56 protein-coding genes and 1 tRNA gene (1 of these 57 only partly in view) are annotated in these 54,828 nt (G+C 69.4%); 21 read left to right on the top strand and 36 right to left on the bottom strand.

The features are described from left to right. Positions 1 to 87 precede the first annotated feature (87 nt). Positions 88 to 169 (bottom strand) — tRNA-Tyr (locus C5B99_RS14745). A gap of 124 nt (positions 170 to 293) precedes the next feature. On the opposite strand from C5B99_RS14745, the gene C5B99_RS14750 reads away from it, so the two are divergent. After that, a complete protein-coding gene (locus tag C5B99_RS14750) occupies positions 294 to 782 on the top strand; it encodes a YajQ family cyclic di-GMP-binding protein (RefSeq protein ID WP_104243555.1) in 489 nt (162 codons plus the stop codon). Positions 783 to 844: 62 nt separating this feature from the next. Beyond that, positions 845 to 2,359, top strand: a complete 1,515-nt coding sequence (gene cls, locus C5B99_RS14755; RefSeq protein WP_104243557.1) for a cardiolipin synthase — start codon at positions 845 to 847, stop codon at positions 2,357 to 2,359. A gap of 261 nt (positions 2,360 to 2,620) precedes the next feature. On the opposite strand, the gene C5B99_RS14760 is transcribed toward cls, so the two are convergent. The 3 genes from C5B99_RS14760 to C5B99_RS14770 all read right to left on the bottom strand — a co-directional run bounded on the left by C5B99_RS14760 (position 2,621) and on the right by C5B99_RS14770 (position 5,966). After that, positions 2,621 to 3,985: an FAD-dependent oxidoreductase gene (locus C5B99_RS14760; protein ID WP_104243413.1), complete on the bottom strand. Its 1,365-nt coding sequence runs from the start codon at positions 3,983 to 3,985 to the stop codon at positions 2,621 to 2,623. Positions 3,986 to 4,036: 51 nt separating this feature from the next. Next, complete coding sequence (locus tag C5B99_RS14765) at positions 4,037 to 5,134, bottom strand: polyprenyl synthetase family protein (protein ID WP_104243415.1); 1,098 nt, start codon at positions 5,132 to 5,134, stop codon at positions 4,037 to 4,039. 103 nt (positions 5,135 to 5,237) lie between these two features. Then, positions 5,238 to 5,966, bottom strand: a complete 729-nt coding sequence (locus C5B99_RS14770) for a class I SAM-dependent methyltransferase (protein WP_104243417.1) — start codon at positions 5,964 to 5,966, stop codon at positions 5,238 to 5,240. A gap of 75 nt (positions 5,967 to 6,041) precedes the next feature. On the opposite strand from C5B99_RS14770, the gene C5B99_RS14775 reads away from it, so the two are divergent. Together C5B99_RS14775 and C5B99_RS14780 are read left to right on the top strand one after the other, a co-directional pair. Next, the gene (locus C5B99_RS14775; RefSeq protein WP_308471597.1) at positions 6,042 to 7,343 is read left to right on the top strand and encodes an isochorismate synthase; all 1,302 of its coding nucleotides are present in this window, start codon (positions 6,042 to 6,044) and stop codon (positions 7,341 to 7,343) included. After that, complete coding sequence (locus C5B99_RS14780; RefSeq protein ID WP_258063380.1) at positions 7,340 to 7,873, top strand: ASCH domain-containing protein; 534 nt, start codon at positions 7,340 to 7,342, stop codon at positions 7,871 to 7,873. The genes C5B99_RS14775 and C5B99_RS14780 overlap by 4 nt, the downstream gene beginning before the upstream one ends. A gap of 1 nt (position 7,874) precedes the next feature. Here the strand turns inward: C5B99_RS14780 and C5B99_RS14785 are convergent, their stop codons facing one another. Then, the gene (locus C5B99_RS14785; protein WP_104243419.1) at positions 7,875 to 8,726 is read right to left on the bottom strand and encodes a PPK2 family polyphosphate kinase; all 852 of its coding nucleotides are present in this window, start codon (positions 8,724 to 8,726) and stop codon (positions 7,875 to 7,877) included. 95 nt (positions 8,727 to 8,821) lie between these two features. Here C5B99_RS14785 and C5B99_RS14790 point away from each other — a divergent pair, with 95 nt between their 5' ends. Then, positions 8,822 to 9,031 (top strand): Rv0909 family putative TA system antitoxin, encoded by a 210-nt coding sequence (locus tag C5B99_RS14790; RefSeq protein ID WP_104243421.1) that lies wholly within the window; start codon positions 8,822 to 8,824, stop codon positions 9,029 to 9,031. Between the two features lie 39 nt (positions 9,032 to 9,070). Here C5B99_RS14790 and C5B99_RS14795 read toward each other — a convergent pair whose 3' ends face one another. From C5B99_RS14795 to C5B99_RS14805, 3 genes are all read right to left on the bottom strand, one after another. Next, positions 9,071 to 9,556 carry an acyl-CoA thioesterase gene (locus C5B99_RS14795; protein WP_104243423.1) on the bottom strand — a complete coding sequence of 162 codons (486 nt, stop codon included), beginning with the start codon at positions 9,554 to 9,556 and terminating at the stop codon, positions 9,071 to 9,073. 58 nt (positions 9,557 to 9,614) lie between these two features. Next, positions 9,615 to 11,375 (bottom strand): 2-succinyl-5-enolpyruvyl-6-hydroxy-3-cyclohexene-1-carboxylic-acid synthase, encoded by a 1,761-nt coding sequence (gene menD, locus C5B99_RS14800; RefSeq protein ID WP_104243425.1) that lies wholly within the window; start codon positions 11,373 to 11,375, stop codon positions 9,615 to 9,617. Between the two features lie 82 nt (positions 11,376 to 11,457). Beyond that, positions 11,458 to 12,027: a PLDc N-terminal domain-containing protein gene (locus C5B99_RS14805; protein ID WP_104243427.1), complete on the bottom strand. Its 570-nt coding sequence runs from the start codon at positions 12,025 to 12,027 to the stop codon at positions 11,458 to 11,460. A 147-nt stretch (positions 12,028 to 12,174) separates the two neighbouring features. On the opposite strand from C5B99_RS14805, the gene C5B99_RS14810 reads away from it, so the two are divergent. Beyond that, positions 12,175 to 12,591: a DUF4229 domain-containing protein gene (locus tag C5B99_RS14810; protein WP_104243429.1), complete on the top strand. Its 417-nt coding sequence runs from the start codon at positions 12,175 to 12,177 to the stop codon at positions 12,589 to 12,591. On the opposite strand, the gene C5B99_RS14815 is transcribed toward C5B99_RS14810, so the two are convergent. Then, the gene (locus C5B99_RS14815) at positions 12,588 to 13,568 is read right to left on the bottom strand and encodes a 1,4-dihydroxy-2-naphthoate polyprenyltransferase (protein WP_104243431.1); all 981 of its coding nucleotides are present in this window, start codon (positions 13,566 to 13,568) and stop codon (positions 12,588 to 12,590) included. The two genes, C5B99_RS14810 and C5B99_RS14815, sit on opposite strands and share 4 nt — an antisense overlap. Before the next feature lie 156 nt (positions 13,569 to 13,724). On the opposite strand from C5B99_RS14815, the gene C5B99_RS14820 reads away from it, so the two are divergent. Further along, positions 13,725 to 14,987 carry an SGNH/GDSL hydrolase family protein gene (locus tag C5B99_RS14820; protein WP_104243433.1) on the top strand — a complete coding sequence of 421 codons (1,263 nt, stop codon included), beginning with the start codon at positions 13,725 to 13,727 and terminating at the stop codon, positions 14,985 to 14,987. A 33-nt stretch (positions 14,988 to 15,020) separates the two neighbouring features. On the opposite strand, the gene C5B99_RS14825 is transcribed toward C5B99_RS14820, so the two are convergent. The 3 genes from C5B99_RS14825 to C5B99_RS14835 all read right to left on the bottom strand — a co-directional run bounded on the left by C5B99_RS14825 (position 15,021) and on the right by C5B99_RS14835 (position 17,907). After that, positions 15,021 to 16,286 carry an AMP-binding protein gene (locus C5B99_RS14825; protein ID WP_258063381.1) on the bottom strand — a complete coding sequence of 422 codons (1,266 nt, stop codon included), beginning with the start codon at positions 16,284 to 16,286 and terminating at the stop codon, positions 15,021 to 15,023. A gap of 87 nt (positions 16,287 to 16,373) precedes the next feature. Continuing rightward, on the bottom strand, positions 16,374 to 17,285 hold the full coding sequence (locus C5B99_RS14830; protein WP_104243435.1) for a 1,4-dihydroxy-2-naphthoyl-CoA synthase: 912 nt from the start codon (positions 17,283 to 17,285) through the stop codon (positions 16,374 to 16,376). Between the two features lie 79 nt (positions 17,286 to 17,364). Continuing rightward, positions 17,365 to 17,907: a hypothetical protein gene (locus tag C5B99_RS14835; protein WP_104243437.1), complete on the bottom strand. Its 543-nt coding sequence runs from the start codon at positions 17,905 to 17,907 to the stop codon at positions 17,365 to 17,367. A gap of 107 nt (positions 17,908 to 18,014) precedes the next feature. On the opposite strand from C5B99_RS14835, the gene C5B99_RS14840 reads away from it, so the two are divergent. After that, complete coding sequence (locus C5B99_RS14840; protein ID WP_104243439.1) at positions 18,015 to 19,028, top strand: o-succinylbenzoate synthase; 1,014 nt, start codon at positions 18,015 to 18,017, stop codon at positions 19,026 to 19,028. Here C5B99_RS14840 and ccsB read toward each other — a convergent pair. Genes ccsB through C5B99_RS14865 form a run of 5 tightly spaced genes read right to left on the bottom strand, consistent with a single transcriptional unit; the run spans position 19,013 to position 24,080 of the window. Further along, positions 19,013 to 20,104, bottom strand: a complete 1,092-nt coding sequence (gene ccsB / locus C5B99_RS14845) for a c-type cytochrome biogenesis protein CcsB (protein ID WP_104243441.1) — start codon at positions 20,102 to 20,104, stop codon at positions 19,013 to 19,015. The genes C5B99_RS14840 and ccsB overlap by 16 nt on opposite strands. Further along, positions 20,101 to 21,912, bottom strand: coding sequence for a cytochrome c biogenesis protein ResB (locus C5B99_RS14850; RefSeq protein WP_104243443.1), 1,812 nt, complete (start codon positions 21,910 to 21,912; stop codon positions 20,101 to 20,103). Before C5B99_RS14850 ends, ccsB begins: the two co-directional genes overlap by 4 nt. Next, positions 21,896 to 22,744: a cytochrome c biogenesis CcdA family protein gene (locus C5B99_RS14855; RefSeq protein WP_258063387.1), complete on the bottom strand. Its 849-nt coding sequence runs from the start codon at positions 22,742 to 22,744 to the stop codon at positions 21,896 to 21,898. Before C5B99_RS14855 ends, C5B99_RS14850 begins: the two co-directional genes overlap by 17 nt. Before the next feature lie 53 nt (positions 22,745 to 22,797). Then, on the bottom strand, positions 22,798 to 23,436 hold the full coding sequence (locus C5B99_RS14860; protein ID WP_258063382.1) for a TlpA disulfide reductase family protein: 639 nt from the start codon (positions 23,434 to 23,436) through the stop codon (positions 22,798 to 22,800). Then, complete coding sequence (locus C5B99_RS14865; RefSeq protein WP_104243445.1) at positions 23,433 to 24,080, bottom strand: histidine phosphatase family protein; 648 nt, start codon at positions 24,078 to 24,080, stop codon at positions 23,433 to 23,435. Before C5B99_RS14865 ends, C5B99_RS14860 begins: the two co-directional genes overlap by 4 nt. A 117-nt stretch (positions 24,081 to 24,197) precedes the next feature. Between C5B99_RS14865 and aspS the strand changes: the two genes are divergently transcribed. Continuing rightward, on the top strand, positions 24,198 to 25,508 hold the full coding sequence (gene aspS / locus C5B99_RS14870) for an aspartate--tRNA(Asn) ligase (RefSeq protein ID WP_104243447.1): 1,311 nt from the start codon (positions 24,198 to 24,200) through the stop codon (positions 25,506 to 25,508). Between the two features lie 104 nt (positions 25,509 to 25,612). On the opposite strand, the gene C5B99_RS14875 is transcribed toward aspS, so the two are convergent. The 8 genes from C5B99_RS14875 to C5B99_RS14915 form a co-directional block, all read right to left on the bottom strand. Continuing rightward, positions 25,613 to 26,008: a type II toxin-antitoxin system HicB family antitoxin gene (locus C5B99_RS14875; RefSeq protein WP_104243449.1), complete on the bottom strand. Its 396-nt coding sequence runs from the start codon at positions 26,006 to 26,008 to the stop codon at positions 25,613 to 25,615. Positions 26,009 to 26,277: 269 nt separating this feature from the next. Then, positions 26,278 to 26,679 carry a DUF4913 domain-containing protein gene (locus C5B99_RS14885; RefSeq protein ID WP_104243451.1) on the bottom strand — a complete coding sequence of 134 codons (402 nt, stop codon included), beginning with the start codon at positions 26,677 to 26,679 and terminating at the stop codon, positions 26,278 to 26,280. Then, entirely contained in the window at positions 26,676 to 28,436 is a 1,761-nt protein-coding gene (locus tag C5B99_RS14890) for a type IV secretory system conjugative DNA transfer family protein (protein WP_104243453.1), read from the bottom strand. The genes C5B99_RS14885 and C5B99_RS14890 overlap by 4 nt, the downstream gene beginning before the upstream one ends. Further along, positions 28,433 to 29,995 carry an ATP/GTP-binding protein gene (locus C5B99_RS14895; RefSeq protein ID WP_104243455.1) on the bottom strand — a complete coding sequence of 521 codons (1,563 nt, stop codon included), beginning with the start codon at positions 29,993 to 29,995 and terminating at the stop codon, positions 28,433 to 28,435. The genes C5B99_RS14890 and C5B99_RS14895 overlap by 4 nt, the downstream gene beginning before the upstream one ends. Then, positions 29,992 to 31,485: an SCO6880 family protein gene (locus C5B99_RS14900; protein WP_104243457.1), complete on the bottom strand. Its 1,494-nt coding sequence runs from the start codon at positions 31,483 to 31,485 to the stop codon at positions 29,992 to 29,994. The genes C5B99_RS14895 and C5B99_RS14900 overlap by 4 nt, the downstream gene beginning before the upstream one ends. Before the next feature lie 4 nt (positions 31,486 to 31,489). After that, positions 31,490 to 33,073 (bottom strand): hypothetical protein, encoded by a 1,584-nt coding sequence (locus C5B99_RS14905; protein ID WP_104243459.1) that lies wholly within the window; start codon positions 33,071 to 33,073, stop codon positions 31,490 to 31,492. Next, positions 33,073 to 33,891 carry a hypothetical protein gene (locus C5B99_RS14910; RefSeq protein WP_104243461.1) on the bottom strand — a complete coding sequence of 273 codons (819 nt, stop codon included), beginning with the start codon at positions 33,889 to 33,891 and terminating at the stop codon, positions 33,073 to 33,075. Before C5B99_RS14910 ends, C5B99_RS14905 begins: the two co-directional genes overlap by 1 nt. Before the next feature lie 19 nt (positions 33,892 to 33,910). Then, the gene (locus tag C5B99_RS14915; RefSeq protein ID WP_104243463.1) at positions 33,911 to 34,204 is read right to left on the bottom strand and encodes a hypothetical protein; all 294 of its coding nucleotides are present in this window, start codon (positions 34,202 to 34,204) and stop codon (positions 33,911 to 33,913) included. Positions 34,205 to 34,521: 317 nt separating this feature from the next. Here C5B99_RS14915 and C5B99_RS14920 point away from each other — a divergent pair, with 317 nt between their 5' ends. From C5B99_RS14920 to C5B99_RS14930, 3 genes are read left to right on the top strand one after another with little or no spacing between them, the layout of a single operon-like run. Then, complete coding sequence (locus C5B99_RS14920) at positions 34,522 to 35,052, top strand: hypothetical protein (protein WP_146082018.1); 531 nt, start codon at positions 34,522 to 34,524, stop codon at positions 35,050 to 35,052. Continuing rightward, positions 35,049 to 36,236, top strand: coding sequence for a M23 family metallopeptidase (locus C5B99_RS14925; RefSeq protein ID WP_258063383.1), 1,188 nt, complete (start codon positions 35,049 to 35,051; stop codon positions 36,234 to 36,236). The genes C5B99_RS14920 and C5B99_RS14925 overlap by 4 nt, the downstream gene beginning before the upstream one ends. A 38-nt stretch (positions 36,237 to 36,274) precedes the next feature. Next, positions 36,275 to 37,213 (top strand): FHA domain-containing protein, encoded by a 939-nt coding sequence (locus C5B99_RS14930; protein ID WP_104243467.1) that lies wholly within the window; start codon positions 36,275 to 36,277, stop codon positions 37,211 to 37,213. Between the two features lie 25 nt (positions 37,214 to 37,238). On the opposite strand, the gene C5B99_RS14935 is transcribed toward C5B99_RS14930, so the two are convergent. The 3 genes from C5B99_RS14935 to C5B99_RS14945 all read right to left on the bottom strand — a co-directional run bounded on the left by C5B99_RS14935 (position 37,239) and on the right by C5B99_RS14945 (position 38,055). After that, positions 37,239 to 37,502, bottom strand: coding sequence for a glutaredoxin family protein (locus tag C5B99_RS14935; RefSeq protein WP_104243469.1), 264 nt, complete (start codon positions 37,500 to 37,502; stop codon positions 37,239 to 37,241). 135 nt (positions 37,503 to 37,637) lie between these two features. Beyond that, a complete protein-coding gene (locus C5B99_RS14940) occupies positions 37,638 to 37,736 on the bottom strand; it encodes a 30S ribosomal protein bS22 (RefSeq protein ID WP_082775156.1) in 99 nt (32 codons plus the stop codon). Between the two features lie 106 nt (positions 37,737 to 37,842). Then, entirely contained in the window at positions 37,843 to 38,055 is a 213-nt protein-coding gene (locus C5B99_RS14945; RefSeq protein ID WP_104243471.1) for a helix-turn-helix domain-containing protein, read from the bottom strand. Positions 38,056 to 38,265: 210 nt separating this feature from the next. Here C5B99_RS14945 and C5B99_RS14950 point away from each other — a divergent pair, with 210 nt between their 5' ends. Then, entirely contained in the window at positions 38,266 to 39,723 is a 1,458-nt protein-coding gene (locus tag C5B99_RS14950; protein WP_104243473.1) for a TrkH family potassium uptake protein, read from the top strand. After that, complete coding sequence (locus tag C5B99_RS14955) at positions 39,716 to 40,384, top strand: TrkA family potassium uptake protein (protein ID WP_068478414.1); 669 nt, start codon at positions 39,716 to 39,718, stop codon at positions 40,382 to 40,384. Before C5B99_RS14950 ends, C5B99_RS14955 begins: the two co-directional genes overlap by 8 nt. On the opposite strand, the gene C5B99_RS14960 is transcribed toward C5B99_RS14955, so the two are convergent. Further along, positions 40,377 to 41,393, bottom strand: a complete 1,017-nt coding sequence (locus C5B99_RS14960; protein ID WP_181059729.1) for an Lrp/AsnC family transcriptional regulator — start codon at positions 41,391 to 41,393, stop codon at positions 40,377 to 40,379. The genes C5B99_RS14955 and C5B99_RS14960 overlap by 8 nt on opposite strands. A gap of 109 nt (positions 41,394 to 41,502) precedes the next feature. Between C5B99_RS14960 and C5B99_RS14965 the strand changes: the two genes are divergently transcribed. Both C5B99_RS14965 and C5B99_RS14970 read left to right on the top strand, forming a co-directional pair. Further along, entirely contained in the window at positions 41,503 to 43,074 is a 1,572-nt protein-coding gene (locus tag C5B99_RS14965) for an AbgT family transporter (protein ID WP_104243477.1), read from the top strand. A 62-nt stretch (positions 43,075 to 43,136) separates the two neighbouring features. Then, positions 43,137 to 44,348 (top strand): M20 family metallopeptidase, encoded by a 1,212-nt coding sequence (locus C5B99_RS14970; protein ID WP_181065032.1) that lies wholly within the window; start codon positions 43,137 to 43,139, stop codon positions 44,346 to 44,348. Positions 44,349 to 44,459: 111 nt separating this feature from the next. Here the strand turns inward: C5B99_RS14970 and C5B99_RS14975 are convergent, their stop codons facing one another. The 3 genes from C5B99_RS14975 to proC form a co-directional block, all read right to left on the bottom strand. Next, the gene (locus tag C5B99_RS14975; protein WP_104243481.1) at positions 44,460 to 45,689 is read right to left on the bottom strand and encodes a CPBP family intramembrane glutamic endopeptidase; all 1,230 of its coding nucleotides are present in this window, start codon (positions 45,687 to 45,689) and stop codon (positions 44,460 to 44,462) included. Between the two features lie 103 nt (positions 45,690 to 45,792). Beyond that, positions 45,793 to 47,346, bottom strand: a complete 1,554-nt coding sequence (locus C5B99_RS14980; RefSeq protein ID WP_104243483.1) for a DnaJ domain-containing protein — start codon at positions 47,344 to 47,346, stop codon at positions 45,793 to 45,795. A 91-nt stretch (positions 47,347 to 47,437) separates the two neighbouring features. Continuing rightward, positions 47,438 to 48,277 carry a pyrroline-5-carboxylate reductase gene (proC, locus tag C5B99_RS14985; protein ID WP_104243485.1) on the bottom strand — a complete coding sequence of 280 codons (840 nt, stop codon included), beginning with the start codon at positions 48,275 to 48,277 and terminating at the stop codon, positions 47,438 to 47,440. Positions 48,278 to 48,492: 215 nt separating this feature from the next. Between proC and C5B99_RS14990 the strand changes: the two genes are divergently transcribed. Beyond that, a complete protein-coding gene (locus C5B99_RS14990) occupies positions 48,493 to 48,792 on the top strand; it encodes a hypothetical protein (protein WP_146080122.1) in 300 nt (99 codons plus the stop codon). A gap of 21 nt (positions 48,793 to 48,813) precedes the next feature. Here the strand turns inward: C5B99_RS14990 and C5B99_RS14995 are convergent, their stop codons facing one another. Further along, positions 48,814 to 49,275: a nucleoside deaminase gene (locus tag C5B99_RS14995; RefSeq protein WP_374953243.1), complete on the bottom strand. Its 462-nt coding sequence runs from the start codon at positions 49,273 to 49,275 to the stop codon at positions 48,814 to 48,816. 81 nt (positions 49,276 to 49,356) lie between these two features. Here C5B99_RS14995 and upp point away from each other — a divergent pair, with 81 nt between their 5' ends. From upp to C5B99_RS15020, 4 genes are all read left to right on the top strand, one after another. Beyond that, on the top strand, positions 49,357 to 49,992 hold the full coding sequence (gene upp, locus C5B99_RS15000) for a uracil phosphoribosyltransferase (RefSeq protein WP_104243489.1): 636 nt from the start codon (positions 49,357 to 49,359) through the stop codon (positions 49,990 to 49,992). A gap of 385 nt (positions 49,993 to 50,377) precedes the next feature. Next, positions 50,378 to 51,073, top strand: a complete 696-nt coding sequence (locus C5B99_RS15010) for a winged helix-turn-helix domain-containing protein (protein ID WP_104243493.1) — start codon at positions 50,378 to 50,380, stop codon at positions 51,071 to 51,073. A gap of 160 nt (positions 51,074 to 51,233) precedes the next feature. Continuing rightward, entirely contained in the window at positions 51,234 to 51,698 is a 465-nt protein-coding gene (locus C5B99_RS15015; RefSeq protein ID WP_104243495.1) for a MarR family winged helix-turn-helix transcriptional regulator, read from the top strand. Continuing rightward, the gene (locus tag C5B99_RS15020; protein ID WP_181058082.1) at positions 51,682 to 52,014 is read left to right on the top strand and encodes a helix-turn-helix transcriptional regulator; all 333 of its coding nucleotides are present in this window, start codon (positions 51,682 to 51,684) and stop codon (positions 52,012 to 52,014) included. The genes C5B99_RS15015 and C5B99_RS15020 overlap by 17 nt, the downstream gene beginning before the upstream one ends. Positions 52,015 to 52,092: 78 nt before the next feature. On the opposite strand, the gene C5B99_RS15025 is transcribed toward C5B99_RS15020, so the two are convergent. The 3 genes in view from C5B99_RS15025 to C5B99_RS15035 are tightly spaced (at most 40 nt apart) and all read right to left on the bottom strand, a layout consistent with a single transcriptional unit that may run on beyond the window. After that, a complete protein-coding gene (locus C5B99_RS15025; protein WP_104243497.1) occupies positions 52,093 to 53,208 on the bottom strand; it encodes a bifunctional 2-methylcitrate synthase/citrate synthase in 1,116 nt (371 codons plus the stop codon). A gap of 40 nt (positions 53,209 to 53,248) precedes the next feature. Continuing rightward, complete coding sequence (gene prpB, locus C5B99_RS15030) at positions 53,249 to 54,148, bottom strand: methylisocitrate lyase (protein WP_104243499.1); 900 nt, start codon at positions 54,146 to 54,148, stop codon at positions 53,249 to 53,251. Then, positions 54,148 to 54,828, bottom strand: the 3' end of a protein-coding gene (locus tag C5B99_RS15035; protein WP_104243502.1) for an MmgE/PrpD family protein. 855 nt of this gene lie beyond the right edge of the window; only the last 681 of its 1,536 coding nucleotides appear in the window; its start codon lies off the right edge, out of view; the stop codon is at positions 54,148 to 54,150. The genes prpB and C5B99_RS15035 overlap by 1 nt, the downstream gene beginning before the upstream one ends.

Raw genomic sequence — 54,828 nt, forward strand, 5'->3', positions numbered from 1 at the left:
GGATGGGGGCGGGGATGGGGATGGGGATCATCCCGGAGACGCAAATGACGCGAGACATCTCGAAGATGTCTCGCGTCATGGTGTTCGTGGCGAGTGAGGGATTCGAACCCCCGAATGCTGAGCAGTCTGATTTACAGTCAGATCCCTTTGGCCGCTTGGGTAACTCGCCAGTGCACAGCGCAAAGCGCAAACGTGCAGGCTAGAGACTACCGACTTCCACCCGGTTTGTCGAAACGACCCGACGAACCGCCACGCTCGCGAGATTGTCGGCGGGCCTCGCTACCATGGACGGCATGGCAGATTCCTCGTTTGACGTCGTTAACAAGGTCGACAAGATGGAGGCGGACAACGCCGTCAACCAAGCGCAGAAGGAGCTCGAGACGCGCTACGACTTCAAGGGCGTCGGCGCCTCGGTCGATTGGTCTGGCGAGAAGCTCCTCCTCAAGGCCTCCAGTGAAGAGCGCGTGAAGGCGGTGCTCGATGTCCTGCAGACCAAGTTCATCAAGCGCGGCTTCTCGCTGAAGACGCTCGATGTCGGTGAGTCCTACGCCTCCGGCAAGGAGTACCGCATCGAGGCCTCCCTCAAGGAGGGCATCGACCAGCCGAGCGCGAAGAAGCTCACCAAGCTCATCCGCGACGAGGGCCCCAAGGGCGTCAAGGCGCAGATCCAGGGCGACGAGCTCCGCGTCTCCTCGAAGAGCCGCGACGACCTGCAGGCCACCATGGCACTGCTCAAGGCCGCCGACGTCGAGGTCGACCTCCAGTTCGTCAACCGCCGCTAGTGCCACCCGGGGTCGCAGGCGGCCGCGCCGGCTACGACCCGAGCACGGCCGTCGGGGCGCTGATGCCGTGGTACCCGGAACTCGGTCTGACCGGGTTCTGGTTCGGGCTCGTCGCCACCATCTACGTGCTCATCATCGTCACGGCAGTGGTGGTCATCCCCCGCAACCGACGGCCCACGACGGCGCTCGCCTGGATCATCACGATCGTCCTCATCCCCTACGCCGGGGTGATCCTGTTCTTCCTGTTCGGCACCAACCAGCTGCCGACGAGGCGGCGGCGAATGCAGGCGCAGGTCGACGGCATCATCCGCGATGCCACCGACCAGATCGCCCCGGCGGAGCGCGCCATCACGCACCCCTCCTGGTTCGAGCAGGTCACGAAGCTCGGTGAGCACCTCACCGCGATCCCCCTCGCCGACGGCAACCGCCTCGAGCTCCACGGCAGCTACAACCGCTCCATCAGGCGCATGGCTCGGGAGATCGACCAGGCGGAGAGCTACGTCAACGTGCTCTTCTACGCCATGAGCCACGACGACGCCACGGCCCCGTTCTTCGATGCCCTCGAACGCGCCGTGCAACGCGGCGTGAAGGTGCGGGTGCTCTTCGACCACATCGGCTCCATGCGGTACCGGGGCTACAAGAAGATGAAGCAGCGCCTCACCGAGATCGGCGCCGACTGGCACCGCATGCTCTCGCTGTACCCGTGGGAGGGCGGCATGCAGCGCGTCGACCTGCGCAACCACCGCAAGCTCCTCGTCGTCGACGGACGCACCGCGTACCTCGGCTCGCAGAACCTCATCTCCCGCGACTACCACCGTGGCCCCAAGCCCGGCACCGACGCCCTCAGATGGAAAGACCTCATGCTCCGCATGGAGGGCCCCATGGTGACGGGGGTCAACGCCGTCTTCATCTCCGACTGGTACGCCGAGACGGAGGAGCTGCTGACCGACGTCTTCGAGAACGACCCCGTCACCCCCGAGCCCGACGAGGCGGAAGCAGAGATCGAAGCGGGCGACCAGGAAGACGTCTTCCCCTGCCAGCTCGTGCCGAGCGGACCAGGCTACGAGAACGAGAACAACCTCCGCCTCTTCAACCAGCTGCTCTACGCGGCCCGAGAGCGCATCGTCATCGTCAGCCCCTACTTCGTGCCGGACGACTCGCTCATGTACGCCATCACGACGGCCGTGCAGCGAGGGGTGAGCGTCGAGCTCTTCGTCGGTGAGATCGCCGACCAGTTCTTCGTCTTCCACGCGCAGCGCTCCTACTACGAGGCGCTCCTGAGGGCCGGAGTGAAGATCATGCTGTACCGGCGCCCGTACATCCTCCACTCGAAGCACATCACCTTCGACGACTCCGTCACGCTCATCGGCTCCAGCAACATGGACATGCGCTCCTTCACGCTCAACGCCGAGCTCATGCTCATGGTGCACGGCGAGGAGTTCGTGAACCGGATGCGCGAGGTCGAGAACGGGTACCGGCAGCGCAGCTACGAGCTGACCCTCGAGGAGTGGCAGCAGCGACCGATCCTGACGCGCGCGCTCGACAACGTCGCCCGCCTGACGAGCGTCATCCAATAGGAACCCGCTCGAAGTCGCGTTTCTCGATCGAGGCCACCCGGACGACCGAAAGTACCTTCAGCCGACGGCGAGCTCCCCCAGTTTCGCGCCGCGGTCAGAACGACCGATGCGACGCGGCTCAACCGCCGGCTGAAGTCTGTGCCCCGGACCATTCTCGCCCGGGAATTTCTTCCGCTCTCTGCGTGTACTCCGAGCGTACGAGGTGAACCGTCATTCCGCGATGGGGAGAACTCCCCTCCTCCTCAGGTGGGGGTGGAACCCCTATTCACCGCGGGAAATGCGCGTCATCTCCTCGCGGTCCACGACCTTGATCCGCTCGCGACCAGCCGCCTCGCCGAGCGCGAGCTCGTGTGCATCCAGACGACGCCAACCCTCGAGGTCAGTGAACCGCACATCACGTGACTCGAGGAGCTCGACGACGGAGGCTTCGCTCGGGTCGACCGGAGTCCACCAGTTGCCCTGGTCGGCGACGAGGTGCGTGACGGTCTCGAGCGCATCCGACTTGGTGTGCCCGATGAGGCCGATGGGGCCGCGCTTGATCCACCCGGTCGCGTACATGCCGTTGACCTGCTGGTTGTCGTCGTCCCACACCTGACCCTCATGGTTCGGGATGACGCCGTGGTGCTCGTCGAAGGGAACCCCGGGAAGCGGCGAGCCGAAGTACCCGATGGCCCGGTAGACGGCCTGCACCGGGTGCTCGATGAACTCCCCAGTGCCCCGCACGCCACCCTCGGCGTCGGGCTCCGTGCGCTCGATGCGGATCGCGCGCACACGCTCGCCATCTGGCCCATCCTCGGTGAGCACCGCATCCGGCTTCGAGTAGAAGTGAAGGTGCAGGCGCCGCGATGCGGTGAGCTCGCGCTCGCCCCGCCACTTGCCCATGATCCGGCCGATGACCATGAGCTGCTTGTTGGTCTTGGCGAGCTCGGCCGCGGCTGGGTCGCGATCGAAGTCGTCCTCGTCGACGATGATGTCGACGTCAGGGATCTCCCCGAGCTCGCGCAGCTCCAGGGGCGTGAACTTCACCTGCGCGGGTCCTCGACGCCCGAACACGTGCACATCGGTCACGGGGCTCGCCTCCAGCCCGTCGACGACGTTCTGCGGCACCTCGGTGGACAGGAGGTCCTTGGGGTGCTTCGCGAGCATGCGGGCCACGTCGAGCGCGACGTTGCCGTTCCCGATCACGGCGACCTCCCGCGCCTCGAGCGGCCAGGTGCGCGGCACGTCGGGGTGCCCGTCGTACCAGTTCACGAAGTCGGCTGCCCCGAAGCTGCCGTGGGCGTCGATGCCGGGAATGTCGAGGGAGGCGTCGCGGATGGCCCCGGTCGAGAAGATCACCGCGTGGTAGTGCTGCTTGAGGTCGTCGAGCGTGATGTCCTTGCCGAACTCGACCCCACCGAAGACCCGCATGACACCCGACTCGAGCACCTCGCGAAGGGCGTTGATGATGCCCTTGATGCGGGGGTGGTCAGGGGCCACGCCGTACCGGACGAGCCCGTACGGCGCCGGCAGCTTGTCGAACAGGTCGATCGAGAGATCGAACTGCCGCTCCATCTTCTGCAGGATGTCTGCCGCGTAGATCCCGGCTGGTCCTGCGCCGACGATGGCAAGGCGGAGCGTGGTCACATGTCCTCCAGAGAAGGGGTCAGGGGGTGAGCTGTCTCGCGAACAGCTCGGTCAGCGGTCGCGGCTGACGACCTCCGCGGCGAAGCGCTCGAGGGCGTTCTTCGCGGGGCCGGCCTTGACCGGCCGCAGCGCCTCGACGGCGAGCGTTACCCAGTTCTGGGCCTCGTCGACCGTCAGCTGCGTCACGCGGTGCTCGCGGAGCTCGCGGATGATGCCCGAGATCTCCTCCTCGCTCGCGCGAGTCTCCTCGGGCTGCTCGTTGACGCCGGCGACCCTGGACCGGATGCGTTCCAGCAGGTCGCGGCTCGCCTCGTCGGTCGCGGCCTGGCGCTCGAGCAGCAGCACAGGCAGCGTCTCGACGCCGGCTCGCAGATCCGTGCCGGCCAGCTTCCCCGTCGCGTCCGGGTTCTGCTGCAGGTCGATGACGTCGTCGGCGAGCTGGAAGGCGACGCCGACGCGCTCACCGTACTCGGCGAGCGCCGAGACGACGGATTCCGGTGCGCCGGACACGATCGCGCCGAACTGGGCTGCAGCGGAGATGAGGGAGCCGGTCTTGTCCGCGAGGACCCCGACGTAGTGGTCGATACGGTCCACATCCGCGGCCGGCCCTGTCGTCTCGCGCATCTGGCCGAGCACGAGCCGCTCGAAGATCGTCGCCTGCAGGCGAACGGCGCGCAGGCCGAGCTCCGAGAAGAGGAGGCTCGAGCGGGCGAACAGCAGGTCACCGGCGAGGATCGCGATGGAGTTGCCCCACTGCAGGTGCGCGGCGGCGACGCCTCGACGCAGCTCCGCCTCGTCCATGACGTCGTCGTGGTACAGCGAGGCGAGGTGGGTGAGCTCGACCGCGGCAGCCGCGGTGATGACCTCGTCCGAACCGGGGGTGTCGCCGAACTGCGAGGCGAGCACGGTGAGCATGGGGCGCAGGCGCTTGCCGCCGGCGTTGAGGAGGTATCGGGCGGTGACGTCGGCGATCTCGTCGGCGTACTGGACTTCGTCGCGGAGGCGGGTCTCGACCGCGGCCAATCCGGCGTCGAGGCGCTCGCGCAGCACGTCGGAGTTCGGACCGTCGAAGAGGTCGTCGGTTCCGCCCGGCACCACAGTGCTTCGCGCCTTCCGGCGCTGTTCGGTCTTGGGGAGCTCCACGCTCATGTCTCCTGGTGGTTCAGGTTCTCCGCTCGAGGGGGTGCCCTCGGGCGGACTTGGTTGGGGGTTCAGGCCGGCGCCCTGCCGGTGCCTGCTGGCTTGCTGCTCCCTAGCTCGGGACGCTGCCGGAGTCGGCGAGCGGGACGAATCCCTTGTGCAGGGCGACCACACCGGCGGTGAGGTTGCGGTACTTGACCCGCTCGAAGCCCGCCTCGCGCAGCCAGGACGCCAGCTCACGCTGTGCGGGCCAGGCGATGATCGACTCGTTCAGGTAGGTGTACGCCTCGGGGTCGCTGCTCACGAGCTTCACGATGGTCGGCATCGCGATCTGCATGTACGCGCGGTATCCCGTGCGGATGAGGGCCTGCGGCGGCGTGGAGAACTCGGCGATGACGAGGCGCCCGCCCGGCTTCGTGACGCGCAGCATCTCCTGGAGCGCGACCTTCGGCTGCTGCACGTTGCGCAGGCCGAAGCTCACCGTCGACGCGTCGAAGGTGTTGTCGTCGAAGGGAAGCTTGGTGGCGTCGCCCTGCACGAAGTCGATGTTCGGGTTCGCGCCGTGGATGCGCTTGCCCTCCTCGATCATGCCCGCGGAGAAGTCGAGGGCGGTGACCTTGGCGCCCGCGTCGGCGAGGACCTTGCTGACCGTGCCCGTCCCCGCTGCGACGTCGAGGATCTTCTCGCCGGGCTGCGGGGCGATGGCGTGCCGCGTCTGCACGCGCCAACGCGCTGCGTTGCCCATGCTCAAGATGTCGTTCGTCTCGTCGTATTTCTTGGAAACACGGTCGAACATCGACGACACCTGCTCGGGTCGCTTGTTCAGGTCGGCTTTTGTCACCAGATCATCCTACGTTGCGGCGCACGTCTCGCCCTGGCCGTGTTCCAGTGGATTGCTGGGGATAGTCTTGCCGTCGTGCCAGCTGTGATCCTCCCCCGCCTGCGCGCACGGACGATCGAGGTCCCCGATCCGGGCGATCTCCTCCGTTTCGCGTCGTCGACCTCCCCCCTCGTGTGGCTTCGTCAGGGCGATGGAGTCGTCGCGACGGGGAGCGCGTGGCGCGGCGAGTTCACAGGTGCGACGCGAATCCCGGACTCCGCCGCCGCCTGGCGGGACGTCGTCGGGGCGGCCGAGATCGACGATGCCGCCCAGGTGACGGGCTCTGGCCTCATCGCGTTCGGCGCGTTCGCGTTCGCCGCCGAGTCGGGGGCGCGCAGCGTCCTCGAGGTTCCCGAGCTCGTCGTGGGGCGTCGAGGTGCGCGGTGCTTCGTGACGGCGATCACCGCCGACGGCTCGACTCCGGAGCCGCGCCTCCCCGACGCTGCACCTGTCGGCGACATCGACGCCGCGGCGACGCTCACGGACGGCCTGATGTCCGGCGACGAGCACCGGCGCGCCATCGACCGAGCCCTCGACCTCATCCACACCGGTCACCTCTCGAAGGTCGTGCTGGCGCGCGAGCAGCGCGGCTCCCTCCCGGAGGGCGCCGACCGCCGCCGCCTGCTCGCGAGGCTCGCCTCCGCGTATCCGGAGTGCTGGACCTACGCCGTCGACGGACTCACGGGCACGAGCCCGGAGACGCTCGTGCGTGTGCTCGAGCGGCAGGTCTCGGCGCGGGTGCTCGCCGGCACGGCCCCCCGCGGCAGCGACGAGGAGGCCGACGCGCGGGCCGAGGCGAGGCTGCGGCACAGCGAGAAGAACCTGGCAGAGCACCGCTTCGCCGTCGAGAGCGCGCTCACCTCGCTCGCGAGCCTCGACACGCACGACGACCCGGGCACGGGCCTGACGAGCAGCCGCGTCCCCTTCACCCTCAAGCTCCCGAACCTGTGGCATCTCGCGAGCGATATCCGCGGCACCCTGCCTGCGGGAGTGACGGTGCTCGATCTCGTGGATGCGCTCCACCCGACGGCGGCCGTCGGCGGCACCCCGACACCCACGGCCCTTGATGCGATCCTCGCCCTCGAGCCGTTCGACCGACAGCGCTATGCCGGCCCAGTGGGCTGGGTGGGCGCTGGCGGGGACGGCGAGTGGGCCGTCGCCCTGCGCGGTGCCGAGATCGACGCGAACGGGTCGATCACGGCGTACGCGGGCGGCGGCATCGTGGCGTCCTCGGACGCCTCGGACGAGTACCGGGAGACGCAGCTGAAGTTCCGCCCCATCGTGGAAGCGCTCCGCGGCGACAGCACCGGCGGGCCGGACGAAGAGGACTTGCGATGACAGAGGCACCCAACAGCAACGCGGCCCTCGGCCGCACGGAGCTCCCTGAACTCGACCGCGCCGCGGCCGCCGCGATGTGGGACGCCTACCGCGCCGCCAACCCCGGTGCCGCCGCCGCCGCGCCCGAGTACTCGGTCGAGAACTTCGGCGACAGCGTCGAGCTCGCAGATGAGCTGCTTGCGCTGGTGACGCACGGACCGAAGCGCGCTACCGCCGCGCTCGTCGAGGAGTTCGCCGAGGAGGGCGAGCTGCTGCCCCGCATCGGATCGCACTGGATCGCGTGCGATGGCCGAGGCAGGCCCGTCGTCGTCATCCGCAGCACGGAGCTGCGCGTCGGCCCCTTCGACAGCGTCGACGAGGCCTTCGCCTACGACGAGGGCGAAGACGACCGGAGCCTCGAGAGCTGGCGCCGGGAACACCAGCGCTACTGGGAACGCACCCGGGCCGCGGTCGGTCGCGAGTTCACGCCGCAGCACGAGGTCGTCTTCGAGCGGTTCGGCGTCGTCTGGCCGCCCGAGCTCGCAGACTGAGCTACGCGCTCTCGGCGAGACGCCGCTTCTCGGCCTCGACGTCGAAATCGGCGGCGGGCCACTGCAGGTCGAAGCCACGCAGCGCATCGAGCAGCAGGCCCTTCACCACGAGGCGGGAGAACCACTTGCGATCGGCGGGCACGCAGTACCAGGGCGAGGTCTCCGTCGATGTGCGCTGCAGCGCGATCTCGTAGGCCTCCTGGTACTGGTCCCAGAGCAGGCGCTCGTCGATGTCTCCCGGGTTGAACTTCCAGTGCTTGTCCGGGCGCTCGAGCCGTTCCGCGAGGCGCGCGCCCTGCTCTTGTTTCGAGATGTGCAGCATGACCTTGATGAGCTTCGTTCCGGATGCGGCGAGCTCGTTCTCGAAGTCGACGATGGCACCGTAGCGGCGCTCGATCTCCTCCGGCGGCGCGAAGGAGCGGACCCGCTGGATGAGCACGTCCTCGTAGTGGGAGCGGTCGAAGACGCCGATCTTGCCGGCGGCGGGCAGCTGCTTGCGGACGCGCACGAGGAAGTCCTGCTCGCGTTCCTCGGCGGTCGGCGCCTTGAAGGAGGCGATCTGCACCCCCTGCGGGTCGACGCCACCGATGACGTGACGCACGATTCCGCCCTTGCCGGACGTGTCCATGCCCTGCAGGAGCAGCAGCACGGAAGGCGCCTCGAGACCCGCTCGCGAGTTCGCGAACATGCGCTCCTGCAGCTCCGCGATCTCGTCGTCGTGCTCGGTGAACAGGGTTGCGGCGTCGACTTTCTTGCCGGTGAATCCAGGGGTCGAGCGGGGGTCGAGCGCACCCAGATCGAAGTTCTCATCGACGCGCAGCACTGCAGCGTCTTCGGTGGTGAAGTGAGGCATGAGGACAGGCTAACGCCACCCGCCGACGCTATGCTCTGCTCGCGCGAACAGCTTTCGCGACGGAGCGGAAGCGGCGCCCAGCAGAGGAGAAGCACATGGGCATCGAGAACATCACCGGCAAGGCGCAGGAGTTCCTCAAGGACCCGCGAGTCACCGAGGCGCTCAAGAGCGAGAAGGCCGAGGACATCAGCGACAAGATCCTCGACGGCGTCGCGAACGCCGCCCAGAAGGCGACCGGCGACAAGTTCACCGATCAGATCAAGGGTGCACGCGACGCGGCGGACAAGCAGGTCGGCAACCAGTAGCCCGATGCCGCAGCGCCGCCGCCGCTCGGAGCGGCGGCGCTACTCCCCGACGCGGGGAACGGCGATCGTGCCGGTCTGCGGATGCGTGGTCGGCATCCGGTCGCGCGCGTACGTGATGCTCGAGTACCCGTGCGGCACGGGGTGCCCGTCATCGCCGAGGCTCACGAACACGATCTTCTCGATCGAGAGGATCGTGCGCCGTGTGATCATGTTGCGCACGACGGCGCGCATCGTCATCGACGTGCGACCGAAGTGCGTCGCCACGAGCCCCATCTCGATGAGGTCGCCCTGCTGCGCGGACGCCTCGAAGTTGATCTCCGAGATGTACTTGGTGACGCAGCGGTAGTTGCCGAGCTGGATGATCGCGTAGATCGCGGCCTCTTCGTCGATCCACCGCAGCAGGCTCCCGCCGAAGAGGGTGCCGTTCGCGTTCAGGTCCTCCGGTCGCACCCACTTGCGGGTGTGGAAGTTCATGTCTCCCTCGGCGGCGGCGCGCGTCTCGGGGTTGGGGGATGTAGGGGCCATCGGTCCTCCGCTGCTCAGGCCGGACAGTGCACGGCTAGCATATGTCCTGACATTTCACTCAGCCTCGCTGCAGAGGCACCTCGATGAGGACGCGCTCGTGCTCCCGAGAGACGAGCGCGCGCTCCAGCTCGGCACGTGTCTCGACGCGCAGGTAACTCCAGCCGTAGGCCCTCGCGAGCGACTCGAGGTCGACCGCGGTCGGCGTGTACAGCACCCGTGCGTGCGCGGCGGAGGCGGCCGTGCGAGCCACCTCGAGATCGTCGAAGATCGTGCCCCCGCCGTCGTTGCCGACGATGAGCTGCACGCGGGGCGACCACTCGCCACCCTGTCCGATGAGCAGCGAAGAGGCGTCGTGGAGGAAGGTGAGGTCGCCGATGAGCGCACGCGTCACGCCACCCTGTGCTGAGACGGGGCCGGCGAGCTGGCTGCCCACGGCGACGCCGAGCGTCGTCGCGACGGTGCCGTCGATGCCGGCGAGTCCCCGATTCGAGTGCACTCGCACGGGCTTGCCCGGCACGTGAGCATCGAGCACCCTGATGAGGGTGGATGCGCCGAGCACAAGCCGGTCGTGGGGCCAGGTGGCGCTCCAGACGGCCTCGACCAGCATCCGCCTGTCGACCTTCATGCGCGCGACGGCGAGTTCCTGCCTGGCGAATCGGCTCCGAACGGCCTTGTCGCTCGACCTCGACGCCTCGATGTCTGGCGCTGGCGGCTGCTCCGCTGAGGCCGTGACGATCTCCCGACTCGCGAGCACCCACTCGCGCAGCCAGGAGCGCGACTCGGCCCGGGACTCGGCGTCGCCCGCGGAGACGGGATGCACGCGCACGGCCTCGACGTGCGCAGCGACGGCGCGGCCGGGGTTGTATGGCTCGCCGCCCGTCGAGCCGACGACGACGGCGTGCACTCCCTCGCGGGCGATGAGCTGGGGAATCTCGCGGCTGAGCGTCGGATGCCCGAACACGAGGACCCGCGTGACAGCATCCCGGAGATCCGGCCGAGGGGAGCTCGCGCCGAGGAGCTGTCGGTACGCGAGCACGAGGTTGCGGCCGTAGCGCGAGCCGCTCGACGCCTCGGCGATGAGCGGCCAGCCGCCGGCGTGGGCGACCTCCTCGGCCACCGGGCCGGCGCCAGCCCCGGCGATGACCAGCGTGCGCTGCCACTCGGCCGCGTCGACGTCGAGGACGTCATCCGCATCGCTGGCCTGGCTGACCTCGGCGACGCGGTCGCCGCCGGGAACTTCGCCCGGGTCGACGCCCTCGGCCCAGGCTTCGAGCGATGGGACGGCGACGCTCAGCGGGTCGCGGAAGGCGAGGTTCAGCTGCAGCGGTCCGGTCGTGGATGCGGCGCGCAGCGCGAGGCGCTCGGCCTCCGCCGACTCCGCGGGTGCACCCGTCGGCGCATCCACCGCCTCGTGCACGATGTTGGGCCCGAAGATCCCGGGCTGCGTCGTGGCCTGGTTCGCCCCGATGCCGAGCAGCTCCTCCGGCCGGTCTGCGGTGACTGCGACCAGGGGGACCCCGGCGTGGAACGCCTCGAGCATTGCGGGGAGCAGGTTGGCGACGGCGGTCCCCGAGGTGGTGATGACGGGCACCGTGCGGGCGGTCTCAGCGGCCAGACCGAGGGCGAAGAAGCCGGCCGAGCGCTCGTCGATGCGCACGTGCAGGCGAACGGCGCCGATTCGCTCGAGCTCGGCCGCCACGAGGGCGAGGGCCTGCGAGCGCGAGCCGGGGCAGACGACCAGATCGGTGACGCCGAAGCGCACGAGGGAGCCCAGGAAGTCCAGGCTGAAGTCGACCGCCGGGTTGCCGGTGCGCGGCATGCTCGCCCCGGGTGCAGGCGCACGCGACTCAGCGCCCACTGTGGGGCGCTGGGAGTTGGAGGCTTCGGTGTGGGTGTGCCGCTCAGGCACGGGGCGACCCGTCGCCCTGAGTCCAGTCGTCTTTATGCTCGATGGGCTCTTCGTGCTCGCCGGGCTCGTCGTCGTTGGCTGCCGGCTTCTCGTGGCCCTTGCGGGACTTCTTGCCGCCAGACTCTGGCTTCGTGGACTTGTCCGACTTCTCGCCGGAGGACGCCTCGTCGTTCGCGTCCTCGAGGGCCGTCGCAACGCCACCCTCCGAGACCGGGCCAGTGGGGGCCGCGGCCGGGAAGTCGACGTCGTCGAGAGCCTGCAGCTCCTCCTCGAGCTTGCGGATGCGCTCATCGCTGTCGGACTCGATGCCGATCGAGCGCAGGAACGTCTCGTCGTCGTCCGGGGTGGTCTGCACCGGCTTCGCGGCTGCCGCGTTGCCGCGGACCTTGCCGAAGAAGAGCCAGAGGAGCGGACCGACGACGGGGACCAGCAGCACGACCACGACCCAGACGGGCTTCGGGAGTGCGCGCGTGCGCTTTGCGTCCGTCATCGCGCAATCGACCACGGCGAAGATCGTCACCGCGACGACGATGACTGCGGCAGTAATGAGGAGGCGAGACATGGTCCCCCGAGGATACGCGACTTGCCTCCGCCCGAGCTGGTGATGCCTTCGCCCTCCGCGAACCGTGCTCGGCGCGAGTACGGGGCGGACACCGGGCGTTCAGGGAGTCGGTGAGGCGCGCATCCGCCTCGCTCGTAGAATTGCGGGATGAACTCGAAGCGCGCCTGGCTCGTCTACTCCGTCATCAGACTGCTCGCGTTCGCGATTCCGTTCGCGGTTGTCATGCTGGCCCTGCCTGCCTGGCAGTGGAGCTGGCTCGCGGGAGCTCTTGTCGGTGCCATCATCAGCGCCTGCATCTCGGTGATCTTCCTGCGCGGCACCCGCCAGAAGATGGGCGACGACCTGCAGCGCCTCAGCGAGCGCAAGGACGCGCGCACCGCGGACGACAAGCTCGAGGACGCGGCCCTCGACGGCGAAGCGGGCCCCACTTCGACCGCCGCTGCCAAGCCAGACGTCGATGCAGCTCCAGACGCAGACGAGCTCACCGCACCCGAGCAGGCGGACGCCTCAGCTCACGCCGACGAGCCGGACGCTCCCGAGAGCACCCGACCGAGCGTCGGCTAGCGCACGTACCCGCTGAAGACGATGCCGAGGCCGAGCAGCAGGGCGTAGGCCAGCGTCGCGAAGCTCGTCAGCATCAGGGCGAGGATGAGCTCGCGCGGCTTGCGGGCCGTCGACGCGATGAGCACGGCCGGGGCCGCCAGCAGCAGGGCGAAGAAGGTGAAGACCGCGTTGCGGTACGCGATGGCGAAGAAGATCGCGAGGACAAACGGTGCAAGCGTGAAGACGCCGAACAGCCACCGCGACACGACCGGACCGACGAGCACGGCAAGCGTGCGCTTGCTCGCGAGACGGTCCTGCTCGATATCGCGGATGTTGTTGACCATGAGCACCGCGCACGCGAAGAGGCCGATCGCCGTCGCCATGATCCACACGTTCGTGGAGACGCTCCCGATCTGCACGAACGTCGTGCCCGCGGTCGCCACGAGACCGAAGAAGACGAACACGAACACCTCGCCGAGGCCCGCGTAGCCATACGGACGCTTGCCGCCCGTGTAATACCAGGCGGCGACGATCGCGGCGGCGCCGACGGCGAGCAGCCACCAGTGCCCCGAGGCCACCACCAGGAAGAGGCCGGCGAGGGCGCCGAGGCCGAAGAAGATGAACGCGACGAGCCTCACGCGCTTCGGCTCGACCAGGCCGGACCCGGTGAGCCTGGCGGGCCCGACCCGGAAGGCGTCGGTGCCGCGGATGCCGTCGGAGTAGTCGTTGGCGTAGTTCACGCCGATCTGCAGGCACAGCGCAACCGCAAGGCAGGCGAGGGCGCGCACCCAGTGGTACTGGCCGGGCTCGCCGTCGACGATGGCACCGGCCGTGCCGAGCAGTACCGGGGCGATCGCCAACGGGAGCGTCCGCAGACGTGCACCCGCGATCCAGGCGCGCGCATCCAGCTTGCGCACCTCCCTCGCCTTCGGCCGTGGCCGCTGCGTGGGGTTCGCCTGCTGCTGCTTCCGCTGTCTGTTCTTCTGTTTCTGCGCCACGGAGCGATTCTAGAGGGCGGTGCAGACCCGCATCCCTGCGACGACGGCTGGCGCACCCCAGAAGCGAGCTCCTCAGCCCGTTCCCCGGTCAGCATCACGGTGGCACTATGAGACCACCACCCCCGTCCCGATCGACATCCGCTCGACAGGAGAACCATGACTGCCCGATCACGCGTGCGCGCGGCCGCCATCAGCGCTGCGGCCGCAGGCATCGTGCTGCTCGCCGCTCCCGGCGCCCTCGCGACGCCCCTCGGCGATCCGGCGGTGAACGGAGGCGCCCAGGCGCGCGCGTACGTCGCGCTGGGCGACTCGTACTCCTCGGGCTTCGGGCTCGTGCCGTTCAGCGAGGAGCCCGCCCCTGGCTGCTTCCAGGCACTCGCGAACTACCCGCACCGCATCGCCGACTCGCTCGGCCTGGCCCTCGACGACCGCACGTGCAGCGGCGCCGTCACCGCCGACATCCGCGATGCCGAGCAGGTCACCGCGTCCGGCGCGAGCGCACCGGTGCAGTCGGCGAGCCTCTCCGCAACGACCGAGATCGTCACCCTGTCGATCGGCGGCAACGACCTCAAGTTCTCGGATATCGCCGCTTCCTGCGTCGCCGCGAGCTCCCTCGGCCCCCTCGTCGCCGACCAGACCGTCCCCAACTGCCGATCGCAGTACGTCGTCGACGGAGGGGGTGTCGAGGTCGACGCCCTGAAGGACCGCATCGACTCGCTCATCGCCCCCGCGCTGGCCTCGACGTTCGCCCTCATCGCCGAGAAGGCGCCAAACGCCGACATCGTCGTCGTCGGATACCCCGCCATCACACCCGACCCCACGAACACTCCGGTCGGTGGATGCTTCTCCCCCGCCTTCACCTCGGCGGGCTACCCGGAGAACTCCTTCCCGTTCACCGACGTCGACACCGCGTACCTGCACGAGACGGAGGTCCACCTCGACGAGGCCATACAGACGGCGGCCGAGGCGAGCGGCGCCACCTTCATCTCCACATTGAAGGCGACTTCCGCGCACTCCGCATGCTCGACCACGGAGCCCTACATGAGCGGCATCACGCTGGAACCCGGTGAGGGAGGGTCGACCACGCCAGGCGCATCTCTCAAGCTCGGCGCGCTCCACCCCAACGAGGCGGGCGTCGCCTACCTCGCCGAAACCGTCGGGGCGGAGCTGCAGGCACTCCTCGAGCCGGGCACGCCCGAGACGCCGACGCCAACGCCGACGCCAACGCCAACGCCAACGCCAACAGCGACCGCCACCGAGCAGCCGACGGCCACAGCCGCGACCACGGCCACACCCGCAGCACCACTCGTCATCGCCGGCGTGCTGGTCCTCGTCGGAGCCGGCATCGCCACGACGATCATCCTGCGCCGCCGCTCGGCCGCAACCAGACGCCCACCTGAGGACGACCCCGAGGCCTGACACGGCCCGCAGGGTTGATCGGCAACCCGGCGCTCAGCCCTCGCCGACTCCGCGGGCGAGCCCCGCGACCAGGCGCTCCAGCGATCGGCGGTCGGGCTTTCCGCTGGGCAGATACGGGATGCGCCGTGCAAGCACGAGCAGCGCCGGGCGAGCCGCGCGGCCAGCGGCCCCCGTCGCCTCGCGAACAGAGCGCCAGCGCTCGTCGCCCGCGAGGGCACGTGCGTCCAGCAACGTCGCCTCGGCGCCGGGCGGGGGGCCGCCAAGTGCCCAGCCGGAAGCCTCCACGACAAGCGCGGGCACCTGCCCCCACTCCTCGGACGGCGCGGGGACGACAACCGCGTCGGTGAGGCCGTGCAGCTGGCGCACGATGCCCTCGACCCGGTCGAGGAGCACCTTCTCACCCCCGGAGACGATGACGTTGTCGAGGCGTCCGGTCACCACGAGCCGCTCTCGGCCCGTGGTCTCATCGCGCTCGAGGCGCCCGCCGTCGCTCGTTCGATACCAGCGCTCGCCGCCATCCTCGATGAAGGCCTCCGCCGTGCGGCGCGGGTCGCCAAGGTAGCCGGCCGCGAGCACGGGACCGGCCAGCTGCACCTCACCGTCGCGGATGCGGATCCGCACCCCGTCGAGCGGCTCACCGTCGTAGAGACTCCCGCCGCTCGTCTCGCTCGACCCGTAGCTCGTCGCGACGTTCCAGCCGAGAGCCTCGGCCCGCGAGCGAAGCGCGGGCGGCAGCGACTGCCCGCCGACGAGAATGGCATCGAAGCGAGCAACCACGTCCGCGACCGCAGGAGACGCATCGAGCAGGCGCGCCAGCTGAGCGGGCACCAGCGAGACGTAGCGCCGGTCGGCGGTGAGCTCCGCGGCGGCGCGCGCGAACCCTTCAGCCGTGAAGTGGTCATCGCCCAGCACGACGGGCTCCGTGCCGGCCAGGATCGACCGCATGAGCACCTGCGCGCCCGCCACGTAGGAGGCCGGCAGGGTCAGCAGCCACTGGCGAGTGGGCTCAGCTGCGCGCGCCCTCCCGAACAGCAGGTCGAAGCGCGCGTACGTCGCCGCAGCGGATGCGCGCAGCGCGTCTGCGGTGAGCATGACGCGCTTGGGCTCCGCCGTCGACCCGCTCGTCTCGATCACCAGCACGACGCCCTCCGGCACGGCGCCGAGCGCCTCGCCGGCCAGGCCGAGTTCACCCGACGCCAGCGCGCCTGCTGGCGGCTGCGTGGGCAGCACGGCAGGACCCGCACCGCTCAGCGCGCTCCGGAGCGCGGACGTGACCGCGGACGTGTCACTCGCATCCACGCGGACCAGCGGACGCGCGCCGCCCCTCCCGGGCTCAGCACCCACGTCGAAGCCCCCGCCCCAACGAGGCGCCAGGGATCCGCGACGTCAGAACTGCCACGGGAACGGCGACCAGTCGGGTTCGCGCTTCTCGAGGAACGAATCCCGCCCCTCGACGGCCTCATCCGTGCCGTAGGCCAGGCGGGTCGCCTCGCCGGCGAACACCTGCTGCCCGACAAGCCCGTCGTCGACCGCATTGAACGCGAACTTCAGCATGCGGATGGCCGTGGGCGACTTCGTCAGGATCGTCTCCGCCATGCGAACGGCCTCGACTTCGAGCTCCGCGTGCGGCACGACCCGGTTGACGGTGCCCATCTCCATGGCGCGCTCCGCCGAGTACTCCTCGGCGAGGAAGAACACCTCGCGCGCGAACTTCTGCCCGACCTGCTTCGCGAAGTACGCCGAACCGTAGCCGGCGTCGAACGACCCGACGTCCGCGTCCGTCTGCTTGAACTTCGCGTGCTCGCGCGACGCGATCGACAGGTCGCACACCACGTGCAGCGAATGCCCGCCCCCAGCGGCCCACCCGGGAACGACCGCGATGACCACCTTCGGCATGAAGCGGATGAGCCGCTGCACCTCGAGGATGTGCAGCCGACCGTTGCGGGCCGAGTCGATGGTGTCGCGCGTCTCCCCGTCGGCGTACTTGTAGCCGTCGCGACCCCGGATGCGCTGGTCGCCGCCCGAGCAGAACGCCCACCCGCCGTCCTTCGGGCTCGGGCCGTTGCCCGTGAGCAGCACCACGCCGATGCGCGGGTTCATGCGCGCATCGTCGAGGGCACGCGCGAGCTCATCGACCGTCTGCGGGCGGAACGCGTTGCGCACCTCTGGCCGGTTGAAGGCGACGCGGGCGATGCGGCCCGTCAGATCCTGGTGGTAGGTGAGGTCGGTGAGCTCCTCGAAGCCCGGGACGGTGCGCCAGCGCTCGGCGTCGAAGAGTTCGGAGACGAAGGCAGTCATGCCATAACGCTATCCGACGAGCGGGCAGGGTCCTGCGGGGCGTGCACCCGCCGAGTCCGAGCCTCCGAGCGTTGCGCCGCTACCAGAGGGGCGGCGCGACGGGGAGGGTGCCGCCGTTCGCCATCAGCTGGATGATCGTGTTGCCGACCAGCCACGCGGGGGGTGCCCCGAACGGCAGTCCGAGGATGATCGCGAAGATCGCCGCACCCCTGGCGCTGTTGAAGATGATGCCCCAGAGGGCCATCGCGATCGTCAGGAAGCCCGCGATGCCGGCCGTGAGCAGCCACATCTCGATCTCGAACTTGCGGTCGATGCCGAACAGGTTCGAGGCGTAGAAGAAGACGAAGACGTCGGCGAGCACCGTGATGAGCACCCCGAGGAGCGCCCAGTGGCCGGCCGACCAGCGGCGCGGGTTGAAGGCGATCTCGTACCAGGTGCGCTGCACGAGCGAGCCGTGCCGATACTGCGGCTTCCCGTACCCGAGCCTGCCACTGCCGCCCGTCGAGACGACCCGTTGGGGGCGGTGCCCTCCAGAGCCGGAGCTGACGAGGGCGTCACCGAAGTCCTCGTCGGCCGGCGGAGGGCTGAAGCGAGGTGCGGGGCTGGAGAGGTTCGTAGACATAGGAGTTTGCGTCCGGCATGACCGATCGATGCCTCAGCCTAGCGCGATCCGCGCCGAACGTCCCCAGCCGGAGAGACCTTCCCGGGACCGCGCGAGACAATGGCGGCATGCAGCTGCCCGAGATCGACGAGCTCCTCGACCGCACGCACATCGTGACGCTTCCCCTCGTGACCCGATTCCGAGGGGTGGATGCACGCGAGGTGGCGATCATCCGCGGCACCGTCGCGTGGAGCGAGTTCTCGCCGTTCCTCGAGTACGGCGACGCGGAAGCCGCGAACTGGCTGCGCGCCGCGATCGAGTTCGGCTTCGATGAGACCCTCGAGCGTCACGCGGAGGGCGAGATCTGGGTCAACGCGACCGTGCCCGCCGTCGGGGAGGCCGCGCTCGACGGCGTGCTCGCGCGCTTCGACGGCTGCCGAACGGCCAAGGTCAAGGTCGCCGAGCGAGGGCAGACGCTCGCCGACGACATCACCCGGGTGGCCGGCGTGCGCGAGCGCCTCGGCGCAGATGCGCGGCTGCGCGTCGACGCGAACGGCGGCTGGTCGGTCGATGACGCCGTCACCGCTCTCCGGGCACTGGCCCGCTTCGGCCTGGAGTACGCGGAGCAGCCCTGCGCGACGACCGCCGAGCTCGGCGAGCTCAGGGGCCGCCTGCGGGACGCTGGCATCGAGGTGCCCATCGCCGCCGACGAGTCCATCAGGAAGGCCGATGACCCCCTGGAGGTCGCGCGCCTCGGCGCAGCTGACGTGGTCGTCGTGAAGATGCAGCCCCTCGGCGGGATCCGCCGCGCGGTCGACATCGTCGCGTCGGCGGGGCTTCCCGCGACCGTGTCGAGCGCCCTCGACTCCTCGGTCGGCATCGCGATGGGAGCACAGCTCGCCGCAGCCCTGCCAGCGCCTCGCCACGACGCGGGCCTCGGAACGGCGTCGCTGCTCGCGGAGGATGTCGTGATCGAGCCGCTCCGCCCGCGCGCCGGGCGCATCCCGCTCGCCCCCGTCACGGTCGACGAAGCCGCGCTCAAGCGGCTCGCCTCCCCTGCCGAACGGCAGGAATGGTGGAGGGAACGGCTCCGCCGCTGCCATGCCCTCCTCGCCGGAGGGTCTGCTCAGATCCCCGAGTAGGCGTGCAGTCCCTTGAAGAACACGTTGACGACGCCGAAGTTGAACATGACCGTCGCGAAGCCCGCGATGGCAAGCCACGCCGACGGCGTTCCGCGCCAGCCACGCGTGGCACGAGCGTGGATGTAGCCCGCGTAGACCACCCAGATGATGAAGGTCCACACTTCCTTGGTGTCCCAGCCCCAGTAGCGGCCCCAGGCGCGCTCAGCCCAGACGGCCCCCGCCATGAGGGTGAAGGTCCAGAGGATGAAGCCGATGATGTTGATGCGGTAGGCGAGGTTCTCGAGGCGCACCGCGTCTGGCAGCGCCGAGAGGAGCTTGAGCTTCGTGGGCAGACCGGCACGCACGCGCGCAACTCGACGAGTCTGCAGGAGCTGCGCGGCGCTGAGGCCCGCGCCGATCGCGAGGCAGCCGGTCGCGAGCGACGCGACGAACACGTGGATGACGAGCCACACCGACTGCAGGGCGGGCGCAAGCGGCACGACATCGACGTAGAAGCCGAGCGTGGCGATGCCGAGCGTGATGACGGTGAAGCCCGTGATGAAGGTGCCGAGGAAGCGCACGTCGGCCCAGAAGCGGGCGAGGAGGAAGACGAGCACGATGAGGAGCGTCGAGGTCATGGAGAACTCGAACATGTTCGACCACGGCACCCGGTCAGCGGCGATGCCGCGGAGGGTGGTCGCCGCGAGGTGCACGACGAACGCGGCGATGGTCAGCCACATCGCGATGCGCAGCGACGGCGTCGCGCGGGTGTCGCGCCAGGCGTCGCCCGACTCGGTGCGCGTGGACGCGAGAGACACCGAGCTCGCGGGGTCCTCCATCGTGTAGCTGGCCGGCTCGGACACGTCGCGGTCTGCCGCGACGCCTTCATGCGCGGCTGCTCCTGCCGGGGCTGTCGCGCCGACGAGCGCATTGCGGCGCGCGGCGGTCGCTCCGACCGCCGACTGCCGTTCGGAGCGTTCGGCTGCGCGTGCGCTGCGACCGGCCAGGTCCATGGCGAAGGCGATGAACGCGATCGAGTACACCGCCATCGCGACGTAGAGGAGCAGGTTCGACCAGCTGGACAGCGTTTCGATCATGGAGCTTCCTGAGTGGGAGAAGAGGCGAGCGCCGCGCCTTGGCTGCCGGCGCCAGATGGTGAGCTTTGGGTGGCCTCGGGGCCTTGAGATGCCCCGGCGGCGCGGGCCGGCGACGCAGGTTCCGCTAAGCCTACGATCTTTCTCGTGTGGGCGTCGAGGAGATCATTGACCGAGGCGGCCAGCTGCGGGTCGTCTCCACGTGCGAGGCCCGCGTACTCGACGAGCACGGTGCCGTCGGAGCGGGTCGTGGCCTTCACCCAGAGGCGGCGCCGCGGCACGAGCAGTGACGTGAAGAGGCCGCCGATGATGAGGATCGCGAAGATGAGCACCGGTATCTGCGTCGGGTCCTCGTGCACGTCGAAGGACGCGTAGCGGGGAACCTCGCCGAGCTCGATCGTGCCGAGGCCGTTCGGCAGCTCGGCGGTCTCACCCGGCCGGAGCTCGATGGGCTTGAAGTCGAGGTCGCGCGCCGCGATGGGCGTGAGCGTATCCGTGTCGAGCGTGTACACGGACCTCGGGACCCCGTCGTCGAGACCCAGGTCACCCGAGTAGACGTTCAGGGTCAGCATCGGGTCGCGGAGGTCGGGATGGTTCGAGGTGAGCGCACCCGACTCGAGTTCGACCGCTGAGGGGTAGAAGAAGCCGAGCATGCCGATCTGCTCGTCGAGCCCATCCGGGACCTTCACGACGCCCATGGAGGTCAGGAAGGCGTCCTGCGGGAGGAACGGGACGAAGTCGGAGAAGACCTCGTTGCCGTCCGGGTCGCGCACCGTGATCTCGGGGGCGTAGCCGTTGCCGAGGAGGTAGCTGTCGGTACCGGCGAAGCGAAGCGGGTCGTTGACGCGCACCGTCTCGGTCTTCGGCTCGCCGCCCGGAGTGTTGACGGTGACGTTCGCCGCGTAGTCGGTGGCCTGCCCGATGGCGTTCTGGTTCTCCTCCTCGTACGTGATGTCGAAGGAGTCGAGACGCATCGAGAACGGCGCGAGCACGTCCGGCGTGAAGAATCGTCCCGGGTTGAACGACGAGTAGCTGACGAGGCCGTTCACGAACGTCTGGCCCTCGACGAGCACACGCTGCCCGGACCAGGTGAAGCCACCGCCGATGCCGACGGCCACGATGATGCCGACCATGGCCGAGTGGAAGACCAGGTTGCCCGTCTCCCGCAGGTAGCCGCGCTCCGCGGACACGGAGATGCCGCGCTTGCCCTCATCGAAGATGACGGTGCGGTACTTCTTGTCGCGCAGCAGCTTGGCGGCCTCGTCGATGACGGCGCCGCGCTTCGGGTCGAGCGACGAGTCGAGGACCTGCGTGGAGTAGGCGTCGAGCCGCGAGAGACGCGCGGGAGTCTTCGGCGGCTTCGAGCGCAGCGCATCCCAGTGGTGCTTGATGCGCGGGATGATGCAGCCGATGAGCGAGACGAAGAGCAGCAGGTAGATCGCCGTGAACCACGGGGAGCTGTACACGTCGAACATGCCGATGTCGTCGAGGAACGGGGCGATGTCCGGGTACGTGTCCTGGTAGACGATGACCCCGTTGGGGTCGCTCGAGCGCTGCGGCACCAGCGAGCCGGGCACGGCGGCAATGGCGAGCAGCAGCAGGAGGAGCAGCGCGGTGCGCATGCTCGTGAGCTGACGCCAGGCAGTGCGAAGCCAGGCGACGAGCGCGGATGCGCGGCCGGGCTTCTTGATGTCGCCCGGCTTGTTCGGCATGCTCGCGCGCGCGGCGCCTGATGCGGTCTTCTTCGGTTCGCGGTCGCGGGCTTCGAAGCCGTCCTTCCCCGCGTCGAAGTGGTCAGAGGGCCGGGACATAGCCGCCGATCGTCGCCGCGAACGCGGACATGAAGTGCTGCCAGACGCCGATCACCATGAGCAACCCGATGAGGATGAGGATGCCGCCGCCGACGAGGTTGATAGTGCGGATGTGCTTCCGCACCCAGTTGATGCCCGTCGTCACGCGGCCGATGCCGAGCGCCACGAGGATGAACGGGAGGCCGAGGCCGATGCAGTAGAAGAACGCGAGGAGCGCTCCCCGGCCGGGGGAGGCGAACTGGTAGCTGAGGGAGTTGATCGCGATGAGCGTCGGCCCGAGGCACGGAGCCCATCCGACGCCGAAGACGATGCCGAGAAGGGGCGCTCCGAGCAGGCCGGACGGCGCGAACTTCATGCGCGCGGTGCGCTGCATGAACGACACCTGGCCGATGAACACGACGCCCATGACGATGACGACGACGCCGAGCACCCGCATGATGACGCGCTGGTACTCCATGAGCCAGAATCCGAGCAGCCCGGAGGCCGCGCCGGAGAGGACGTAGACGACGGTGAAGCCGAGCACGAACAGCGTCGCGCCGAACGCGACTCGGCCGCGTCCGGTCGTGAGGCGGGCGAGGAGGCCCCGCTTCGCTTCGGGCTGGTCAGCGAGTCGCGATGCGCGTGAGGAGGACTCGGCTGCGGGACCCGAGTGCGCTCCGACGCTCTGGCGAGCGGGGACCTTGGCCGGCGCATCCTGTGCCACTGCGCCGACGAGCCCGAGGTAGCCGGGCACGACCGGCAGCACGCACGGGGAGGCGAAGGAGATGAGGCCGGCCAGGACGGCGAGCGGGATCGCGAGGAAGAGCTGGCCGCTCACGATCGTCTCGCCCACCGCGCTGCCGGGGGCGATCGCCGTCAGCGCGGAGGAGGCGAGCAGGGGGGTCGTCACTTGCTGCTCTCTGCGAGCGTGTCGGTGATCATCGAGTTCAGGATCGAGGGGTCGATCGGCCCGCGGATGACGGAAGCGACCCGACCCTCGGCGTCGAGCACGAGCGTGGACGGGATGGCCTGGGGAGGCACGTTGTCGGCGAAGGCGAGTCGCACACTCGCGTCGTCGACGTCGAGGATCGACGGGTACGTGATGCCCTGCGTCTCGGCGAAGGTCTTGGCGGTCGCCGCCTGGTCGTAGATGTTGACGCCGACGAACTTCACGCCGTCGTCTTCGTGCTCTTCCCAAGCTGCCTGCAGGTCGGGGGCCTCGAGGCGGCAGGGCGGGCAGGAGGCGTACCAGAAGTTGACGACGGTGACGGAGCCCGCGAGATCCTCACTGGAGAGCTCGTCTCCGAACTCGGTGACGCCACCGAACTGGATCGGGTCCTGTCGTTCGCCCGCCGGGAAGATCTCGTAGCTGCCGTCGCCCGCGACGTAGCCCTGATCTCCCCCGGCGGCGTAGTCCTGGGCGAGCGGCTCGTCTCCGGAGCAGGCGGCGAGCGCCAGCATGGTGGCGACGCCCGCGGTCGCGAGGGCTGCACGGAGGGTTCGGGGAAAGCGCGACGTCTTCACGCTCTCTGAGCGGATGGTCACACGGCTCCCTCATCGGTGGCGGCGCCGAGTTCGTGCGCCGCCGGTTCGCGGTAGTCGGCTTCCACGAAGCCGGTTGCGGGGTGGTACTCCAGCGTCGTGATGCTCGAGAGCGAGCACCGCCGGTGCTTCGGGTTGTGCGCGAGCGGCTCCTTCGAGAGCGCGCGGTGCACCATCCAGATCGGCAGCTGGTGAGAGACCACGATAACATCGCCGCCATCTGCGAGCTCGGCCCCGTCGAGCACCGCCTCTCGCATGCGGGCGACGATGGACTTGTACGCCTCGCCCCAGCTCGGGCGCAGGGGGTTCACGAGCTTCGGCCACGAGCCAGGGCGACGCAGGGCTCCGTATCTGCCCGTCATCCGTCGCCCCTCGAAGGCGTTCGTCGGCTCGATGACGCGTTCGTCGATGACGGGCTCGAGGCCGAACAGCTCGGCGATGGGTGCCGCCGACTCGCGGGTGCGCTGCAGCGGGGAGACGACGAGGCGGGTGGCGGGCACGGCCCTGGCGTGCAGGTCCTCGGCTGTGACGCGCGCCATGCGCGCGCCGAGCTCGGAGAGGCCGAAGCCGGGGAGGCGCCCGTAGAGGAGCCCGTTGGGGTTTTCGACCTCGCCGTGGCGGACGAGGTGGATTCGCTGTGCCGCCATGCGCTCCAGTCTACGAACCGCCACCGACACTGCGGCACAGGATGCGCATCCGCACCCCAAGCTGTGCCTTGTTGTCTTCCCGCTCGCACGCGTCTGCGCCTCGGGTACCCTTGCGAGGTGACTGATCGCGCCCTCATCTCCTCCCTTTCCACGCTCGAAGACGGCCCCGTGCTTGTGCAGGGGTGGGTCGATACGGTTCGAGACCAGAAGAAGGTGCAGTTCGTCGTCCTCCGCGACGAGAGCGGCGCCGTCCAGCTCGTGAACCCGCGCGCCGAGGGCCGCGAGGCGATCTCCGACACGATCTCCGCGCTCGCCCAGGGCAGCTTCATCTCCGTGCGCGGCCAGAAGAAGGCCGACGAGCGCGTGAAGCTCGGCGGCCTCGAGGTCAAGGTCGACGAGATCGTCGTCGAGACCGCGGCGCTCCCCGAGACGCCCATCGCCGAGGACACGTCGATCGACAAGCGCCTCGACTGGCGTTTCCTGGACCTGCGCATCCCGCGCAACGCCCTCATCTTCCGCATCCAGACGACGTTCGCGCACGCGTTCCGCACCTACTGGGTGGAGAACGGCTACGTCGAGCTGTTCACCCCGAAGCTCATGGCCTCGGCGTCCGAGTCGAAGGCCGAGCTGTTCAAGGTCGACTACTTCGACACGAGCGCGTACCTCGCGCAGAGCCCCCAGTTCTTCAAGCAGATGGCGATGAGCTCGGGCCTCGGCAAGATCTTCGAGATCGGACCGGTGTTCCGCGCTGACCCTTCGTTCACGTCGCGCCACGCGACCGAGTTCACGGGCATCGACGCCGAGGTGAGCTGGATCGAGTCGCACGAGGACGTCATGCAGATGCAGGAGCAGCTCATGGTTGCCGGCCTGCAGGCGGTCAAGGACGCCCACGGCGAGGAGATCAAGGCGCTCTTCGACGTCGACATCGTCGTTCCGTCGCTGCCGTTCCCGCGCATCCCGCTGCTGGAGGCTCGAGAGATCGTCGAGGCCCGCGGCCACAAGCTCGAGCGCAACGACCTGGACCTCGACCCTGAGGGCGAGCGCCAGATCGCGGCGCACGTACAGGAGACGTTCGGTCACGAGTTCGTGTTCCTGACGGACTACCCGGCTTCGATCCGGCCGTTCTACCACATGCGCCACGAGGGCGACGAGTCGCTCACGAAGAGCTACGACCTGATCTGGAACGGCGTCGAGATCTCGACGGGGGCTCAGCGCGAGCATCGCGTCGACGTGCTCGAGGAGCAGGCGAAGCAGAAGGGCATGGAGGTCGACGAGCTCGGCTTCTACCTCGACTTCTTCCGCTACGGCGCACCGCCCCACGGTGGGTTCGGCATGGGCTTCGCGCGCATCCTGATGCTGATGCTGCACCAGACGACGCTGCGCGAGGTCACGTACCTGTTCCGCGGCCCGAACCGCCTGCAGCCGTAAGCCACCCGGCAGCCTGCCCTGCCGAGTTTCCCCAGAGCCGTCCGCGCGTGATCGCGGGCGGCTCTGCTGCGTTCGGGGCGCGCAGCACCGCGGTCGACTGAGCGCTAGCCCGCTTCGCGGACGCCGGCGTCCTGCGCCAGTTGCGACACGCGCTGGTGGCTGATGCCGAGGACTTCTGCGATGTCTCGCATCGTGAGCTGCTCGTCGCGAAGGCGGGCCACGGCCGACCGCATGCGGCGTGAGGCGACAGATTGGGCAGCGGCTGCCGCCGCCGCCGCGTCCTGCGCGCCGTGAACAACGCCATCCGTCGCTGTGTCGAACACTGGCATGAGCGCGATCTGCACGTCTGCCGCTGGAACACCTTCGAGGAGCTCGACCGCGTCCGCGACCTGCTCCCTGACGTGCTCGAGGCGCTTCACCTGCGTGAAGAGTCCTGGCACCTCTGGCACCTCGACGGCCCACCAGGAACCGGAACGGGTCGCCCGCGCCGTTACCTTCATCGTTCGATTCCCATCTGTCTGAGGATGGCTCTTGCCGTCCGCTCGTTGATCTCACTGTGACGCGGCACGACGGTCCTCGCGCCCCCGATCACGACCTTGGTGTGGCTGGCGCCTTCGGTGAGCACCATCTCGAGTCGCTGTTCGGCTGCATGTCGACGCAGTCGCCGGAGAAGGTCCAAGCGTTTCACATGTTTGTCCAGAGGTATAGACGGATACTGGCAATAGCTCTTGACAAATTTCGAGCGGCTCTGCTGCGTTCGGGGCATGGGTCAGCGTCGTCGGGAGACCTCGTGACCGGGCGGTGGTGGCGCGCAGGGAAGGTCGTCGCCGCGGCGGCTGGTGCTCTCGCGGACGTCGGGGCTCGCCTCGAAGGGTCCGTCTGGGCTGAAGAGCACCCCGAGGTGGTAGTCGGCGTGGTCTCGGAACCAGAGGGACGCACCTCCGGGCACCCCTTTCAGCTCCTCCCACGCCTGCCAGAGCCCGCCGAGGCGGAGCACCGCTTCCGGGGAGTCCCACCAGCGCGCCGACCAGACGCGCGTCCGGCCGTCGACTCTGCGCGCGCAGCTCCGAGCGACGAACTCGGCCACGAAGTCGGCGAGGCACGCGAACTGCGGTCCCGGAGCCCGCGCGAGTTCGCTCGAGGTGCCACCCTGGCTCTGCTCCTGATTCACGGCAGTGTCCCCTCTCCGCGTTCAGCCCCGTCGCGTCCTGCGGCGTCGCCGCGTGGTTGGTGCGCGGTGATCGACGCGCGGATGCGCGCGGCGTGCGGACCCTGCATCCACGATCTGGTCCTGATGAGGGTGGGGCGGCTGCCGGATGCGAGCACGAGCGCACGCCCGCGCGGGAGCGCGCTGAGTTCGGCGACGTCGAGGATGCGCTCTCGATGCAGCTGCTTCGAGACGGTGCGGTGGCCTCGTCCATAGCTCAGCGAGGAGAGCTCGCGGTCGTGGTCGCCGACGAGCTTGGAGAGCTCGTCGAGGAAGGCCGCCTCGCTGACGCCTCCCCCGTAGATCTTGATGTTGGCCGCCGACCAGAGCTTGCGCATGCCGCCTTCGCCCCAGACCTCGGCGCCCTGCGACCAGGATTGCAGGATGGTGATGAGCACGATGCCCCGCGAGCCGTAGTGGCTGTACAGGTCGGGGAGGCTTCGCCAGCGGCAGACGTTCGCGGCCTCGTCGAGGACGCCGAGCAGCGGCCGAGCGAGCCGTCCGGACAGTGAGGCGGAGGCGAGTTCCTCCGCTGCCTCGGCCACGGCGACGGTGAGGGCGGTGACCAGCGGGCCTGTTGTCCCCTGTCCTTCACGGGACAGCGAGTAGAGCGTGTCGGTTCCGCGGACGAACTCGTGCGGGTCGAACTGCGGCCTCGTGTCGAACTCCCCGCTCGCTGTGATCCACGGGGCGAGCGCGCCGTTGGTGAGGCAGGACGCCATCTGCTGCGCGGTGCCGTAGATGCCGCCGCGTTGGCGCTCGGGCGCGCTGATCACCCCCTCGAGCTGGTCGGCGATGAGGCGGTACCCCGCATCCCGCAGGATGCCGACCGCATCGTCGTCACCGGGCCGCGTCACCCACCGGTACACCTCGGTGATGCGGGTGCCTGCGAGGGCCCCTGCCAGGAGGAGCGCGGCGAGGAGATCCTTCGCAGCTGGGTCGAAGAACGCGTCTGCCCTCGAGCCCGGCTCCCGGGATCCGCTCGCGAAGTGCTCGGCGAGCTTTCCCGCCTGCACCTCGTCGGTGACGTAGCTGAGCGGGTCCCACCACCACTCTGCGGCGTCGCCTGCAACACCCTGCGGGTCGAACACCCAGACTCGCCCGGCCTCGGCGCGCACGCCCCGGGTGGCGTCGACGACATCCCGCTTGTTGGACGTGACGATGACGGCTCCCGGCGCCTCGACGATTGCGGGGATGGCGAAGGCCGTCGACTTCCCGGTTCGCGGGCCGCTGATGTTGATCTGCATGTCCTCCCAGCTGCCGAAGACGGGTGAGCCGCCCGGCAGGCTCGTGCCGAGCCGCACGCCGATGGGGCCCGCGACGCCGAGGCGCTGGCTGCTCGCACGCGCCCCGCGGGCGCTGATGCCTGCGATCTCCCGGCCCCGCCCGAGGAGCGCCGCAGAGCGGTCGAGGCGTCGACTGCCGGTGCGATGCCCGCGAGCGAGGAGCAGCGTCGCCGAGACCGCGAGCGCCAGACCGAGCGCGAGCGCCATCGCAACCCCGGTCGCGGTGGCACTCCAGCGGACGCTCCCCCGCAGCACCCCGAAGAACAGCGCGAACACGTCGTCGGGCAGCGGCTCGCTCGGGCGTTCGACGTTCGCGGCGACCCGCACGGAGAGGTTGGTCCCGCCGATGGCGACCACGGCGGCGGTGAGTCCGATCCACAGCAGCACGGCTTCGGCAGCCATGCCGCCCGGGCCCCGCTTTCGCGGCGCGCTCATCGCCGTATCCGCTCCGGGTCGAGACCAGCTGACGGTTCCGGGCCCAGCCCGGCCACACGGCTCGGCTCGTGCCAGAGCTTGTTGGTGTCGTTGATGCTCGCCTCTGCGGCGGTGAGCTGCACGTCGACCGGGATGCCAGGCCTGCCGCCGACCTTGACGAGGAACTTGCCTCGCCCCGGTGGCTCGGCCTCTCTGCCGCTGGCCGCGTCCCAGGCTGGCGGGTCCTGCCAGCCGATGAGAAGTTCCTGCTCTGCGAGCGACAGGGGCACCGCGGAGGTGAGGCGCGGCATCTCGGCACCCGGCAGTCCGCCGCAGATGACCATGCCGGCGCGTTCCACGAAGCCCTTCGCCTTCATCCGCTCTGACTCGGTGGGCAGCGCGAGCAGGTCGCTCATGGTGTGCGAGATCATTGCCATGCCGACTCCGCGCTGGCGATTGAGGCGAGTGAGGGCGTCGACTCTGTCGACCATTCCCTTGCCTGCTCGCAGCGCGCGCCAGAGCTCGTCGAGGATGACGAAGTAGTGCCGGCGGGGCTCGAGCCCCGCATCCGCGAGCACGTTCGCGACGTTGACGGTGCCGAACCCGGCCGACCAGCAGGCGAGGAGCGCGGCCGCCTGGAGGTCCACGTCGGAGTCGTCGATGGACGAGACGTCGTACACGACTGGCGCGTCGCGTCGCATGGGGTTGGTGGTCTGGCGGGAGAACGTCTCGCCGAGCCTGCCTCCGCCGACGAGCCCGATGAGGGAGGCCTCGAGGTCTTCCGTGATGGCCTTGTACCTGCTGTCGTCTCCGCGGTCGAGCGCAACCGCGCGCACCTCCGGGGGGCCTGCACGCACGACCTCGAGGAGGTCGCCGAGAACGGGCACGCCGTCGTGGTGCTGGTCGAGCCACTTGAGTGCCCGGTCGAGGATCGTCTCCTCTCGATCGCTCGGCGGCTGGAGCCGCATGATCGTGAGGAGGGCCGACACCATCGTGTGCCTGCGGCCATGCGCATCGGCGAGCACTTGGCCAGCCTCGGCGTCGAAGCCGCTCGCCCTGAGCCGCCGCGCGGCGGCCGTCGCCTCTCCCGGGTCGAGCACGTTGAGGTAGCCGCGTCCGCGCCCGAGCGAGATGACCTGCCCGCCGAGGGCAGTGATCATGTCGACGTGGTCGGGTTTGAGGTCGCCGAGCACGAGGGGCATGACGCCGTAGCCGGCGAGGCCTGTCGCCATGCGACGCACGAGCGATGACTTCCCGAGCCCGGGCTTGCCGAGGATGAACGCGGAGGGGTTGCTGATGAGCTTCGCCCGCTGGAACCACGAGATGGGGTCGCAGCAGAGGGTCGCGCCGGTCTGCGTGTGCCGCCCGAGGGGCACCCCGATCATGGGAGTTCCCGTGCCGACAGCGAAGGGCCAGAGACCGCACACCTGGACGGTGGTGCCGCGCCATTCGTCGGGCGCCTGGACGTAGGTGGATGCGCCCCGACCGCTCCCGCTCCAGCCCCTGGGTCCCGGCCGCTCGGGTGGGCGCGCCCGTTCCTGGGTCGCCTGCTTGCGTGACCTGGCGTGTGCTCGTCTCATAGCTTCTCTCTCAGTTCGCTCGGCACTCGCAGGTGCTTGCTGAGGACCAGGCCGAGCGGGAGCGCCGCGGCGAAGGCCGAGTCCTGGGATCCGTAGACGGGGCGCAGGCGGAGGCGTGCTGTCGCGGCGAGGTTGTCGACGGCCGCTCGTGCGTCGAGCTCGTGGGCGGCGTCGAGCACTGTCGCCGTGACGAGCACTCCGAAGTTGATGAGGCCAGCGCCGGATGCCTCCTCGCTTGCCGTCGCGGCGGCGGCGCGGACGGCGAGCGTGTCGCGCGCGGCGGGTTTCGAGGTGGAGGTCTGCCTGAACTGGGCCGCGCTGAGGTCAGCTTCGACGAGTGCCGCTGCTCTGGCGGCGTCGATGGGGCGGTAGAGCAGCGTCACCCGCTTGCGCGCGATGTCACGATGGGGCGCGAGGAGCCGCGCGAGGACGCTCGACTGCACGCTGCCCCTGGGTGCGACGGTCATCGCCCAGGTCGTCGAGTAGGCGGAGTCGTGACGGTAGCCGGCCCAGCTGGCGCGGGCCGCCGCCGGGCCGACGTCACTCCAGCTGAGCTCCGGGATCTCCCCTCCGGCGTGCGCCTCGTCGATCAGCACCGCGGCTGCCGGGTCGTAGGCGACTCGGACGATCTCGCAGAGCTCCTGCCCGGTGAGCGGTTGCGCGGCGCCCGCGCCGGTTGCCTGGAGCCCCGCGCTGAGACCGGGGAGCCGCGCCGCGAGCTCGCGCGCCATCTCGTCCGGCGCCCTCCTTCTGGCACCGACTCGGAGGGCCCCCTGGAAGGTGAGCGCGACGAAGGCCTTCACCGTGGAGGAGCCCTCCGGGTACCCCGCGACGGTCTCCTCGAGCACCGCCCGCGCGAAGGCCGGCGCGTTGGGGTCGATGTTCATGGCGACCTCTCGCCTGAGGCGAGAGCCGGAGTCGGGGGCCGTCTCGATCGTCACCGACGCCGCCTCGATGCCCGGTTCGTCGCCGAGGCTGGAGAGCCAGTGGCCCCACTCGGCGACCCAGGAGTCGATCTGCTCCTGGTCGACGAGCGCCGCGCCATCCGGGTCCGTGCCGAACACGACGGTGTAGCTGCCGACCGCGGGCGTCAGCAGCAGCGCGAATGGCCGGCCGTGCGAGTCGACGTGCTCGCTCAATCTGGTCGGCGCTGCGATGCCCGGCAGCTGGAACGTCGCCCACGGCACTCGACCGACCGGACCGGACCGGTACGCGGATTCGCCCCTCGCCCGCGAGAGGCCCCAGCCTGAGTGGGCTCCGAGCCGCGACAGCGCGTTCTTGCCGTGCGCGTCGCGCACCACGAGCATCAGGAGCGCGACGCCGATCCCCGAGGCGACGATGAGCGCAGCGATGAGGCCCGAGATCATGACGGCCACGACGACGAGCACCAGTCCGCCCAGCAGGAGCGCCGTCCCCACCGAGCCGAGACCGAGCAGTCCCGCTGACGTCGGCTTCCGCCAGTTCCCGTAGGTTCGCGTCTGTCGTGTCATCGAGCTATCGACCACCGCTCGGGTCCTCTCCTGTTGTCCGTTCTGCGACCGCGATCGCGGCGTCAGTGCCGTACTGGACGGCTTTCTTCAACGGTTGAACGCCTGCGATCGCTGCCGCGACGTACGGCCCAGCGAGGGCCTTGCCTGCTCCCGCTGCGGCTGCCGCACCGCCGGAGGCAGTACCCGTCGACGCGGCTGCGCGTGTGCTCCCCGGCGATGCCGCAGATGTTCCCGCCGCAGCGGGCACCGCCCGCGGGCTCGGTCCTGAGCCGCGCGACGCAGGGCCGCCGCCTGTCGAGGCACGCCCTCCGCCGCGCGGGACGCTGCTCCCCTGGGGTGCTGAGGCCGGCCTCGGTCGTGCGCCCTCTGGCACCCGATCCGCGACCGAGGTGGCGATCGCGGCACCGCCCCCACTCGAGGCGATCGCGCCCACCATGGGCGTAACGAATCGCATGAGCGCGGGGAGCGCGACGATGGCGAGCACGAGGATCACGATCCCCGTGTAGGTGGTCAGCACGGCGCCGCTCTCGGCGCTCGGGGCCGCCCCGGTCATGCGAAATCCGGCGGCGTAGACGATCGCCGCGGCTGGCTTGTAGAGGATGAAGGCGGTGAGCCAGGCGAGGCAGCGCTGGAACCAGCCCCGGCCGAGCTCGGTGTTCGTCGCCGAGGCCGCCAGCGGGAGGATTCCGGCGAGGATCACGAGCATCCCCCCTCGCACGATCATGAGGAGCACCTGGACGACGGAAACGAGGCCGACGATGACCCCGATGAAGAGGCCGTTCACGACCCCGGAGAACGCGGCGGGACCGGCAGTCCCGCCTGCTGCGCCGGCGACACCGGCGATCGAGGTTCCGAGCATCACACCGACGTTGTCCTTGAAGCAGTTCGGTGTTCCGTCGAGGTCGCATTCGAGCGACTCGTCGATGATCCAGGTCGAGAACGAATCGCCGGCGCGGACGAGCAGCCACACGATCGTGAGGCCGACGCTGGCGACGACCACCAGTGTGAGGAGGCTCTTCAGCAGCTCCTGCCCTGGCCTCGCGCGCTGCTCCCAGGCCATGCGAGCACCGCCGATCATGACCGACACGATCGCGCAGACCCCAGCCAGCCACCACGTCGACGACTGCAGGAACGTCGCAGTGTTGGTCGCCGCCGCTGGGGCCGTGGGGATGAGGGCCGACACGAGCGACGAAGCTCCCGCGATGAGCACCCCGCCAGCGAGCACCGCGAACAAGCGTCCGTGGAAGGGGACGCCGTCGCCTGAGCGGATGCGCAGCCCCACCATGACGGCCAGGAAGACGAGTCCGATGACCGCGACGGTGCCCGAGATCCAGCTCACGTAGCCGAGGACGGTCCCGAGGTGGGTCTCGATGTCGCCCGTCGGCGCTGCCGGCGCCGTGCCAGAGGGCGCGCCGGTCGTGCCGAGGTCGGGCGTCGGGACGTCGACCCACATCGTGCCGAGAGTCGAGAGCTGCTCGGCCATCCACTCGTTGATGTCGTTCTGGAGGGCTTCCCGTGTTCGAGTCCACACCGTCGAGGCGATCTCCTTGGAGTAGCACTCGAAGTCCATGAGTCCGCAGTCGGCCATCAGGCGCTCCATCTCACGTAGCCGCCGACGTCGCCAAGCGACTGCAGGCGCACCGGAGCAGGCTCATCGCTCGGAATGCGCCAGTCGCCGTCGACCCAGACGAGGTCGATGACGGCGGCGATGAAGCTGGTCGTCCCGTCGACGCTCACACGCTGGGCGACGTCGACGCGCGCGGTGCCACCGTCGAACGCAAGCAACCGGTAGCCCACGATCTGGAGTCGCACGCCGGAGCCTCCCGAGCCCGAATCGGCGAGCAAGGACTCCCGATGCTGGCCTGCGGCGAGTGCGTAGTCGAGGAGCGGCGCTCGAAGCGCGGGAGTGTTCGACTGCACGAGAAAGTTCGCGGCGGCGAACAGCGCCCCCTCGGCTGAACGTTGGAAGCAGTATCCGAAGCCGTCCTCGTGCAGTGCCGCCGGGCCCGCTTCCGGTGAGCTCGGTGCCAGGTTGACGTCGACGTCGCGCCAGCTGGTCGCCGGTGCGATCAGGAGCTGCCTGTCAGCGGGAGGCAATGAGGTCCGCTCCGGTTCGCGCAGCCCGCAGCTGCTCGGAGAGGCGGCCGCGACCGCGCCGGCATCACCGGGCCCGGGCTCGGGACCCGCAGGCGTGGCACCCGCCGAAGCGGATGCCCGCTGGCCGTCGCCCACTGTCATCTCGCCTCCGGATGTGCCGCCACCGAAGGCGGCCTGGATGGAGACCACGACGCCGGCCACGACAAGCAGGGCGACGCCCAGCGCGGCGACGATGAACCCTGGCCGGCTCCCGGAGGAAGCCCTCCGGCGCTGCGCTGACCGCCGTTGGAACGATCCGCCGCTCGGCATGATGCTCGCCCTCCCCGCATCAGACGAAGAAGCCGACGAGGCTGGTCGCCGCCGAGATGATGATGACGCCGCCGAGCGCCATGCCGATCTTCCCCGCGTGCTCGCCGCCCTCGCCTCTGCGTGACTGGATCGCCATCATCGTGCCGGCCGCGATGAGGCCCAGGACGCACACGGCGAGACCGATCCACTTCACCCAGCCGAGCAGCGTCGTGAGCCCCTCGGTGCCTGGAGGCTGCACGGGGTCGGGGTCGGGGAGCGTCGTGAGGTGCGCTGATGCGTCGAGCAGCAGGTCGGTGAGTGCGGCGATCGTCATGGTCGGTGGTCTCCTGTCGAGATGAACGCGGGAACGCGCGATGAAGGGCAGCCCCGCTCACGGCGGGCTCGAGCCGTCGCCGGGCAGTCGAACCGCGAGCGCTCGAGTCAGCTCGCCGTGGGCCCACCGGGGACATGAGCCGGCAGGTCGACGACCTCAGACGGTTCGTCGGCGTGTGCACCGGCTCGGTACAGGAATGGACTCTACGCACGGTCGAGGGGGCTGCGAGGAGTTATCCACAGCCACGATCTGGGGCCTCCCGAGCCACCTAGATTGGTCCTCGCCGCAGCCGGTCTGCGGCGAGAAGGGGGTGCTCCATGCGCCGAAGAATCGCTGTCGCCGGGCTTGCCGCCATGGCCCTCGGTGTGAGCGCAGGCGTGAGCGGCTGCTCGCCCGCCGAGGTACCGAGGCACGCTCCAGCCACCGCTCCAGCTTCGCCATCGGTGCCGACGCAGCTCGCCCGCGGACCGCAGGATGAGCACGTCGACACGCACCTCCCTGGGCCGTCTCCGACGCACGACGAGGCCTCGGATGCGGAGGCTCTGGCCGTCGCATCTGCCGCCATCGAGGCGTACCTCAGCCGCAAGACCGAACGACGCGCCTGGCTCGAAGCGCTGGAACCGCATCTCACGGCGTCGGCGATGGCCGCGCTGAGCTCGGTCGACCCTGCCACCATCCCCGGAGCCTTCCTGACCGCCGCGACTCACCTCGAGCGCCACACGAGCGGGTACCTGGCTCACGTCACCGCACCGACCGAGTCGGGTTCCTACCGCCTGCTGCTCGTGCGCGACGGCAGCTCCGGGCCCTGGCTCGTCGCCGAGATCACGGCCAAGGAGTCGAGCTCGTGAGCACCCGGAACGGCCTCTGGTGGGGCGTTGCGATCGCGGTCCTGCTCACGCCGGGTCTGCTGCTCGGCGCGCTCGTGGTCGCGGCCATCGCGAGCACCGCGCTCGTGGGTGTGGCCGCCTGCGCGACGCCCGACTTCCCGTTGCCGGGCGTCTTCTCCGACGCTGGGCCCGAGGCGAAGTCGAGCGTGGGCATGGAAGCCGAGCCGAATTCCGCGGCAGCGCTCGAGGTGAGCACCATGATCGGCGCAGATCATGTCGAGTTCGCCGGCGCGCAGCTGTCGAATGCGGCCCATATCCTGCTGGCGGGCCGCGCGGCTGGACTCGGCACGCGCGATCAGGTCATCGGCGTCATGACCGCGATCGGCGAATCGACACTGCTGGTCATCGACCACGGCGACGAGGCTGGCCCTGATTCACGTGGCCTGTTCCAGCAGCGCGACAACGGCGCATGGGGCAGCTACTCCGACAGGATGGACCCGCGCATCAGCGCGGACCACTTCTTCGCAGCACTGCTCGCGGTGACCGAGCGAGACGCGCTCACCCCCTCCGAGGCAGCTCACCGCGTGCAGGGCAACGCCGATCCGGCGCACTACTCGAAGTACTGGCAGGCAGCCGTCGCAGTCAGCGAGACGATCAGCGGGTCCAGCACGGGCCTCGGCGACGGAGCACTCGCTTCCGGTGCCAGCGCGATCGGCTCGGATGGCGATGGATGCGGCGCGGCGGGAGCAGGAGCAGCCACCCCTGACGGCGGCAGCCGCACGGCGGTGAGCCCGGGCGGCTGGGCAGCTCCCGGTCTGGGCGGCATCACCGACACGTTCGGCAACAGGTTCCATCCGACCGACTTCGAGTGGCGGATGCACAACGGCATCGACCTCGCCGCCGGCGGCTGCGGGGGCCAGATCTGGGCCGCGCAGTCGGGCACCGTCATCGAGGCCGAACCGGACAGCTCCGGCAACGGGACGATCGTCGTCGACCACGGCGGGGGGCTCATCACCAAGTACCTGCACATGGAGGCGGACGGCTACCTCGTCGGGGTCGGAGCCACGATCGCGGCGGGGCAGCTGATCGGCATCACCGGCACCAGCGGGCAGTCGACCGGCTGCCACCTCCACTTCGAGGTGGTCGTCGACGGCAGTCGCGTCGATCCCCTCCCGTTCCTGGCGTCCCGCGGGGTGAGCTTCTGATGGCGAGGAGGCGACGGTCCGACCCAGCGGAGCCCGGCATGGCGGTGCCCCGCTGGCCGCGGATCACCGCGCGGCTCGGAGTCGAGGGCCAGGGGGAGCTGTCCTGGAACTCCGTGGTGCACCGGATCTCCGCGTCGGATCGCGAAGCGGCACGCGCCGACATCGTCGCGCGGTGCACGCGCATCGCGCAGACGATCGCACGCCCCGTCCGACTCGAGCTGCACGAGCGCGACCGGATGCGCGCGCTGGTGGTGCATCCGTCTGGCGCCGCTGAGCCCGGAGACGCCGAGGACGGGCCAGGCCGCACCGAGCCGGACCTGCCAGCGCCGGTGGTGGTGACCGGCACGTGTCGCGCGTGCGGCTGCACCTCGAGCGCCGCCGACACACGGTGCCAGGAGTGCGGCGCCCTGGAACCGCTGAGTCGCAGCGCCGAGACTTCGACCAGAGCAGCGAGGGCGGTTCCCGCGGAGGACGGTGCGGGCGAGCGTCGACGGACCGGCAGACGCGAGCTCCGTCGAGAAGCGCCGCAGCCGCAGCCGCAGCCACAGCCGATCGCACCATCGCCCACGCTCTCCCGAAGATCCCGAGAGAGATCCAGGCAGCAGGGGGCGGGTCGCGCGTCTGCGCGACCGCTGCCGTCGCCCCGAGCCCTCGTCATCGAGTTCGACGACAGCTCACGCGCGGTCCTCTCGGGCAGCGCGGCGCTGGGCCGCAACCCGTCGCCCGTCGACGGCCGCATCCCGGTTCGCGTCGACAGCCGAGACAGCACGGTCTCCCGCACCCACGCGCTCGTCGACGTCGACCACGCGGGCCGCATCCTCGTCACCGACTACCACTCGACACACGGCGTGCACCTCAGCGGGAGACGCACCTCGACGTTCGAGCCGGGGGTCGTCTACCGCGTCCCCGACGGCGCGCAGCTGCGGCTCGGCGACGTCCGCTGCCGGGTGAGCACCGAGACCGCCGGCGCTCGCTGAGTGCCCTGGCAGCGACCGGCCGCTCCTACGCGCGGGACGCAGCCGCGAGCGCGACATCCAGCCGCTGGGCCTCCACGAACCACTGCGAGTGCTGCACCCCGTCGACGAGGACGACCGGGATGAGCTCGCCGTACTGCCGCTGCAGGGCCTCATCGTCGAGGATGCTGAGCACCGACAGCGCGGCGCCGTGACGAGCCGCCACCTCCCGCACCACCGGCTCAGCCTGCTCGCACAGGTGACAGCCCGGCTTGCCCAGGAAGGTGACCTTCGGAACGCGCGCATCCGTCATGCCTCGAGTCTCGCAGACGAGTGCCCCGAGACGGCAGGCGCGCAGGTCACCGCCGGTCGAGCACTCGACCGGCGATGCGGCGCCTTAACGCAGAAAACGCCTGACCCGAGGGCCCGGCGCTCTGCGTCGTCGCGACTACTTCTTGTTGCGACGCTGGTGGCGAGTCTTGCGAAGCAGCTTGCGGTGCTTCTTCTTCGCCATGCGCTTGCGGCGCTTCTTGACTACTGAACCCATAGGAACATCCTTTATCTACAAGTACGAGGTGTGCGCAGCGGTGGGCTGCGGCATCGCTCGCGTCAGCTTACACGTCACCTGCCGGTAACCCTGTGTCCAGCGGAACTCAGGCAGTGTGCTGGTCGAGCTCATCTCCGCGGCCGGACTGCTTGATGGCCTCGGAGACCGCCGACTCCGGCACCCGGAACGAGCGGCCGAAGCGCACCGCGGGAAGTTCACCGGAGTGCACGAGTCGGTACACCGTCATCTTCGAGACCCGCATGAGTTCTGCCACCTCGGCAACGGTCAGGAACCGCACATCAGACAGGTCGTTTGCCATGTGTTGCAGCTCCAAGGTGACAGATGATCCGCGCGTTACGGAAGTGAAGTGAGTGTCAATTGAACACCTTATGGCCCAGAGCACTGCAGAAACAAGGTCCAGAGCGAATCATGCCGTGCCACGGATTCGCGATTCCACCCGCGAGGAGTAGCATGACCGACGCCTCGCGCACGCGCGGCGTCGTCGACGGTGCAGTGAATTGGGGATGGGATGCGCACTCCGCGGGCCTCGAGCATCCCCGCACCCGTGGACACGGATGGGCTGCTGCGGCGCATCGTCGCGGCCGTCGGCCGGAAGATCGACGACTTCGCCCACCACACGCCGTCCCGGTTCGCGGTCATCATCTTCACGAGCATCATCCTGCTGTGGACGACGATCTACATGCTGCCGATCTCCTCGGCCGACGGAACCATGACTCCGTTCCATGAGGCGCTCTTCACCGCCGTCTCCACGATCTGCGTCACGGGCCTCTCCGTGGTCGACATGGCCACCCACTGGTCGGGCTTCGGCCACTTCATGGTGTGGCTCGGCATGCAGGTCGGGGCCATCGGAGTGCTGACGCTCGCGAGCATCATGGGCGCGATCGTCACGCGGCGCCTCGGACTGCGGCAGAAGCTCGTCGCGGCGAGCGACAGCAACGCGCTGCGCACGCACGCCGGCCCCGTCTCCGAGTCGCAGGCGGTGAAGCTGGGCGACATCGGCGGGATCCTCGCGACCGTCGCGATCTCGCTCGTCATCATCGAGACGATCATCGCGATGCTCATCATCCCTCGCCTCCTGATCGCGGGCGAGCCGCTCTGGGACGCGATCCTCGACGGCTTCTTCTGGGCGACGTCGGCGTTCACCAACACGGGGTTCATGCCGACGAGCAGCGGCATCGCGCCCTTCGCGACGGACGTGTGGATGCTCACGTGCCTCGCGACGGCCGTCTTCCTCGGCAGCCTCGGCTTCCCCGTCATCTTCGCCCTCACGCGCTGGGTGAAGACGAAGCAGCGCATCTCGGTGCACGTGAAGCTGACCCTCTCGACGACCGTGCTGCTGTTCGTGCTCGGCGCGGTCGCGATCTACTTCCTCGAGGGCGACAACCCCCAGACGATCGGCGCGCAGGACCCGTGGTTCCGGCCGGTGACGGCGGGCTTTATGTCCGCCATGACCCGCTCCGGCGGCTTCTCCACGATCGACCTCGCCGACGCCGACCCCGCCACCATGCTCGCCATGCAGATGCTCATGTTCGTGGGTGGCGGCAGCGCGTCCACGGCGGGTGGCATCAAGGTGACGACGCTCGCGATCCTCTTCCTCGCGGCCTTCGCCGAGGCGAAGGGCGTCAACGACATCCAGGCGTTCGGCCGCCGCATCCCGAACGATGTGCTGCGCCTTGCCGTCAGCGTGACGCTCTGGGGGGCGACGATCGTGGCGGTCTCCTCGATCTCCCTCATGCACTTCGCCTCGGTGCCCTTCGACGAGGCGATCTTCGAGGCGATCAGCGCATTCGCCACCTGCGGCCTCTCGACGGGGCTCACCGGGGACCTGCCAGAGCAGGGCGCGTACATTCTCTCCATCACCATGTGGCTCGGCCGCGTGGGCACGGTCACCATGGCCGCCGCGCTCGCTTCCAGCGAGCACAAGCAGCTGTTCAGGCTGCCCGAAGAAAGGATCATCGTTGGGTGAGCCGATTCCACACAATGCGCCGGTGCTCGTCATCGGCCTCGGCCGGTTCGGCGCTGCGACCGCGGGCCAGCTGCAGCGTCAGGGCCGCGAGGTGCTCGCGGTCGACACCGACGAGGGACTCGTCCAGAAGTGGGCGGAGCGGGTGACGCATGCCGTGCAGGCGGATGCACGGAACATCGAGGCCCTGCGGCAGATCGGCGCGCACGAGTTCGCCGTCGCCGTCGTCGCCGTCGGCACGTCGCTCGAGTCGAGCGTGCTCGTCACGGCGAACCTCTCCGACCTGAAGGTGCCGCAGATCTGGGCGAAGGCGATGTCGGCGACACACGGCAAGATCCTGGGCCGCATCGGCGCGCACCACGTCATCTACCCGGAGCGAGAGGCCGGCGAGCGCATCGCGCACCTGCTCTCGGGGCGCATGCTCGACTTCATCCAGTTCGATGACGACTTCGTGCTCGTGAAGCTCTACCCGCCGAAGGCGATCCGCGGCGTCCCCCTCATGGAGTCCGGCGTTCGCACGAAGTACCGGGTGACGGTCGTCGGGGTGAAGAGCCCGGGCAAGCCCTTCACCTACGCGATGGCGGACACGGTGGTCTCGAACCACGACCTCGTGATCGTGTCCGGCTCGGCCTCCGATGTGGAGCGCTTCGCGGCGCTCACGTAACCGCCCCGGCGACCCACGGCACGTGACCGGTCCTGCGCTGCTCGCTGTCGAAGACGTGCCCCATGCGCTTGCTGTAGTGGAGCATGATGCTGCGCTCGACGACACGCACGTCACCGTCCTGCACGATCTGCATCTCCACGTCCGGCGCCTCCGCGAGTGAGCTCAGCCAGACGATGGCGTACAGGTTGGCGCTGCCTCCCGCGAGCGCCGCGCAGGCGCGCACCGACTGGCGCTGGCTGATGCGGGCTGCGGCGCTGTAGAGGCGGCCGGCCGGCACGACCATCCACAGCACGAGCGAGTAGGGCCAGCGCGGCTGCTCGAGCTGCACGTCGATGCGCTGCACGATGTGTCCGGACCGCACGGCGCGGTGCACGAACCTCCTGGCGTGAGCTTCCGAGACGCCGAGTGCCGATGCCAGCTCGCTGCTCGGCGCTCGTCCGTCGCGCTCGAGGACGCTGATCGCCGTCGCAAGCGCGGGACTCGGCGAAGGGGCCGAGGAGCCGCCATCGCGAGCCTCGACAGTTCGCGGGGCTCCGCCGAGCCCCGAGCGCCAGTGCGAGCCATCGAGGAACATGCGAGTCACGAGCATGGAGCGCATCCGCACGACGTCGCCGTGAGAGGTGAGACCCACTCGGAGGAAGCGTCGAAGCTCCTGCACGTTCGGCACGAGCACGGTCAGCATCAGGTCGTGATCTCCCGTGATGCCGGCGATGGTGACGACGCGCGGATGCGAGACGAGCGCCTCGACGACCGTCTCGACGGTCCCCGGCCGACACTGCACGGCGATGATGGCCGTCACCACTCCGGAGTTCCATCCGACGTGCGTCGTGACCCACGCGGAGTCCGCTGCGTGCAGTCGCTCCCAACGGCGCCGAGCCGTGGGCGCGCTGACGCCGAGGGACTTCCCGATCTGCGCCCACGGCGCGCGGGGGTCCTCCTGCATGACGTCGATGAGCGCCAGGTCCGTTTCGGACAACGCGGGTGCGACTTCAACCGGCTCAAGATCCATATCGAACATCTTGGACCCAATTCCAACTCAGAACAGCCGTCGTAACAGGACCGTAAAGCAGAATCTCAACACTCAGGACAACGAAGTCCCCTCGAACATCGGAGTGCACATGCCTCGGACTGACACCACGGAGCTCACGCTCGCGGAGGCGCCAGGACTCAGCGGAAGGATGCTGCGCGGCGTTGAGCGCGTCGGCAACCGCCTCCCGCATCCGTTCTACCTCTTCCTCATCCTCGCCGGCCTCGTCGCCGTCGCCTCCGCCATCGCGGCGGGCCTCGGCGCGACGACGCTCGACCCGGCCACCGACGAGATCGTGCCGATCCAGAGCATCCTGTCACCGGATGGCCTCGTGTACGCGGTCTCGAGCGCGATCGAGAACTTCGTCACGTTCCCGCCGTTCGGCCTCATCATCACCGTCATGCTGGGCATCGGCGTCGCCGAGCGCACCGGCCTCCTAAGCACCTTCATGCGAGCGACGGTGCTCTCGGCCCCGAAGTGGTCGGTGACCTTCGTCGTCGTGTTCGTGAGCCTCATGGGCAACCTCGCCTCCGACTCGGCCATGGTGATCCTCCCCCCACTCGCAGCGGCGGCGTTCCTCGCCGCGGGCAGGCACCCGCTCGCGGGCTTCATCACCTCCTACGCCGCGGTCGTGGCCGGGTTCAGCGCCAACATCGTGCCAGCCGGCACGGACGTGCTCATGTCGGGCATCACGACGAGCGCCGCGCAGATCGTCGACCCTGGTGCCGAGGTGTCCGTGGTCGCGAACTACTACTTCTTCGCGACCTCGACAGTCATCCTCTCCGTGGTCATCACGTTCGTCTGCCAGCGCTTCCTCGAGCCGAAGCTCGGCACCTTCGTGCCCAACACCGACGCCCTGCCGAGCGCACTCACGCCTGACGCCGACCCGCAGCCCGTGACCGCCAGGGAGCGGCGCGCGCTCCTGGTCGCCGCGGTCGCGATCGTCACCTACCTGGCCATCCTGGCGACGCTCCTGCTGCTGCCCGGCTCCGCGCTGCAGGGCGAGGGCGGCGAGATCCTCCGCTCCCCGTTCATGTCGAGCATCCCGATCTTCATCCTGCTCATGTTCCTCATCGGCGGGGTCAGCTACGGCATCGCCTCCGGCACACTCACGACCTGGGGGCAGGTGCCGAGCATGATGACGGACGCGGTGAAGGAGCTCGTCCCGTTCATCGTCGTCATCTTCACGGCCGCTCAGGCCATCGCATGGTTCTCCTGGTCGAAGCTCGGCCTCCTCATCGCGACGGGCGGCGCCACCGCGATGGAGGCGACGGGGCTCGGCGGCATCGGCGGCCTGATGATCTTCAGCGTCTTCGTCTTCCTCCCCGCGCTGCTCCTCGCCAGCGGCTCCGCGCTGTGGACGCTCCTCGCACCCATCTTCGTGCCGATGTTCATGCTCAACGGCGTCGACCCCGCCTACGTGCAGGCTGCGTTCCGCATCACGGACTCCGCGTCGAACCCGCTCGTGCCGATGAACCCGATGCTGCCCGTGGTGCTCGGCCTCATGCAGAAGTGGGCGCCGAAGGGAGGCCTCGGCACCCTGTTCAGCCTCGTCATGCCGTTCACGATCGCGATCTGGGGCGTCTGGCTCCTGCAGCTCCTCGTGTGGGGCATCTTCGACCTGCCGGTCGGCCCCGGACACAGCCTCATGATGGGCGGCTGATGCCGACCGACCGCAGCCGATCTCCCAGAACCCCGATCCCACCCAGTGGAGGAACACCGCATATGAACACCAGCACAAGCATCCGAACGGACAACGTCCCCGCCATCGTCGACGAGCTGAGCGCGCAGCTGCCAGCGCGACTGCCCCTGCTGGTCGACGTCGCCGCCGACCTGCACGCAAACCCCGAGATCCGCTTCACCGAGGTGCACGCCGCAGCGAGGCTCACGTCCGAGCTCGAGTCGGCGGGTTTCGCCCTCGAGCGTGGCTTCGCCGGCCTCGACACGGCCTTCGTGGGCCGCTGGTCGACCCCGGATGCGGGTGAGGACACCCCCACGATCGCCGTGTTCTGCGAGTACGACGCCCTCGAGGGCATCGGGCACGCGTGCGGCCACAACATCATCGCGGCGAGCGGACTCGGCGCGGGCATCCTGCTCAAGGACGCCCTGACCGCCGCCCCCGGCACTCCCGCCCACGTCGTCGTGATCGGCAGCCCCGGCGAGGAGGGTGCGGCAGGAAAGGTGCCCATGATCGAGGGCGGCGTGCTGGACGGCATCGACCTCGCGATCATGGTGCACCCGGGGGCCACCAACACCGTGGGCGGCTCCACGCTCTCCCGAGTGGCACTCGACGTCACGTTCACGGGGCGCGCCAGCCACGCTGCTGCGAGCCCCGAGACGGGCATCAACGCGCTCGACGCCTCCACGCTGTCGCTGACCGCCATCGGGCTGCTCCGCCAGCAGCTCACGGACGACGCCCGAGTGCACGCCATCGTCACGGATGGCGGCCAGGCGCCCAACATCATCCCGGAGCGCACGGCGCTGCGGATCTTCATCCGCGCGGCCGAGCGCGACCACCTGCTCGAGAACGTCGTGCCGAGGGTCCGCGCCTGCTTCGAGGGGGCCGCGATCGCAACCGGGTGCACGGTGCTGATCGAGGAGAACACGCCTGCCTACTACTCGCTCATCTCGAACCCCGTGCTGGCGGACATCGCCCATTCGGCCTTCGATCGCCTGGGCCGTGAAGTGGGCGAGGAGCCCATAACGGGCTCCACCGACATGGGCAACGTCAGCCACGTCGTGCCGTCGATCCACCCGATGATCCAGCTCATCCCGGACGGAGTTGCGCACACGCGCGAGTTCGCGGCAGCCGCGGGCGGCCCGAACGCCGCTGCGACCATCGCGGACGGCGCAGCCATGCTCGCCGCGACTGCACTCGCCGTATTCCGCGAACCGAGCCTCGCGGTCGAGGCGAAAACGGCGTTCGACGCACGCTGACCGATCCTGCGGCGGGTCCTGGACGCTGCTGCGACGAAGCCCCTCGGATGGACGCTGGGTCCATCTCGAGGGGCTTCTTCGCGCCCAGCCAGTCGAGCAGAGCGGCGGGCGCTACTCGCGTCCCCGGTTCGTATCGGCTGGCGGCGCCCAGTCCGACTGCTGCTGACCGTGGTTCGGCGCCTGTCCGTCGCGCTGAGGCGGCACCTGGCCGTAGTGCTGCGCCGGAGCCTGGCCGTAGGCCTGGCCGGCTGCGTCGCCGTAGGTCTGCATCGGCTGCTGCGCGGCCTGCTGGGCGAGCTGCGCCTGCTGCTGCGCGTAGAGCTCGTAGGCGGCGCGCGCCGCTTCCTCCTTGCGCTGCTTGGCGGTCACGAGCGGCGCAGTCGTCGTCTCGACGTCTTCCTTCTTGGCACGCCAGATGACAAACGCCGCGACGATCGCGAGGAACGCAGCAGGGAGGAGCATGATCGGGCCACCCGCACCCTCCGAGCGGTCGATGCCCTCGCTGAGCTGCCCCGTGAGCACGGAGGGGATGAACAGCATGACGTTGTTGGCCGCGTGGATGAGCACGGCGCTCTCGAGCCCACCCGTGTACTTGACGGTGACCGACATGATGACGCCGAAGAAGAAGTAGTACCCGATGAGCCACCAGTCGCCAGCCCCGTGGGCGAGGCAGAACAGCGTCGCGGAGACCGCGGTGCCGATGATGAAGGAGAGCTGCGGTGAGGCGAACCAGGAGCCGGCCGCGCGCTGGAAGCCGCCGCGCGCCACGTACTCTTCCGACGCGGCCTGGAAGGGCGTCGTCAGCAGCACGAACACGAGCATGAGCATCGCCGTGCCGTCGATGTTGACCTCGGCTGGCTCGAGCAGGAACAGCCCAGCCGAGTAGACCGCGAAGACCGGGACGATGACCAGGGCGAGCTTGCGGAACCACGCCCACCGGAAGCGGCCCGTGACCGACGAGATCGTGCCGGGCCGGACGCCGAACAGCATCCGCTGACCGAGGTACGCCAGCGGGAGGAGCGCCGCGAGCGCCAGGTTGTTCGTCACGAAGATCGCGGGTGTCATGGGGACGATGCCGCTCTCGACGGCGTCCATGAGCTGCTGCTGGCTGATCTCCCCGGTCAAGGTGGAGATCAGGATCCCGAGACCGCCGATGGTCATGGAGCTGATGAAGAAGCCGACGACGAGGAACGCAATGAAGAGGAGCCCCCTCCACCATCCCTTGCCGCGGCCGATCGGGCTCAGCGCATGGTCGTACGTGAGTCTGCTGCTGCCGGTCGCGGGTTGCTCGGTGAGCGGTGCACTGCCGGTCGGGGTCGGAGTCATGCCGTGGTTGCTCATGCTTCGACGCTACCGACGAGCGGATGCCCGGGGATCAGCCGCACGATTGATTCCTCATCCGATCTCTCCGCTGCGCGAGGGAGGCCCCAGGGGTGCGGCTACGTCAGCGCTTGTGGGCGACGAGGTCGCGCAGGAGCAGCCGGTCGACACGGTTGCCGTCGCCGGCCAGCCAGTCGCCGACCTCGCGCAGCAGCGATTCCGTGGTGGCGAGCCTGACTCGCTGCCAGGTGAGCGCGTTGTCGACCTCGAGCGCCCCCTCACGTTCCGCGACGACCGTCATCCACCCCCGAACCACCGACATCTCGCCGAACAGCTCGTGGAATCGCTCGACGGCGTGCGGGAACTCCGCCGCGGGCGAGGAGAAGGCGACGCCGTTGTGCGTGAGCTCGCCGTCTGCCGAGATGCCGTAGGTGCCCGGCGCCCAGAGCTCGTCGTTGATGAGCGCCACGCGGCGGCCGCTGATCACGGCGTGCGCGATCGATCCGGTGCCCTGGCCTGGAACCCGGAGGCCATGCACGATGCGCACGCCTGGGATGCGGAGGAGCTGGGCGAGGGGTTCGCCGACCGAGCGCTGCGCGAGGAATGCCCGCATGGGGTTCGTGCCGCCCGCGGTTCCGCCGGCGTCCATCGCCGTCTGGCCTGGTTCACCCCAGACTCGCCTGCCGTCACCCGCCGGGGGCGCGGATTCGTTGGCAAGCTGGACGAGGAGTCGTTCGCGGGTCACCGCGACGCGGCGCTGCGTGAGGCCGGACCAGGCGAAGTAGCCAGACACTGCAGCTGCGAGGTAGATGGCGGCCTGCACGAGCAGGCTCGCGAACGCCGGGTTCTGCATGCCTGCAGTCGTCGCGAACAGGGACATGACACCGAGCGTCGCCGACAGCACGCCAGCGACGACGGCCACCACGAGTGTCACGAGCCACAGCACGAGAGCCCAGCGCTGGGCTCGGACACGCAGTCGCAAGGTCAGCCAAGCCGCGCTGACCGCCACGTAGGCGAGCACCGCGGGCCACATGGTCGGCTCCTCCCCTGGCCCGAACGTGGGAACCGTGAGGCGCACGAACGACGCGTCGATCAGGAGCAGGAGCGCACCGATGACGACGATCGCAGCGTGAATCGAGACCGCCATCAGCTCACGGCGCGTGTACGGACGCTTCGCGGCGACCGCAGGCGGCCAGTAGGCGGGCTGCTCGGGCCAGCGCGTGCGGAACCACGCCATGCGCCGCACGTCGAAGACCTGCGCGGGGATGCGCGACGGCGGCGGTGCGTCCCGCGTCGCCGGCTCTGCGTGGGCGCTGCGACGAGGGGCGGAGGCGGCCGAGTCCCGCTTCGTGCTGGCGCGAGGGGGCGTGCGGAATCGCCCGCCGCCACCGGCTGAGCGCCTGCTCGTCGGAGCCCATTGCGCGCGCTGCTGGGTGCGGACATGACGCGAGCCGCCACCGGCGAGCCACGCATCGTGCTCCCGCCGCGTCGTCTCGTCGGTCAGTACCTCGACCGCCAGTCGCACCCTGACGAAGTCGTCGGAGCTGCCGCCGAGGTCGGGGTGGGACTCTCGCTGCCTCGCACGCCCGACGCGACGGACCTCTTCGAGGGACGCCGTTCTGGAGACGCCGAGCACGAGGTAGAGGTCTTCTGTGAAGACGTGCCGTCGACCGCTCATGGCCGTCCCTCCCGCTCCTGGTTCAAGTGCCCAAGCCTACGCAGTGATCGCCTCGTCGCCCGTCGCCGTGCGGGCGAGCGCGAGTGTGGACTCAGGAGTTCTCTGCGGCCAGCTCAGCGGATCGGCGCCGGTTCGCGTCGAACGCACGCTCGAAGAGGCCGGCGAGGTCGGCGTCCTGCAGCACCGCGACGGAGCGCTCGGTTGTTCCCTTGGGGCTCGTCACCCGCCGACGCAGCTCGGACGGCTCGGTCTCGGGATCGCGGACGACCATGCCGACTGCGCCCTCGAACGTCCCGACGACCAGCTGCCGCGCGAGCTCCTCGTCGAAGCCGAGGCGCCTGGTCGCCTCGAGGTACTGCTCGATGAGCAGGAACACGTGCGCTGGCCCCGAACCGGAGACCGCGGCAAGCGCATCGATGCGGTCCTCGTCGATGGTGGCCACCCTGCCGACGCTCTCGAAGAGCGCGACGGCGACCGCGAGCGCGGCCTCGCCTGTCGAGTCGTTCGCCGCGAGGCCCGTGACGCCGAGACCGATGCTCGCGGGCGTGTTCGGCATCGAGCGAACGATCTGCGCGCCGTCGGGAAGCCGTGCCGCCAGGCTCTCGAGACGCACGCCTGCCGCCACGGAGATGACAACCGCGTCCGGCTTGAGCACCGGCGCGATCTCGTCGAGCAGCTCGCCGATCAGGTAGGGCTTGACGCCGAGGACGACGACGTCAGCTTCTTCGACCGCGGCGAGGTTCGCACGCGCATCGGACTCGAGCGCCGTCGTCGTGACCCGGTCGTCGCTCTCGCCTGCCGCCGCAGATGCCGCGGACCTCGTCGTGACGTGGACCCGTGCCCCTTCGCCGAGGGGCGCATCCAGCAGCCCGCGCAGGATCGCGCCGTTCATGTTGCCGCCGCCGAGGAACGCATAGGTGAGTGCCGTCATACCGGGATTGTACGGATGCACCACCGACATTCGCCCGCCGTGCGCCCTCGCGCGCCGCCTCCCCGCCGCCCGAGGACAGGGTCGGTCGACGCCGCGTCGGCGTCGCGACTGTACGGATGCACCATGAAGGACGCCGCGATGCAGCACCTGCTCTGAGAGGCGCCAAGGTGGCCTCGGTATGCTGGCCGTTACTCGTCACCGTCGAAGGGGAACTCGTGCCGAATCAGGAACTCGCCGCTCACATTCGCGAACTGCTGCTCGAAAACGTGCACGTGGGCGAGGTGCTGCAGGTGCGCAGCGTGGAAGTCGATGACCGCGTGACGCTCGTGGGAGTCCGCGTCTCGGTGCTGAACCTCCCGCAGGTGCTCGATCTGCCTCCCGTCCTCGCTCAGCTCCGCGCGCTCGTGCGCGAGGCCGCCCCGCACGCGGAGTCGATCTTCGTCGAGCCCGACGTGACCGAGCGACACAACGTGCACGTGAGCACCGAGTCGATCGTCATCCGCTCCGTCGACTGACCTGCGAGGGCTCCGCGGCGCTCAGTCCCGAAAGAACCCGCGTACGAGCGCCGCGCATTCCGCTTCGCGCACCCCCGCGATGACCACAGCACGCTCGGGGAGCCTCCGGTCGCGCACGAGGTCGTAGCGCGAGCCGACGGCGCCGGCCTTGTCGTCCCAGGCGCCGTAGACGAGCGTGCCGACCCTCGAGGAGAGGATCGCCCCAGCGCACATGGCGCAGGGCTCGAGCGTGACGACGAGCGTGCATCCGTCGAGGCGCCAGACACCGAGGCGCTCGGCCGCGCGGCGGATCGCCACCACCTCCGCGTGCCCCGTCGGGTCCCCGGTCAGCTCCCGCTCGTTGTGCGCCGTGGCGATGACCTGGCCCGCAGCGTCGGTGACGACCGCACCGATGGGCACGTCGGCGCTCGCGAGCGCCAGCTCGGCCTCACCGAGGGCGATTCCCATGAGCTCGTGCAGGCGCTCGTCGACGTGGAGTGACACGCCGCCCATCTTCCCATCACGGCCACGATCTCATCGACCGGATGTCACCGGGACGCCTCCAGCATCGTTACTCTGTATTTCATGCGCCTGCACGTAGCCGACCACCCGCTCATCACCCACAAGCTCTCGGTGCTGCGGGACGAGAAGACCTCGTCGCAGCAGTTCCGCTCGCTGGTCGAAGAGCTGGTGACCCTCCTCAGCTACGAGGCAACCCGCGACGTCCGCACCGAGTCGTACGAGCTGCAGACCCCGGTCGCGAAGACCACTGGCCTGCGCATGACGGACCCCGTTCCTCTGGTCGTCCCGATCATCCGCGCGGGCCTCGGCATGCTCGACGGGTTCCTGAAGCTCGTCCCCAACGTCGAGGTCGGCTTCCTCGGCATGCGCCGCAACGAGGAGACGCTGCAGCCGGAGACCTACGCCAAGCGCCTCCCGGAGAACCTCGCGAACCGCCAGTGCTTCGCCCTCGACCCGATGCTGGCGACAGGCGGTTCACTTGTCGCCGCGATCGACTTCCTGTTCGACGCGGGGGCAGTCGACGTCACGGCCATCTGCATCGTCGCATCCCCGGAAGGCATCGAGAAGATGCGTGAGGCGTTCGCCGACAAGAACGTCACGGTGGTCGTCGGAGCCCTCGACGAGGGGCTGAACGAGGACGGCTTCATCGTGCCGGGACTCGGCGATGCGGGCGATCGCCTCTACGGCGTCGCGGAATAAACTTCGCGTCATCTGTTGACATGTGCCGTCACGGGGAAAGATACTGGCGGCATGACGAACATCTCGCGACCCCTGACCGCCATTTCGGCGACGGGAACCGCTGGCATGATGATGCCCAGCAGCGTGATGTGCTGTCGAATGTGCCGCTGACTCCGGAACTCACCCTCCGTCGAGTCGCCGCATTTCCCGCCCCCTTCTCTCATGACGGCCCGTCCCATGGAGAAGGAGCCCTGCGCCCCTTGGGCCAGCGTGGTCGCGCTGCTCTCTGCACCCGACCGCATCCCGCCGAGGCTCCAGCCCCTCGGCACCGTCCGCGAACCGTCGCGGGCAGCACCCGCCCGCAGGTGGGTGCCATGAGCATCATCACCTCGAAGGACTTCCTCCCATGTCGCTTGCTACCGACTTCCGCCGCCCTCGCACCCTGAATGCCGTGACCCAGATCCCAGAAACTCCTCGCCCCGCCTATGTCCAGGCGGTCCCCGCCGCGCCTGAAGCGCGCGGCTTCGTCCTCTACGTCGGTCTCGACGAAGCGAAGGCCAACCTCGACGGGACGACGCTCACCGAGCTCGTCGAAGCGCTCAAGCGCGTCACCGCCGAAGTCGCCCCGCACGCCGAGACGCATGCAGCCGTCGCGCTGGCTCCGAAGGGCGCCGGCGGTCGCGATGTCGACGTCGTCCGCCTCGCACTGCAGGACCCTCAGGCGCTCGCTGCCCGCGGGGTCGAGGAGGACCACCTGCCGGACTCCGCTGAGGGGGTCACGATCGACACGACTCGCAAGCGCGTGAGCGTCTCCGGTGAGAACGCGGGCCTCACCTACAAGGAGTTCGAGCTCCTCCAGGCGCTGGTGCTGCGCGAGGGACGCACCGTCGACCGCACCGAGATCATCGACATCCTGTGGCGCGACAGCGACGAGGAGCGCCCGAACGAGCGCACCATCGACGTGCACGTCCGCCGCCTCCGCTCCAAGCTCGGTGCCTACGGAGACATCGTCCGCACGGTCCGCGGCACCGGCTACCGCTTCGACCGTCACGCCGACGTCGAGGTGCTCTACCCGAACGCACAGTCACCCGACCGCCTCTGATCGGCCTGGCCCCATCCCCCGCCGGGACCGGGCCTCTGCGCCGCATTGCGGCGAGTGGATGCGGCCTCTCGCGCCGCGTGGTCGCGCCGGATTCCGTCGCCTGATGTACTGGCCAGTACACTGCAACGGAAGCTGACGAGACGACGAAGCTGGAGGCCGGATGCCGACGACGAGCAACCCAGTGGAGGCTTGGGAGTCCCTCTTCCGAGCCCAGGTCTCGATAATGCGGGAGCTCCGCAGCGAGTTCTCGAGCAATTCCATGTCGATGAACGAGTACGACGTGCTCTTCAACGTCGTGCGGGAGCCGCAGGGACGCATCCGGCTCCGCGACCTGAACCGCAACGTGCTGATCACGCAGTCCTCGGTGTCGAGGCTCGTCGATCGGCTGGTGCAGCGCGGGTTCCTCGTGAAGATCGACGACCGGCTCGACCTGCGATCGACGCTCATCGAGGTCACGACGGAGGGCCGCGCCGAGTTCACTCGTGCGGCGCGCACGCACATGCGCAACATCCAGGAGCGGATGACCAGCTCGCTCGACGCGGACGAGCTCCGCACCCTGCAGCACCTCTGCACGAAGCTCCGAGTCGGCCAGACGGGTGGTCGCGGGCGTGACTTCGGCGCCTGATTTCGCATGGGCCGGTGCTGCTTCCGCCGCACCGCTCGATGCGGCGACCGCCAACACGCTCGCCCACGGACTCCAGGTGCTCGCCGACCCGACGCGACTGCGCATCCTGTCTCTCGTGGCCGCGAATCCGGACCGTCCGACGACCGTGACGGAACTCGTCTCAGCGCTCGGATGCGCGCAGTCGACGGCCTCGCACCACCTGCGGATCCTCGTTGACGGCGGGTATCTCACCTACGAGCGCAGCGGCACATGGGGGCTGTATCGCCTCGAGGCGACGAAGCTCCAGGCGACCTCGGCAAGCATCCGTCCCCGCTGAGCCCGGCGCCGAGCCTCCCGAGAGGCGAGAGCCTCGAGACGCAGGCCGGGACGGGCCGACAGCCCCGCCCTGTCCGCCTCAGCCCTCGAGGTGGCGCTCGTCGACGCCGTTGTAGACGGCGAGCGGGCGGATGAGCGAGTTGGCTCCGGCCTGCTCCATGATGTGAGCCGTCCATCCCGTGATGCGCGCCGCAGCGAACAGGGGCGTGAAGGTCGGGGTGTCGAAGCCCATGAGGTGGTAGACGGGACCCGCCGGATAGTCGAGGTTCGGCTTGATGCCCTTCCGCTCGCCGAAGCTCCGCTCGAGCGCCTCGGAGAGCTCGAGCAGGTCACGTCGGTCGTAGTGCTCGGCGAGGCGCTCGAGGGCGGCGTGCATGGTGGGAACGCGTGAGTCGCCGTTCTTGTACACGCGGTGCCCGAATCCCATGATCTTCTTCTTGTTCGCGAGCGCGTCATCGAGCCAGGCCTCGACGTTGGCCGCGTCGCCGATCTCCGCGAACGTGTGCATGACCGCTTCGTTCGCGCCACCGTGCAGGGCGCCCTTGAGCGCGCCGATCGCGCCCACGACCGCCGAGTAGAGGTCTGCCGTGGTCGACGTGATGACGCGTGCCGTGAACGTGGAGGCGTTGAAGGAGTGCTCGGCGTACAGCACCATCGAGACGCGGAAGGCATCGACGACCTCGGGGGCGGCCTCCTCCCCGAACGTCATCCAGAGGAAGTTCTGCGAGTAGTCGAGGTCGTCGCGAGGCTCGACGAGCTCCAGGCCGTGCCTGCGGCGCTGGTCGTAGGCCACGATCGCGGGGAGCGCAGCGAAGAGGGCCTTCGCCTTCGCGAGCTCCGCCTCGGGCGACGGGTCGTCCGCGTCTGGGTCATTGGCGCCGATGACGCTCACGGCCGTCCGCACGACGTCCATGGGATGCGCCGTGACGGGCAGGACATCGATGATGGAGCGCACGTTGTCGGCGAGCGCCCGGCCCGAGCGCTCCTGCGCTCCGAACTCGGCGAGTTCCGCCTCGCTCGGCAGCTCGCCTCCCCACAGCAGCAGAGCGACCTCCTCGAAGCTCTTCTGCGCCGCGAGCTCCTGCACCGGGTAGCCGCGGTAGAGCAGGGAGTTGGTCTCCGGGTTGACCTTCGAGATGGCGCTGTAGTCGACGGGCACCCCTGCGAGGCCCTTGTAGATCTCCTGCTCAGTCATCGTTGACCTGCCCTTCCTTGTGTGCCGAACGCTGCTGTCGTCAGCGCTTGACGGTGAAATTGAACACTCCGCTGTCGAAGTGGTTATACCCCTCGTAGTCGACAAGCTCGTACAGCTCCGCGCGGTGCTGCATCTGGTCGAGCTTTCCCGTGAGCGTTCCGTGGCTGATGAGCTCGTCGAGCGCCCCTGCCGTCGCGCCCATCGAGATGCGGAGGGTCGAGACGGGCCAGATGACGAGGTTCATGCCGACGTCGGCGAGCTGCTGCACCGTGAAGAGCTCGCTCTTGCCGAACTCCGTCATGTTGGCGAGCAGCGGCACGTCGACGGCCGCGCGCATGGCCGCGAACTCCTCGAGCGATGCCATCGCCTCAGGGAAGATGGCGTCGGCGCCCGCGTCGACGAGCTTCCTGGCGCGGTCGATGGATGCGTCGAGCCCGTCGACGGCGCGGATGTCGGTGCGGGCCATGACGAGGAAGTTGGGGTCTCGCCGCGCATCCACGGCCGCCCTGATGCGCTTGAGCGCCGTCTCCTCGTCGACGACCTGCTTGCCGTCTAGGTGCCCGCAGCGCTTCGGGTTGACCTGGTCTTCGATGTGCATGCCCGCGAGGCCGGCGTCTTCGAGTTCCTGCACGGTGCGGGCGACGTTCATGGGCTCCCCGAAGCCCGTGTCGGCGTCGATGATGGCCGGCAGCTCCGTCATGCGGGCGATCTGCCTGCCACGCCCTGCGACCTCGCTGAGCGTCGTGAGCCCGATGTCGGGCAGGCCGAGGTCGGCGGAGAGCACGGCTCCGGAGATGTAGACGCCTTCGAAGCCCTTCTGCTCGATGAGGCGAGCCGAGAGCGGGTTGAAGGCGCCAGGGAAGCGCAGCAGCTCCCCGCTGGCGAGACTCGCTCGGAACGCCGCGCGCTTCTCTGCGGGGCTGGTCTTGGCGTACAGCATCAGAAGATCCCTCCGCCTTCGTTGAACTCGATGACGCCGGGCGACGCGACGAAGCCGAGCTGGCCCAGCTCACCTGGGGCGAGCTCGGGGAGCCGCTGCACGGTGTCGAGGAAGCGCTCGATCTCGTGGTCCTCGACGACCTCCGCGGCGAGGGTGCGGAACTTGTGGATGTACTCGGCCCTCGCGAACGGCCGCGCACCGAGCGGATGCGCGTCGGCGACGGCGATCTCGTCACGGATGACGGTTCCGTCGGCGAGCAGGATCTCGACGCTCCCGCCGAACGCCTTCTCGGCGATGTCGAGCGAGTGGTAGCGGCGGGTCCACTCCGGGTCCTCCTCGGTCACGACGCGCTTCCACAGCTCGACGGTGTCGGGCCTGGCGGCTCGCTCCGGCGCGTAGGAGCCCACGTGGTGCCAGGCGCCGTCCTGCAGCGCCACGGTGAAGATGTAGGGGATCGAGTGGTCGAGGGTCTCGCGGCTGGCGGTCGGGTCGTACTTCTGCGGGTCGTTCGCGCCGGAGCCGATCACGAAGTGCGTGTGGTGGGAGGAGCGGATGAGGATGCGCTCGATGCGGTCGGGCGCAGTCGCGAGCTGGGGGTGCTCGTTGTGCAGCTTGCGCGCGAGGTCGATCCAGGCCTGCGCCTGGTACTCGGCGGAGTGCTCCTTCGTGTAGCTGTCGAG

It is taken from the genome of Pseudoclavibacter sp. Z016 (assembly GCF_002931215.1).
Lineage (GTDB): Bacteria > Actinomycetota > Actinomycetes > Actinomycetales > Microbacteriaceae > Pseudoclavibacter.

Excerpts from the sequence above, each read along its gene's own strand:
- C5B99_RS14750 (WP_104243555.1), top strand. The coding sequence starts at position 294 with ATGGCAGATTCCTCGTTTGACGTCGTTAACAAGGTCGACAAGATGGAG.
- cls (WP_104243557.1), top strand. The coding sequence starts at position 845 with ATGCCGTGGTACCCGGAACTCGGTCTGACCGGGTTCTGGTTCGGGCTC.
- C5B99_RS14765 (WP_104243415.1), bottom strand. The coding sequence starts at position 5,134 with ATGAGCGTGGAGCTCCCCAAGACCGAACAGCGCCGGAAGGCGCGAAGC.
- C5B99_RS14780 (WP_258063380.1), top strand. The coding sequence starts at position 7,340 with ATGACAGAGGCACCCAACAGCAACGCGGCCCTCGGCCGCACGGAGCTC.
- C5B99_RS14785 (WP_104243419.1), bottom strand. The coding sequence starts at position 8,726 with ATGCCTCACTTCACCACCGAAGACGCTGCAGTGCTGCGCGTCGATGAG.
- C5B99_RS14790 (WP_104243421.1), top strand. The coding sequence starts at position 8,822 with ATGGGCATCGAGAACATCACCGGCAAGGCGCAGGAGTTCCTCAAGGAC.
- C5B99_RS14795 (WP_104243423.1), bottom strand. The coding sequence starts at position 9,556 with ATGGCCCCTACATCCCCCAACCCCGAGACGCGCGCCGCCGCCGAGGGA.
- menD (WP_104243425.1), bottom strand. The coding sequence starts at position 11,375 with ATGCCGCGCACCGGCAACCCGGCGGTCGACTTCAGCCTGGACTTCCTG.
- C5B99_RS14805 (WP_104243427.1), bottom strand. The coding sequence starts at position 12,027 with ATGTCTCGCCTCCTCATTACTGCCGCAGTCATCGTCGTCGCGGTGACG.
- C5B99_RS14810 (WP_104243429.1), top strand. The coding sequence starts at position 12,175 with ATGAACTCGAAGCGCGCCTGGCTCGTCTACTCCGTCATCAGACTGCTC.
- C5B99_RS14820 (WP_104243433.1), top strand. The coding sequence starts at position 13,725 with ATGACTGCCCGATCACGCGTGCGCGCGGCCGCCATCAGCGCTGCGGCC.
- C5B99_RS14830 (WP_104243435.1), bottom strand. The coding sequence starts at position 17,285 with ATGACTGCCTTCGTCTCCGAACTCTTCGACGCCGAGCGCTGGCGCACC.
- C5B99_RS14835 (WP_104243437.1), bottom strand. The coding sequence starts at position 17,907 with ATGTCTACGAACCTCTCCAGCCCCGCACCTCGCTTCAGCCCTCCGCCG.
- C5B99_RS14840 (WP_104243439.1), top strand. The coding sequence starts at position 18,015 with ATGCAGCTGCCCGAGATCGACGAGCTCCTCGACCGCACGCACATCGTG.
- ccsB (WP_104243441.1), bottom strand. The coding sequence starts at position 20,104 with ATGATCGAAACGCTGTCCAGCTGGTCGAACCTGCTCCTCTACGTCGCG.
- C5B99_RS14850 (WP_104243443.1), bottom strand. The coding sequence starts at position 21,912 with ATGTCCCGGCCCTCTGACCACTTCGACGCGGGGAAGGACGGCTTCGAA.
- C5B99_RS14865 (WP_104243445.1), bottom strand. The coding sequence starts at position 24,080 with ATGGCGGCACAGCGAATCCACCTCGTCCGCCACGGCGAGGTCGAAAAC.
- C5B99_RS14875 (WP_104243449.1), bottom strand. The coding sequence starts at position 26,008 with ATGAAGGTAACGGCGCGGGCGACCCGTTCCGGTTCCTGGTGGGCCGTC.
- C5B99_RS14890 (WP_104243453.1), bottom strand. The coding sequence starts at position 28,436 with ATGAGCGCGCCGCGAAAGCGGGGCCCGGGCGGCATGGCTGCCGAAGCC.
- C5B99_RS14895 (WP_104243455.1), bottom strand. The coding sequence starts at position 29,995 with ATGAGACGAGCACACGCCAGGTCACGCAAGCAGGCGACCCAGGAACGG.
- C5B99_RS14900 (WP_104243457.1), bottom strand. The coding sequence starts at position 31,485 with ATGACACGACAGACGCGAACCTACGGGAACTGGCGGAAGCCGACGTCA.
- C5B99_RS14905 (WP_104243459.1), bottom strand. The coding sequence starts at position 33,073 with ATGGCCGACTGCGGACTCATGGACTTCGAGTGCTACTCCAAGGAGATC.
- C5B99_RS14910 (WP_104243461.1), bottom strand. The coding sequence starts at position 33,891 with ATGCCGAGCGGCGGATCGTTCCAACGGCGGTCAGCGCAGCGCCGGAGG.
- C5B99_RS14915 (WP_104243463.1), bottom strand. The coding sequence starts at position 34,204 with ATGACGATCGCCGCACTCACCGACCTGCTGCTCGACGCATCAGCGCAC.
- C5B99_RS14920 (WP_146082018.1), top strand. The coding sequence starts at position 34,522 with ATGCGCCGAAGAATCGCTGTCGCCGGGCTTGCCGCCATGGCCCTCGGT.
- C5B99_RS14930 (WP_104243467.1), top strand. The coding sequence starts at position 36,275 with ATGGCGGTGCCCCGCTGGCCGCGGATCACCGCGCGGCTCGGAGTCGAG.
- C5B99_RS14935 (WP_104243469.1), bottom strand. The coding sequence starts at position 37,502 with ATGACGGATGCGCGCGTTCCGAAGGTCACCTTCCTGGGCAAGCCGGGC.
- C5B99_RS14940 (WP_082775156.1), bottom strand. The coding sequence starts at position 37,736 with ATGGGTTCAGTAGTCAAGAAGCGCCGCAAGCGCATGGCGAAGAAGAAG.
- C5B99_RS14945 (WP_104243471.1), bottom strand. The coding sequence starts at position 38,055 with ATGGCAAACGACCTGTCTGATGTGCGGTTCCTGACCGTTGCCGAGGTG.
- C5B99_RS14950 (WP_104243473.1), top strand. The coding sequence starts at position 38,266 with ATGCGCACTCCGCGGGCCTCGAGCATCCCCGCACCCGTGGACACGGAT.
- C5B99_RS14960 (WP_181059729.1), bottom strand. The coding sequence starts at position 41,393 with ATGGATCTTGAGCCGGTTGAAGTCGCACCCGCGTTGTCCGAAACGGAC.
- C5B99_RS14965 (WP_104243477.1), top strand. The coding sequence starts at position 41,503 with ATGCCTCGGACTGACACCACGGAGCTCACGCTCGCGGAGGCGCCAGGA.
- C5B99_RS14970 (WP_181065032.1), top strand. The coding sequence starts at position 43,137 with ATGAACACCAGCACAAGCATCCGAACGGACAACGTCCCCGCCATCGTC.
- C5B99_RS14975 (WP_104243481.1), bottom strand. The coding sequence starts at position 45,689 with ATGAGCAACCACGGCATGACTCCGACCCCGACCGGCAGTGCACCGCTC.
- C5B99_RS14980 (WP_104243483.1), bottom strand. The coding sequence starts at position 47,346 with ATGAGCGGTCGACGGCACGTCTTCACAGAAGACCTCTACCTCGTGCTC.
- proC (WP_104243485.1), bottom strand. The coding sequence starts at position 48,277 with ATGACGGCACTCACCTATGCGTTCCTCGGCGGCGGCAACATGAACGGC.
- upp (WP_104243489.1), top strand. The coding sequence starts at position 49,357 with ATGCGCCTGCACGTAGCCGACCACCCGCTCATCACCCACAAGCTCTCG.
- C5B99_RS15010 (WP_104243493.1), top strand. The coding sequence starts at position 50,378 with ATGTCGCTTGCTACCGACTTCCGCCGCCCTCGCACCCTGAATGCCGTG.
- C5B99_RS15015 (WP_104243495.1), top strand. The coding sequence starts at position 51,234 with ATGCCGACGACGAGCAACCCAGTGGAGGCTTGGGAGTCCCTCTTCCGA.
- C5B99_RS15025 (WP_104243497.1), bottom strand. The coding sequence starts at position 53,208 with ATGACTGAGCAGGAGATCTACAAGGGCCTCGCAGGGGTGCCCGTCGAC.
- prpB (WP_104243499.1), bottom strand. The coding sequence starts at position 54,148 with ATGCTGTACGCCAAGACCAGCCCCGCAGAGAAGCGCGCGGCGTTCCGA.